Below are 57,671 nucleotides of genomic sequence, written 5' to 3' on the forward strand. Positions count from 1 at the left end.
ACCGCTGGCACCTAAATGTCGGAAAAGTTGCAAAACATCGGGCCCGCAAGGCCTCCAGACGCCACCGCTGGCACCTAAATGTCGGAAAAGTTGCAAAACGTTATTGCAGTCAATTTTCACTAACGCATACCTGCAGGTCAGAGCATTTTGTTTGCGCGCCGACCGATTGCTGATTTTCCGTTTTGCAACTTTTCCGACATTTAGCCCTTCCCGCCCCACCGATTGCCGCCGAGGTCGGGCATTCTCAACCGCTCCACATAGTCAAATGCCAACGGACCGAGCCCTCAGAGCTGCTTCAGACAGCCAAATGTCGCCGGGGCGGGCATATTCAGCCACGTTAGATGGGCAAATGTCGCTAGAACGAGAAAACGTTGATGCCAACTATTTTCATCTACACAAACCCGCAGGTCAGAGAGTTTTGAAAAATCTTGGTTCTCCGTCGGCGTTGACGTATTCCCGATCTAACGACATTCGCGGACGGTAGCCCTCTCGCATTCCCGATCTAACGACATTCCTCAGTCCGGGGGACCAGCATTCCGCGAGCCGACCCAACATCCCTCCGGCCGGGGCGGCAGTTTGAGGGAACTAGAAGCGCTCCCTGCCGCGCTTTTCCGCGCGGCGTTCCTCGAAGCGGGAGCGGGTGCCTCCATAGCGGTCGGTGAGGTCGGAACGCTTCCGAGACTTCGGCTTCTCGGCGCCACTGGGCTCTGACTTTTTGGAGTCGGCCGGCTTGGGTTTAGCAGCAACGTCGCCTGCAGCTTCAGCGACACCGGAACGCGCGCCAGCAGCTGAACCGTCACCACCATCACCAGCACCTTCACCGCCATCACCGGCTCCCCCACCGGCACCGTCGGTGATCTGGGCGTTTAGGCGGGCAACCTCGGCGCTTTCCTCGCGCTCACGCCGGCGCTCGCGCATCTCCGCATACACAAACCAGCCCAGGCCGACCGGCGCCAGAATGCCGAACGCAATCCACTGAATTCCATAGGACAAGTTCGTGCCACCATCCAAGTGCGGCAAAGGCAGCGCCTGCAGGTCTGGAGCATCGCCACCGGCCATGCCGTTCAGGCGGTCGACGCTCTCCGAATCTAGCTGCACATAATCCGCCGCCAGATCCTCGTCCGTCGCCTCGGAAATCTGCTTCGTCGACATGCCCGTGACCTGCGTAAATCCCTGAGATTCCGTCGGCTCCGCATCCGGCACACCCTCGCTCATGCGGATGAACCCGGTCACCTTCACCTCACCATTCGGCGCAGATTTCAGCCGAGGCGCAGCCCCGTCCCCCTCCACGGCGACCCACCCGCGATGCACCAACACGGTCTGCCCACCGTCGAGCCGAAAGGGCGTCAACGATTGATAAGAGTGGGCCGATTCCACCGGACGGTTGCGCAGCAGCACCTCTTTGTCCGGCAGGAATTGGCCCTGTAGTGCGACTCTGGTCCATTCTTTTTCGACGCCCACTGATTCCCCGTCGCCTGGGATCACATCGGTGATCGGGGCGGGGTCGGTTTGCAGGGATTGTTCGAGGCGCTGGTTGAAGGCGTTTTTGTCCTTGTTCTTCCCCAGCTGCCAGGGGGCTAGGAAGCTGAATGCGGCGTAGGTGAAGGCGAGGACCAGGATGGCGGTGATGACCCATCCGGGTGTGAGGAAGTTTCGCCAGCCGCTGCGCTTCGAGGATGCCATGTGCTCCATTATTGCCACGACCAGCGGGGGCGGCCAAATAGGCGGAGCAGGGGCGGGCGGAGTGGAAAGCGAAAACAGCCCCGCGGCCGAAGTGGCTACGAGGCTGAAAAAAATTTTGGTGCGCCCTGACGGGTTCGAACCGCCGACCTGCTGGGTGTAAACCAGCTGCTCTTCCAGCTGAGCTAAAGGCGCGTGCTGTTTGAAGCGTTTATGACTCTAGCACGTCGACCCGCAAAACAACGAAACCGCAGGTGGCGCGGGGCGCGCGGCAAGCAGCCAGGCGCGAGCAGTGCTAGGAGTGCGGCAAGCGGCAACGCGGCGCCAGCAGCGCCGCGCGGCAAGCGGTGGCGGAGACAGTGCCGTGGGTGAAACTAGCGCTTGGTGCCGGAGGAAACCAGGCAGGCGCCCTGCCAGTCGCCCAGGCGCTCCGACTTGGTCTGCACCAGGCCCGCCAGCTGGGCGGACTCGGCGATCACGCCCGGCTCCACGCGGCCGGCGTCCAGCTTCGCGGGGGTCAGCAGCCAGATGCGGCCGTCCTCCCCCAGGCTGCGGGTTGCATCGACGAGGCCGTCGACCAAGTCGCCGTCCTCGTCGCGCCACCACAGGAGTACGACGTCAACCACTTCGTCAGTGTCGATATCCAACAGGGCATCGCCGATAGCGTCTTCCAGGGCTTCGCTGATGCTGTCGTCGCAGTCTTCGTCCCAACCGATCTCCTGGATCAGGCTGTCGGATTCGACATTGAGCAGGTCCGCCCAATCGTGTCCATTCTGAGACTGCGCGCGCTGTGCGCCCTTCGCGCCATTGCCTTGTGCACCGCCAGCGGAGCCTGCAGAGCCCGAAGCCGTACCGGGGGCCATTGCCACTGTTATTTCGTACCTTTCTAAGAAAACCAGCCCGTCGCCTAACCGCCAGCACGTAGTGGCCGTATCACAACCGCTACACGCCCCTGCGGTTATCGCAGCTGGTGTGGTTAAAAATCTTCATTTTTGAACCTAACATAGTCAGGCTTCCAACGGAGGTTTTATAACGCGACTTTGACGTACTGTGGAAACCACAAGGGGCCTAGACCACAGGCGCCCCACAACCCGCGGATCTTAGGAGGACGAACCAATGTCCACTTCGGCAGAAGAGAACAACAGCGCATACGATGCCAGCAACTTTGCTTTGATCCGAGACGGAGTGGCCTCCTACCTGGCCGATTCCGACCCGGAGGAAACCCAGGAGTGGATGGATTCCCTCGACGGGCTGCTGGAATCCGCGGGCCCGGATCGCGGCCGCTACCTGATGCTGCGCCTGCTGGAGCGCGCCACCGCCAAGCGCGTCCCTCTGCCGCCCCTGCTGTCCACTGATTACGTGAACACCATCCCCACCACCCAGGAACCCGACTTCCCGGGTGACGAGGAGATCGAGAAGCGCTACCGCCGCTGGATCCGCTGGAACGCGGCCATCATGGTCCACCGCGCCCAGCGCCCAGGTATCGGGGTGGGTGGCCACATCTCCACCTACGCCTCCGCGGCCCCGCTCTACGAGGTCGGCCTGAACCACTTCTTCCGCGGCAAGGATCACCCAGGCGGCGGCGACCAGATCTTCTTCCAGGGCCACGCCTCCCCCGGCATGTACGCCCGCGCTTTCCTGGAAGGCCGCCTTTCCGAAGAAGACCTGGATGCCTTCCGCCAGGAGGCCTCCAAGCCGGACCACGGCCTGCCCTCCTACCCGCACCCGCACGGCATGCCAGAGTTCTGGGAGTTCCCGACCGTTTCCATGGGCTTGGGCCCCATGGATGCCATCTACCAGGCGCGCTTCAACCGCTACCTGCACGACCGTGGCATCAAGGACACGTCCCAGCAGCACGTCTGGGCGTTCCTCGGCGATGGCGAGATGGACGAGCCGGAGTCCCGCGGCCTGATCCAAACCGCCGCGCTGAACAACCTGGATAACCTGACCTTCGTCATCAACTGCAACCTGCAGCGCCTGGACGGGCCGGTGCGTGGTAACACGAAGATCATCCAGGAGCTGGAGAGCTTCTTCCGCGGCGCCGGCTGGAACGTCATCAAGGTCGTCTGGGGCCGCGAGTGGGACGAGTTGTTCGCCCGCGACGAAGAGGGCGCCCTGGTCCACGCGATGAACACCACCCCGGACGGCGACTTCCAGACGTTCAAGGCCAACGATGGCGCCTACGTCCGCGAGTACTTCTTCAACAAGGATCCGCGCACCGCCAAGTTGGTGGAGGACATGACGGACGAGGAGATCTGGCACCTGCGCCGCGGCGGTCACGACTATCGCAAGATCTACGCTGCCTACAAGCGCGCCCTGGAGACCAAGGATCAGCCGACTGTCATCCTGGCCCACACCATTAAGGGCTACGGCCTGGGCCACAACTTCGAGGGCCGCAACGCGACCCACCAGATGAAGAAGCTCGCCCTAGAGGATCTGAAGATCCTGCGCGATAAGCAGGACATCCCATTCTCCGACGAGGAGCTGGAGAAGGACCCGTACCTGCCGCCATACTTCCACCCCGGCGAGGATGCGGAAGAAATCCAGTACATGCTGAACCGCCGCAAGGAGCTCGGCGGCTTCCTGCCGGAGCGCCGCGAGAAGTTCACGCCGCTGAAGATGCCCGATCTTTCCATCGCGAAGCTGGCCCGCAAGGGCTCCGGCAAGCAGGAGGTCGCCACCACGATGGCGCTGGTCCGCGTCTTCAAGGACCTGATGCGCGACGACGAGCTGAAGAAGCGCATCGTGCCGATCGTCCCGGATGAGGCGCGTACTTTCGGCATGGATTCCTGGTTCCCGACGCTGAAGATCTACAACCCGCACGGCCAGAATTACACGCCGGTGGATCACGACCTGATGCTCTCCTACCGGGAGGCCACCGACGGCCACATTCTGCACGAGGGCATCTCGGAGGCCGGCTCTATGGCTTCCTTCATCGCCGCTGGCACCAGCTACGCCACCCACGGCGAGGTCATGATCCCGCTGTACATCTTCTACTCGATGTTCGGCTTCCAGCGCGTGGGCGACGAGATCTGGGCAGCCGCAGACCAGATGTCTCGCGGATTCCTGATCGGAGCCACCGCGGGCCGTACCACGCTGACAGGCGAGGGCTTGCAGCATATGGACGGCAACTCCCCCGTGTTGGCGTCCACAAACCCTGCTGTGGTGACCTACGACCCGGCGTTTGCCTACGAGATCGCCCACATCGTGCACCGTGGCATCGAGCGCATGTACGGCGAGAACAGCAACGATGGTCGCGGCGAGGACGTGATCTACTACCTCACCGCATACAACGAGCCGATCCACCAGCCGGCGGAGCCGAAGAACCTCGATGTGGAGGGGCTGCACAAGGGTATTTACCTTTATGACGCCGCCTCGGACTCAGCGGAGTTGCAGGCCAATATTCTGGCCTCTGGCGTGGCCATGACGGCAGCGTTGAAGGCAAAGGAGCTGCTGAAGGAGTTCGACGTAGACGCGAACGTGTTCTCTGTGACCAGCTGGAACGAGCTGGCCCGCGATGGCCAGGCCGTGGAGCTGGAGCAGCTGCGCGACCCGGCTGCGGAGCCCCGCACGGCATTTATTACCCAGCAGCTGGAGGCAGCGGAGGGTCCGTTCGTGGCGGTGAGCGACTACGCCACCACCGTGGCCGAGCAGGTGCGCAAGTGGGTGCCGGGCGAGTATGTGGTGCTGGGTGCCGATGGCTTTGGTTTTGCGGATACTCGCGAGGCGGCGCGCCGGTACTTCAACGTGGATGCGGAGTCCATCGTGGTGGGCGTGCTGCTGGGACTGGCGCGCGAGGGCAAGATCGAGCGCTCCGTGGCTGCGGAGGCCGCCGAGCGCTTCAAGATCGACGATCCGACTGCAGCCAACTAGCGACGAGCTGGCGGCAAGCTAGCTGCTGCCAAGCAGCCAACTAGCCCAGTAGGTTCAGTAGCGCCCGGGTGACGTCCTCCGGGCGCTCGACAGGCAGCATGTGCCCGGATTCCGGGTACTCGTGGAAATCGGCACGCGGCCAAAGGTCATGGATGCGTTCGCTCTGGCTGGGCGGGGTGACGTCATCCATCGCTCCGACCAGGATCTCACCGGGAATGTCCGCCAATAGCTCGGCGGCGGCAAGCTCGTCGTGCTCGGTCAGGTCGTCCAGGTAGCCCAGTAGCGTGCGCATGGAAGTCCCGGCGATCTCGTTGGCGTGGAAAGTCAGGACGTCGAAGTTATCGGATTCCCCTTCGTCCAGCGAGCCGTGGTAGATGAATGCGGCGATGACGGGCTTGATAGCCCATTCCACCAGCGACTTTGCCCATTCCAGGCGGCTCGGGCTCTTGGCGCCCAGCCAGCGGGTCGCCCGCACCAGACGGGAATGCAGAATCTGGGACACACCCGCAGAGGCGAAGGTATCGATCGCGCCGTTGATCAGCGCGATGCCACCCACCCGCTGCAGGTCGGCCTTGTCCAGGTGGCGCAGGCCGCCAAGTACGGTCATAGCGCCCATCGAATGACCCGCCAGGATCAGCCTGCCCGTCGGCGCGAGCTCGCGGATGGTCGCGGCCAGGTCGATGGCGGTGCGTTCAATGTCCAGCCCTGGGGCATCCTCGCTGGCTCCGTGACCGCGCAGATCCGGCAGCAGGATGCGTAAGTTCGGCTGCTCGCGCAGTGCGGCCAATTGGAAGAACCAGGAAGCCGCCGTCAGGTTGAAGCCGTGCACGAGAATGAGGGTTGTAGGGGCGGACGAGGGGGCGTCCTCAAAAGAAAAAGAGTAAGAACGCACCTCGTGGACCGCGACCTTAGTGCCGTCGTCCATGGTCAGGCGATGGATCCAGCGTGCGCGCGGCAAGCCCGGTACGGCGGGAGGGTCGCGCAACACGATGCTGGCGAGGTTGCGGACGGCGGTGACGGGACGCATAGGAATGACCTTCGCAAGATTGTTAGGATGAGTGTACAAACGGCCGCGCGATGCGGGATTGCGCTGGAGCTTTAGCCACAAGGCTTTTAGCTTAGCGCCCCGCGTGCAGGCGAATATGGAGTGGCAGGAGAAGGAACGATCATGGCTGAACAAAACAACCAGCTGGCTGCGGCACTGTCGAAGAAGCTGAAGAAGGACGGCGCTGAGGGTGTTGGCACTGGCGCCGAGGGCACGGCGGGCGCGGACAAGAACGGCGCTAGCTCGGCTGGCTCCGGCGAGAAGGACAAGCGCAGCATCGTACTGGACGTCGTGGAGGATGCGACGGGCATCGAGCGCGAGGAGCTGGAGGGCTCCAAGCGCCTGGGCGATGACCTGAACATCGACTCGCTGTCCCTGATGGACATTGCCGTGCGCCTGGAGGAGGAGTTCGGCGTGGAGGTACCGGACGAGGACATCAACCGGGTGAAGACCATCGACGAGCTGGTTGGCCTGGTGGATAAGTGAGCAGCGCGGTAGAGGACGTACTCGCCGAGCTGCAGGACTGGCCCGTCGACAACGTGGCCGCTGCGGCGCTGTGGGGTGGCGAAACCGCCGACGGGGCGGGTACCCAAACCGCCACCTTCGGTGACACGTCCGCGCAGTTCCCCCTGGCCAGCGTGAGCAAGCTGGTCACCGCCTACGCCACCCTGCTGGCAGTCGAGGAGGGCGCCTTCGAGCTGGACCAGCAGGTTCCCGCTAAGCTGCTGCCCGAGTTCGACGACCTGCCGACCGTCCGCGAGCTGCTGGCCCACACCAGCGGAATTGGTTTCCGCGGTCGCTCCCCGGAGAAGCCGCGCGGTGCCCGGCGGATTTATTCCTCGGCGGGCTACGAGGTGCTAGCGGATTTCATCGCCGCGGAGGCCGACATGCCCTTCGCGGACTACGTCGCCGAGGGCGTGTGCGCGCCACTGGGCATCGAGGTGAAGGTCGAGGGCAGCGCGGGGCATGGTTTTTCTGCCTCGGTCGATGCTCTTGCGGTGTTGTCTTCTGAGTTTTTGACGCCCTCAGTCCTGGCTCCCTCTACCTTGAACGAGGCGCTGAAGCCTCAATGGCCGGAGCTTTCCGGAGTGGTGCCGGGCTACGGGATGCAGAAGCCTTGCCCGTGGGGTCTGGGCTTTGAGTTGCACGGCGAGAAGTCGCCGCACTGGTTGGGCGAGGGGATGCCTGAAACGGTGGCGGGGCACTTCGGCCAGTCGGGGACTTTCCTTTGGTTTGACCGAAGTGGGAGCAAGAAAAAAGCCGCCGTCGTTCTTACGGATGAGAACTTCGGCGACTGGGCCAAGCAGCGCTGGGATGGCTTCAACCAGCGCCTATGGGAGGCGCTGGGCTAGCTCCCCCCTGCCCCGCCCTGGCAGCGTTGAGCTAGCCTGGCGCGGCGCGGCTACTCGAAGGTGGTGCGCAGGTCCTCGTGGCCCTCTGCGCGCCAGTCAACGTAGGCGTTGTCCTTGGTTTCGATACCCTGTTCCTTCTGGTGCGGAACCTTGGCCACGATGTTGCGGCGGGCACGGCCGGAACGCAGCTGGACCTCGATGCGCTCGGCCAGCTTCGCCAGGATCATGTTGATCACGATCATGATCACTGCGATCAACAGCAGGGCCGGGATCATCGCGCCGTAGTACTCGCCCAACTGGCGGCCGGAGCGGACGACCTCCACGAAGCCGATCATGTAACCCAGCGCGGAGTCCTTCAGGGCAATGATCATCTGGGAGATGATCGCCGGCAGCATGGCGGCGACGGCCTGCGGCAGCAGGATCAGGTTGATGGACTGGCGGTGGCTCAGGCCCAGTGCAATCGCTGCTTCACGCTGGCCGCGCGGCAGAGACTGGATGCCGGAGCGCAGGGTTTCTGCGATCACGGAGCCGTTGTACATCGTCAGGCCGAAGACCACTGCGGAAAAGCCCAGCCAGCTGGAGGGCACCAGCTGCAGCAGGGAGAACACCGCGTAGGCGAAGAGCATCAGTACCAGCACTGGGATGGAACGGAAGAACTCCACGATGATGCCGCAGATCCAGCGCACGGGTGCGGAGGTGGACAGTCGGCCCACGCCCAGCAGCGCACCGATGGCCATCGCCAAGACGATGGAGACCACAGCCGCGCCGATCGTGGAGATCAGGCCTGGGATGATGTAGGTCGTCCACGTGGTGCCCTCCAGGAAGAAGGACCACTTCTCGGACTCAAACTGCCCCTTTTCGTTGAGCTTCATTGCCACCAGGACAAGGATCACAGCGACCACTACGACGGTGATCGCCGTGAGGATCGAGTTGAGCCTGCGGCCCTTCGGGCCTGGGGCGTCATAAAGAACCGTTGCACGTGTAGTCATTAGCGCTTCACCGCCCATCGCTTACCTGCCCAGCCGAAGAACAACCCGGTAGGCAGCGTCAAAATGATAAATCCGATTGCGATTACGCCGAAGATCACCAGAATGTCGCTGGCGTAGTCCTCCGTGAGGGTCTTCATCAGCAAGGACGCTTCGGCCACACCGATCACCGAGGCGATGGTGGTGTTCTTTGTCAGCGCGATCAGGGTATTGCCCAGTGGCACGATCGCACCGCGCAGGGCCTGCGGGAAGATCACGTACCGGAAGTTCTGGCCGAAGCTAAGCCCCAAGGAGCGGGCGGCCTCGGCCTGGCCGAAGGGCACCGTGTTGATACCGGAGCGCAGGGATTCCGCCACGAAGCAGGAGGTATAGGCCACGAAGGCTAGGACTGCCAGGCGGAAGTTCTGCTTTTCGATGAAGGAATCGTTCTCCACCGCCAGCAGCAGGCCCAGGTTGTAGTACAGGCCCATGGAGGCCAGCAAAATGATCAACGTCAGCGGGGTATTACGAACAATGTTGATGTACCACGCGGACAGGTTACGCAGGATGCCCACAGGGCTCACGCGCATGGCGGTCAGGATAATGCCGAAGATCAGCGACCCGACCGCGGAGAAGAACGTCAACTTGACGGTCACCCAAAATGCTGGAAGCAGTTCGGGCTTCATCTCGGACCATAGTTCGGGGTTCATAGTGCGTTCCTCCTTCCTACTTCTCGTCGACGAACGACAGGTCGCCGATCTTTGGCTTCTCGCCGATATCCACGTTGTCGCCCAGGTTTTTGGCGACGATCTTTTGGAACTCGCCGGAATCGTGCATTTCGTTCAGCGCTTCGTTGACCTCGGCCTTGGCTTTGTCGTCGCCCTTGGGCAGGCCAATGCCGTAGTTTTCGTTGGTCCAGAAGCTGCCGTCATCGTTCTTTAGTTGGATGACGCTGTAGTCTTCGTCGAATCGCTCCTTGTAGCGCTGTGCGAAGCCGGCCAGAATGGTCGCGTCCGTGGTGGTTGCGTCCACCACGCCCTGCTTCAGGCCTTCCGCGCATGCGGCGTAGGTGTCGAACTCCTGCAACTGCACTTCTGGCAGCGCGTCCTTCACCTTCTGTGCCGGGGTGGAGCCGGATACGGAGCACAGGCGGGTGCCCGGCGCGATGTCTTTCAGGCCCTTGATGCCGGAATCCTCGCGGACCAGCAGCGCCTGGTGGGTGACCACGTACGGGCCTGCGAAGTCCACGGCCTTCAGGCGGCCCTTATTGATGGAGTATGTGGCGGTGATCATGTTGACCTCACCGTTGTTGATGAGGGTCTCGCGCTGCGCGGAAGGGGTTTCACGCCATTCGATTTCTGGCGTGGCCCAGCCGTGCTTCTTTGCGATGTATTCCACCACGTAGCGGGAAACGTCGGTATCCAGGCCGGCGAACTGCTTGTCTGGGGTGCGCTCCCCCAGGTTCGGCTGGTCGTACTTGGTGCCCATTACGACGTGGCCGGATTCGATATCCGCCAGCAGGTCGCGGGCACCGCCAGAGCCGCACGCGGTCAGCGCCACCACGCTTGCGGTGGCGACCACTGCAGCGGTGAGGCGCTTGAGTGCGCTTTTGAAAGTAGACATGTGTAACTCGCTTCCCGAACTAGTGGTTCACGATCTTCGCCAGGAAGTCCTTGGCGCGATCGGATTGCGGGTTCGTGAAGAAGGTCTCCGGGTCGGCGTCCTCAACAATGGCGCCTTCGGCCATGAACAGGATTCGATCCGCGACGCGGCGAGCAAAGCTCATCTCGTGGGTGACAACCACCATCGTCATGCCGCCCTTGGCGAGGTCGGTCATGACGTCGAGGACCTCGTTAATCATCTCTGGGTCGAGGGCGGAGGTCGGCTCGTCGAAGAGCATCACCTTCGGGTCCATGGCCAGCGCGCGGGCGATAGCTACGCGCTGCTGCTGGCCGCCGGATAGCTGAGCTGGGTACTTGTCGGCTTGGGCGGCGATGCCCACGCGATCCAGGAGCTTTTCGGCGGTCTTGCGTGCCTCTTCCTTGCTGACCTTGCGGACTTTGGTGGGTGCCAGCGTGACGTTATCCCGGATGGTCATGTGGCTGAAAAGGTTGAACTGCTGGAACACCATGCCCACCTCTGCGCGGAGCTTGGCGAGGTCTTTGCCTTCTTCCGGCAGCAGTTCACCGTCGATGCGGATTTCGCCATCGTCGATGGTCTCTAGGCGGTTGATGGTGCGGCACAGCGTGGACTTGCCGGATCCAGAGGGACCGAGGATCACGACAACCTGGCCTGCCGGTACTTCGAGGTTGATGTCCCGAAGAGCGTGGTACTCGCCGAAGTGCTTGTTCACTCCCTTGAGTTCAATCATTGGTTTGGAAACAGTGGGTTCAGACATGTTCCAAATAATAAGTAACGGAGGTCACTTTTATGAAATGAAAGCAAGGTGACTCACTGCTGTTGCTTGTCGTTGGCTTATTGACTACTTATTGACGCCCTTAGGGTGAACTCCTTAAAGGCGATGGTCGGCCATCCACATGATTGCTTGGAGCAGACACCGGTGACCGGTGTTGGAAGCAGAAAAGAGCGTACGGTGGCGAGCATGAATTTTTCTGAATTTATACGCAACCGCCACTCCCCTCGCGCTTTCCTGCCGGATGAGATCCCGGCAGAGGACATCAAGGAGATTCTGCTGGATGCCCAGTCCGCGCCCTCAAACTCCAACACGCAGCCGTGGAACGTCCACGTGATCGGTGGACAGAAGCTGAAGGACTTGAGTGCCGCACTCATCGAGGAGTTCGATACCAACGGGCTGAACCCCGACTTCACTGTGGACTACGGCGAGGGAGTACACCCGCAGCGCTCTAAGGAGCTGGCGGCGAAGATGTACGGGCTGTTGGGCATTGCCCGCGAGGATAAGGAGGCGCGTACGGAGTTCGTCCGCGAGAACCTGCGTTTCTTCGGCGCCCCGTACTCTGCGCTGATGTTCATCCCACCGATGGGCGACCGTATTCGGGCGGCGTTCGACCAGGGGACGTACGCGGAGAACTTCCTGCTCTCCCTGACTGCCCACGGCTACCACGGAGTACCCCAGGGCATGATCTCCCTGCTGGCGCCGACGGTGCGCGAGTTCCTGGGCGTGGATGAGGAGTACAAGCTTGTTACCGCGCTGACGTTCGGCCAGGCGGATGAATCCAGTCCGGTGTACAAGACCGCTCCGGGCCGCGTTGCGCTCTCCGAGACGGTGACGGTGCACGGGATTGAGGGGTTGGGGCTGTAGGGCCAACAGATCTGCGGCTAAGCTCCAGTATTTGATCAGAGCCGAAACTCTGTTGAGGCTCCCTTAAACCACTGGGACTTCCTGTCGCAGAAACTCCAGCTGCTCCTCAATAATCTCCGAGAACAACGGCTCCACGTACGGGTCGAAGTGGCCACCTCCGCGAATGTGAACCATGGCGGGCCGAACCTTCCCAGCTGCTTTGAGGGCGACATTTGTTGGAGTGACGGCGTCATTAGACATCATCTGGAAAAGCGCCAGACAGGAAGCATTCCAGTCAGACGGCGAACAGAGCACCCCTTCCTACATGCCCTTTCCCGTATTCTTGTGGGGCCAGCGGGGCTCGAACCCGCGACCAGCGGATTATGAGTCCGCGGCTCTAACCGACTGAGCTATAGCCCCCAGCAAAGCCAAACCACTCCAACCGAGCGGCTTGCTCACAAAAGATTCAACCACACCGCCCGGCACGGGCTCTCATATACCCCGCTTTCGACGTATCCAACCCCGACCGCACTCCTATCTATCCCCAGAAATACACCCCTGAACAGCCGATTTGTCTGTTTACACCATTGCCATATAGAGTATGATCTCGTTGCACAGGGCAAGGGAATCAACCCCCGAGCTCACACAACTTAATCCCCTATAGCTCAGTTGGCAGAGCATTCGACTGTTAATCGAAAGGTCACTGGTTCGAGCCCAGTTGGGGGAGCAACTTACAAGCCCCGATCGGCTGCACTACGCAGAAGATCGGGGTTTGCCGCGTTGGAGCGGAAGCGCTATAACCTTCAAAACCTCGCCACGTAATCGAACTAATACTCGGTTATGTGCTGACTTGTCTTGTCGTTGCCTTACACTCACACCTGTTCTCAACCACCACAAGCATTCACCAAGCGAGCTCAGAAGGGTAAGGTAATGAACCATGACGACCACGAACCCCAGCAAACGCCGGGCGTTCCTGACGGGAGTGGGCAGCATCCTCGATCTACAGGGCGCCGCGACGTACCGCCGCATGCAAAGCCTAATGCCACCTCCAGCGCCGAAGACTTCACTCAACGCAGCATTGGTACGAGCATCAGCTCTGAGCAACTCCGAAACGACCCAGTTCTCCTCACCGCAGTAATCGCAGTCCTAGTCCTTTGTGGCTACTTAGCCTTTTTGGGATATGTAATCAGCGCAAGCATTATTGCTGGATTTGATTTGGTCGCATTGGCGAGTGTTTTTGCCAACGGGCGACGAATAGAAGACTCCTAACCTCAAATACCCCGCCCGCGGAAACAAAACACCTCCCTGCCGCATCTACTACTACGACCGGGCTTTGTGCCTTCGCCTCCCACACAGGCGCCGTACACGTCGCCCGCAAGTACCCAACACGCACCCAGCAACGAGTACCAGGACTTTAGTTAGATGCCCTCCCCCGACAGCACGCCTCAGAGAGACTCCCACGCAGATTCTCAGAAAGACGCCCTCCAAGACCCCATCAACGGCCGCCTCGCGCTAATCTTCATCGGCGCCATCGTCCTGGTCGGCATCCTCGTCGCAGCGATTTGGTACGTTGCCAACAACAAGGACTACGGTCGCGGAATCAACCCACAGCCCGCCGCAGCCTCCGCGCACCAGCGCCCAGCCAGCACTTCGACTACGCCGCCAGCCACGGAGCCAGCCAACGCCCCCGCGAAGGCATCCAACGCCCCACAAAGCGAGCTCAACCAATACTCCACGTCCGAAAGCGAGGCCACAGGCAGCACCGCCATGGAATCCACTGAGAGTACGGCCATCGCCCAGCCAACCGACGCTCCCAAGACCCAGCGGCAAGCCAACGATGCCGCCATGACTGCCCTCAAATTCAACCTTTCCGAAAAGGGGCTGCGCGAGAACCTACAGCTCCAGGGGTACTCCGACGATCAAATCACCACGGCCATCGAAAAGCTCGATCCCGACTGGAATCAGCAGGCTCTCAACTGCGCGCGCAAACTCAACGAAACAGGCTCTCCCCTGCCCGAGGAAGAGCTGCTCGAGATGCTAAAGACTAACTCCGGCTTCACCGACGACCAGGCCCAGTACGCCATCGACCACCTGTAGCGCAGCCCCTGCGCCCCGCACCCCAGCAACCTACCGAACCAGCCGTTTCACGGCCTGGGATACCTCCGCCAGTTTTTCCTCGGCTTCCTCTCCCCCGGCCTCCGCGGCGTGCCGGACGCAGTGGTTCATGTGGTCGTCCAACAACCCCAGCGCCACGCCCTTCAGCGCAGACTGCAGCGCGCTGACCTGCGTGAGGATGTCGATGCAATACTGCTCCTCATCCACCATCCGCTGCAGCCCGCGTACCTGCCCCTCGATCCGCTTCAGCCGCGCCAGGTAGCGCTCCTTATCACTCAAGTAGCCGTGCATTACTTGAATCCTTTCAGCCGCAGGCTGTTGCTCACTACAAACACACTAGATAGCGCCATCGCCGCCCCGGCCAGCATCGGGTTCAGCAGACCGAATGCGGCCAGCGGGATCGCCGCCACGTTGTAAGCAAACGCCCAGAACAGGTTCATCTTGATCGTCCGCAGCGTCTTGCGCGCCAGCCGCAGCGCATCCGCCACGGCCAGCAGATCGTCGCGCATCACGGTAATGTCCGCCGCCTCAATCGCCGCGTCCGTGCCGGAACCCATCGCGATGCCCAGGTCCGCGCTCGCCAGCGCCGCCGCGTCGTTCACGCCGTCGCCGACCATCGCCACGTTCTCCAGCGAGCGGATGTGCGCCACCTTGTCCTCCGGCATCACCCCGGCAATCACTTCGTCGATGCCAACCTCGCGCGCCACGGCGTCCGCCACCTGCTGATTATCACCGGTCAGCAGCACGGTCTTTAAGCCCATCTCGTGCATCTTCCGCACCGCTTCGGCACTGGTGGGCCGCACTGTATCGGCCACGCTGATGGTGCCGATCGCCCGCCCATCCGCGCTCACATTGACTGTGGTTGCCTTATTTGTGGACGCCCCCTCGTCCCCACGGCCAACCCGTATCACCTGGCCCTCGACGGTTCCCTCCACGCCGTGTCCAGGAAGGTTCCTAAATCCGGAGACCTCCGGCAGGCCGCCGATCTCCTCCCGGCCGGCCTCTGCAATGGCCCGGCCGATGGGGTGCTCCGAGTACGCTTCCACCGCCGCCGCGGCGCACAGAACCTCCTCGCGCGATGCGTCTGTCGGGGCCACGTCGACTACCCGCATCGTACCCGTCGTCACCGTGCCGGTCTTATCCATCACAACGGTGGTGATGGCATGCGCGCCCTCGAGAACTTCGGGTCCGCGAATCAGAATGCCCTGCTCGGCCCCGCGACCTGTGCCAACCAGCAGGGCTGTGGGCGTCGCTAAACCAAGGGCGCAGGGGCACGCGATGATCAGCACCGCGACCGCATTGCTGAAGCCCGCGAACAGCAGCGTAATCAGCGCGATCGCGATGACGACCGGAACGAAAATGCCGGAGACCTTATCGGCCAGGCGCTGCACGTCGGCCTTGCCGGACTGGGCTTCGTCGATCAGCTTCGCCATCTGCGCGAGCTTCGTCTGCTCGCCCACGTGGGTGGCCTCCACAACCAGGCGGCCGGAGGTGTTGATGGTGGCACCCGCGACCTCGTCGCCGGGGCCAACATCGACGGGCACGGACTCGCCGGTGAGCATGGACTGATCGATGGCGGACGTGCCGTCCAGGATGCGGCCATCCGTGGCGATCTTCTCGCCAGGGCGGGCCAGGAAGCGGTCGCCGATCTGCAGCTGCTCGATGGGAATCAGCTGCTCCTGCACACCTGCACCAGCGCCGTCCGTGCCTTCCCGCAGCACGGTGACCTGCTTGGCGCCCATGTCCGTTAGCGCACGGATGGCATCCCCCGCGCGCTGCTTGGAGCGCTTCTCGAAGTACCGACCCGCCAGCACGAAGGTCACCACGCCCGCGGCGACCTCGAAGTAGATGTCCCCCATCGGGTCGCCCGCATGGTTCAGGATGGACCAGCCGTGGCGCATGCCCGGCTCGCCCGCATGGCCGAAGAACAGCGCATACAGCGACCACAGGAAGGCCGCCGAGGTGCCGACGGTGATGAGGGTATCCATCGTCGCCGCGCCGTGCTTCAGGTTCACCCACGTGGCCTTGTGGAAAGGCCAACCCGCCCACAGGATCACCGGGGTGGCCAGGGCGAAGCTGACCCATTGCCAGTAGTCGAACTGCAGCGGCGGGATCATCGCCAGCAGGATCACCGGAGTGGCCAGCACGACGGCGACCACTAGGCGGCGCTTCAGGCCGCGCAGCTCCTTGGCGGCGGGGTCGTCGCCGGCGGGCTTCTCCGGCTTAGGCACGCTGCCGCCGTAGCCGAGCTTCTCCACGATGGCGATGTAGGAGTCCGCGTCGGAAGCCGCCCCCTCCTCCGTTTCGATGTGCGCCTTTTCCGTGGCGTAGTTGACGGTGGCGGTCACACCCTCCTGCTTGTTCAGCTTCTTTTCAATGCGGTTCGCGCAGGAGGCGCAGGTCATGCCCGTGATGTCGAGATCTATTATAGCCATGCCCCCAGTATACCCCTAGGGGGTATCAGTATCCACGTTCGATGTACTCCTCGATGCGCGCAGCCTCGGCACCCACAGTGGTGGTGTCGCCGTGGCCGGGGTACACCTTCAAATCGTGCGGCAGGATAAACACCGTGGACTGCAGGGACTCGATGATCGTCGGGAAGCTCGAGTACTTCCGCCCCGTAGCGCCCGGGCCACCGTTGAACAGCGTGTCGCCAGAGAGCAGCGCGTTCTGCCCCGGAACCTCCACCACGATGCAGCCCGGCGAGTGGCCCGGCGTGTGGTACAGGCGCACACCCCAGTCCGCCCAGCGCGGATCCTCCACGTCGATCGGGGTAAACGGCGCGTCGCCGTTGGATTCCTCCCACAGCATCCGGTCGTCCTCGTGCAGGTAGACCTTCACTCCCCACTTCTCTGCCAGTTCCGGGGCCAGCTCGCAGTGGTCGTTGTGCGCGTGGGTCAGCAGGATCGCCTCCACGGTGCGATCCCCCACGTGGTCGATTACCGCCTGCGCGTCGTGCGCCGGATCCACCACGATGCACTTGTCATCGTTGACCAGCAGGTAGACGTTGTTATCCACGTCCCACTCGCCGCCGTCCAGGCGGAACTTGCCGGAGGTTTCGAACTGCTCGATCTGCGGGTTTTCCAACTTGTGCTCGCTCATGCTTCCTCTTCTAACTCGCGTGCCTGAGATTTCTCGGGTCTGATATTTCTGGGGCCTGAATGTCTTCGGGTCTACACCCCAGCCTGCCTACTTAAACTCCACCACGGAGCGCAGAACCTCGCCCTGCTTCATCTTCTCGAAGGCATCTTCCACGCCATCGATTCCGATGCGCTCGTCCACGAAGCGATCCAGCGGGAAGCGGCCCTCCTGGTACAGGTCCACGTACATCGGGAAGTCGCGCTCCGGCAGGCAATCGCCATACCAAGAGGACTTCAGCGCACCACCGTGGCTGAACACGTCCAGGAATGGCAGCTCCAGGGTCATCTCCGGAGTCGGCACGCCCACCAGCACCACGCGGCCGGCCAGGTCGCGCACATAGAAAGCCTGCTTGTACGTCTGCGGCAGACCCACGGCGTCCACCGCCACGTCCACGCCGAATCCGCCGTTGATCTCCTGGACCTTCTCCACCAGCTCATCATCCGAAAGCCCCGAGCTGTTGATCGTGTGGGTAGCGCCGAACTCCTCCTTTGCGCGGGCAAGCTTGGCGTCAGAAATATCGATAGCAATGATCTTCGTCGCACCCGCAACGGCTGCACCGGCGATCGCGGCCATACCCACGCCACCTACGCCGATCACGGCGATGGACTCGCCGCGCTTGACCTCACCGGTGTTCACTGCGGCACCGAGACCGGCCATGACGCCACATCCCAGCAGACCTGCGACCGCAGGGTCGGCATCGGAGTTCACCTTGGTGCACTGTCCTTCGTGGACCAGCGTCTTTTCAGCGAAAGCGCCAATGCCCAGAGCGGCCTCCAGCTCCGTGCCGTCGGTGAGGGTCATCTTCTTCGAGGCATTGTGAGTATCGAAGCAGTACTTCGGCTCGCCCTTCTTGCAAGCGCGGCACTGGCCGCACACGGCGCGCCAGTTCAGCACCACATAGTCGCCGACCTCCACGTGGGTCACGCGGTCGCCCACCTGCTCGACCACGCCAGCGGCCTCGTGGCCCAGCAGGAACGGGTAGTCGTCCGTGATGCCGCCATCGCGGTAGGCCAGGTCGGTGTGGCATACGCCGCAGGCCTGGATGCGGACGATCACGTCGTTATCGCCCGGATCGGGGATCACAATGTCGGTCAGCTCGACGGGGTCGTTCTTTGCACGGGAAATTACAGCCTTCACAGTGGTAGTCATGTCACCCACTGTACGGGCGGTTTGGAAAGGCGGCAGCCAGCCAGAGCTGGGCGGCGCCGGGGCACAGCGCAAGCCCGCGCGGGGCGCAGCACCCCGTTCGGCGCCATCGGGGGCTTCGCGTAGGATTGGGGCACTAACGGCATTAATGCAGCAACCAAGGCAAGAAAACCAAGGAGCCACCATGATTCAGCTCGTCGTCGGAGCCGCCGCGGGTTACCTGATGGGCACAAAGGCCGGCCGTCGTCGCTATGAGCAGATCCGCCGCGGCTACCAGTCCGCAGTGAACTCGGACATCACCAAGGCCGTTGTGCGTTCCGGCCGTAAGGCTCTGGCCAACCGCCTGGATCCGGAGCCGCGCATGCACGAGGTGCGCGACCTGAACCGTTCCACCCGGAACTCTCTGGGCGAGGGGCACACCATCGTGGAGGCCGACGACCATCACCCGAACGACCAGATCGACCGGCCGAAGAATCCCTTCAAGAAGAAGCGCTAGCGCGTAAAGTCGCCGAAGTCCGAGGCCCGCTCATGCAGCGAGCGGCGGTACTTCTCCAGCGCAATCACATCCGCAAACAGCGCGTTATATTCCTCTTTCTGCAGGTCGGGGCGCATACGCTGCATCCGAGACTTCATGTCCGCGATCTCGCTGCCCACCCAACGCTCCTGCATCCGCGCCATAATCGCATCCGCGTAGTACGGCAGCCTCTCCGGCAAGCAATGCAAATCCTCCACCGCCAGCTCGGAGACCACCGCCGCCCCCATCGGGTCCTTCATCTGCGCCGCGATCTTCTCGATCCATCCGGCCCCGCCGTTGCTGTTCGCCGCCCCACCTAATGACGCCACAGCCTCAGCCATCGCCACGTATGTCGGATGCACAAAGCTCTCCGGGGGCATGAGGTCGAAGATGGTGGAGGCCAGCTGCGGTTCCTGCAAAGCCAGCTTCATGACCTCGCGGGGGCCTTCCAGGTAGTCGTCGTCCGGGTTCGGGCGCTCCATGCCCTTCACCACGTGCAGGTTCGGGCCGCCCCCGCTTCCAGCACCAGCGCCGCCCGCGCCAGCCGAGCCCGCACCGGCCCCAGGGCCGCCAGCGCCAGCAGGACCAGCGCCGGTCTTCAACTCCAGCTTCGGCCGCTGCCCGCCGGACTTCCGCGCCTCCTTGCGCACCTGATCCAGCACGTCGTTCGGGTTATCCCAGCCGACCCAACCCGCGGCCTGGCGGGCGTACTCGTCCCGCAGCGCGTCGTCCTTAATCCCCGCCAGCACCGGAACGATGCGCCGCAGCGCGTGCACGCGCCCGTCGATGCTGGCCGTATCGTAGTCCGCGATGAGGGTGCGGATCACGAACTCGAACATCGGAATACGGGAGGCTACCAGCTCGCGCACGGCCGCGTCGCCGCGCTTGATGCGCACGTCGCACGGATCCTGCCCGCCCGGCGCGACCGTCACATAGCTCCGTCCCGAGAACTGCTGGTCGCCCTCGAAGGCACGCATGGCGGCCTTCTGTCCGGCCTCGTCACCGTCGAAGGTGTAGATGATCTCGCCCCGGAAGAACTGGTCGTCCAACATGAACCGCCGCAGGGCCGACAGGTGCTCCGCACCGAAGGCCGTGCCACACGCGGCCACCGCGGTATCCACCCCGGCGGCGTGCATGGCCATCACGTCCGTGTACCCCTCCACCACCACAGCCTGGTGCTTAGCCACAATATTCCGCTTCGCCTGGTCAATGCCGAACAACACCTTCGACTTCTTGTACAGCATGGTCTCCGGCGTGTTCAGATACTTGCCCAGACGGTCGTCGTCGAAGAGCTTGCGGGCACCGAAGCCGATCACGTCTCCACTGACGGAACGGATCGGCCACAAAAGGCGGCGGTGGAACCGGTCGATCGGGCCACGCTTACCCATGCGGCCCAGGCCCGCCGCCTCGATTTCCTTGAACGTAAAACCCTTCTGCTGCAGGTGCTTCGTCAGCCGATCCCACCCGGCGGGCGCATACCCGCAGCCGAACTGCTCGGCGTGTTCCATGGTGAAACCGCGCTCGATAAGGAAGTTGCGGGCGACGTCCGCGCCTTCGGCGTCACCAAGAAATTCCTTGCGGTAGAACTCAAAGGCCGCCTTGTTCGCGGCGACTAACCTGCGCCGCGTGCCGGGTTCCTCCCGGTTGCCGGGCCGGCCGCCCTCGTAGTTGATGCGGTAGCCGATGCGCTCGGCGCAGGCCTCCACGGCCTCGGGGAAGGACATGTGTTCCATCAGCATGAGGAACTTGAAAACATCGCCGCCCTGGTCGGTGGAGAAGCAGTGGAAGTAGCCGTGGTTCGGGCGGACGTGGAACGAGGGAGTCTTTTCGTCCTTAAAGGGGCTAAGGCCCTTCATGGAATCGACGCCACCCGGTTTGAGCTGCACATACTCCCCCACTACCTCTTCGATGGGGGTTTGCTCTCGAATTGCTTCGATGTCCCGCTCCGGAATCCTGCCCTTAGCCATAGCCACATGCTAGTACAACCCCCAGACGTCCCCCGGAAGTCCCAGATCGGCGACCGTCACAACCTATACAACCTATTTTCTACAAACAACACACCGCGACAGAACCGGGCGCTAACGTGTTCAAAATAGGATCTACGTCACACTGCAATAACACGAAGGACCACTCCCATGACTGAATCGCAGGCCACCGGCAACTCCTCCACCCACTACGACGTGCTGATCATCGGCTCTGGCTTCGGCGGCTCCACCACCGCCCTGCGCCTGGTGGAGAAGGGTTACAAGGTCGGCATCCTCGAAGCCGGCCGCCGTTTCAAGGACGAAGAGTTCGCCAAGAACTCCTGGCACCTCAAGGACTTCCTGTGGATGCCGCAGATCGGCCTGTATGGCATCCAACGCATCCACCTGCTCAAGGACGTGATGATCCTCGCTGGCGCGGGCGTGGGCGGCGGCTCGCTGAACTACGCGAACACGCTTTACCAGCCCGGCGAGGCATACTTCAACGACAAGCAGTGGAACACCATTACCGACTGGGAGGACGAGCTGACCCCCTACTACCAGCAGGCGCAGAAGATGCTCGGCGTGGTGGAGAACCCCACCATGACCCCCGCCGACGTGTACTCCAAGAAGGTTGCCGAGGAGATGGGCGTGGGCGACACGTTCCGCATGGCGCCCGTCGGAGTGTTCTTCGGAGAAAAGGTCGGGCTGGAAGGTAAGCCGTGTGAAACTGTGAAGGATCCATACTTCGGTGGTGTTGGCCCCGACCGCACCGCCTGCCACGAGTGCGGCGAGTGCATGACCGGCTGCCGCCACGGCGCGAAGAACACCCTGCTGAAGAACTACCTGTACCTGGCTGAGAAGGGCGGGGCGAAGGTACACGACCGCACCACCGTCACCGACATCACCTTCGACGGCACCACCTGGACGGTACAGGCGCAACAGACTGGACCGATCACCAAACGCAACCCGCAGACCAGCAGCTTCACCGCCGATAACCTCGTCGTCGCCGCAGGCACCTGGGGCACCCAGAACCTGCTGCACCGCCAGAAGGCCAACGGCAACCTGCCGAAGCTGTCAAACAAGCTGGGGCACCTTACCCGCACGAACTCCGAGGCGCTGCTGGGCGCGAACCGTTCGGACTACTCCCCCGACATGGATTTCTCCGAGGGCGTGGCCATCACCTCCTCCTACTTCCCCGCCCCGGATACGCACATCGAGCCGGTGCGCTACGGCAAGGGCTCCAACGCGATGGGCCTGCTGCAGACCCTCATGACAGACGGCGATAAGCTGCAGCCCCGTTTCCTGGAGTTCATCAAGCAGGTCTTCCTGCAGTACAAGGCCATCCCGCGCCTGGTGAACCTGAGCAAGTGGTCGCAGCGCACCGTCATCAACCTGGTGATGCAGACCCGCGATAACTCGCTGCGCACCTTCCTCCGCAAGGTCGGCCCGTTCAACATGCTGAGCTCCGAGCAGGGTACCGGCGAGCCAAACCCCTCCTGGATCCCCGAAGGCAACACGGCCACCCGCATCCTGGCGAAATTTCTGCCGAAGGGAATCGCAGGTGGCGTGTGGTCGGAGGTCTTCAACATCCCGCTGACCGCGCATTTCCTGGGCGGCTGCGTTATCGGCTCCTCGCCTGAGCACGGCGTGGTGGACCCTTACCACCGCGCATGGGGCTACCCGAGCTTGTTCATCACCGACGGTTCCGCCATCACCGCGAACCCGGGCGTGAACCCCTCCCTGTCCATCACCGCGAATGCCGAGCGTGCTGCCGCCATGTGGCCGAACAAGGGCGAGGCCGACCCGCGCCCGCCGCAGTCCGAGGGCTACCGCCGCATTAACCCAGTGCAGCCGAACAACCCGATCGTTCCGGACGACGCCCCGGCCGCCCTCCGCCTGCCACTGCGCGTGCTCTAGACTCTTCCCTATGTCTCAGGGAAGTTCGCAGGGCCGCTCGCAGAGCCCCTCGCAGGGCCTAGTGCCGAAGAAGTGGGCAAAGTACGCCACGCCGATCGTCGGCGCGGCAGTCGTCGCAGCCGGTTGGTTCGGCCTGCAAGGCGACGATGGAGCTGACGGAAACGGCGGGCAGGCTTCTGGTGTTTCTAGCAATGACGCCGACACCTGCGCCGTTGACACCCTCCCACCGGAGGCCAAGAAGCAGATAGACGACATTTTGCAGGGCGCCCCGCCGGATGACGGGGAGGCCGACGGCAAGCACTTCGGCAACTACGAAGGCCTGCTGCCGAAGGAGAAGGGCGACTACTACCGCGAATACACCGTGAAGACCCCGGGGCTTAACCACCGGGGTGAGCGCCGCATCGTCGTCGGCGGCGGCACTGAGACCGACCCGGATGTGTGGTACTACACGTCCGACCACTTCGAGAGCTTCTGTTCCATCCCGGACGCGGAGGACTAGCGGCGCTCGCGCTAGCTCGCGCCGGCCCGCTGGCGCCTAGGCCCAGGCGGCGCTGATTCCGCTGGCGCGCTTGTCCAGCCGCTCCAACCGGGATTCCGTCAGCGAAGCCACCTGGTCGATGACTACGCGGCGTGCCTCGCGGTCGGAGGCGGCGGCGTCAAACCACGAAGAAAACATTGGGTCCAGCGCACCCGAGCCACCGCGCCACAGGTAGTCCGTGACGCGAAAGATGCGCTCGCGCTGGCGCTGCTGGTTGGCCAGATGCTGGGCCTCGTCCATGACGTACAGGACCGCAACGGACTTCAGCAGGGTGACCTCCGCCTGCACGGGCTCGGGGATCACCAGGTCGGCGGCGTAGCGGCCGAGCGCCCCCTCGCCGAACCGCTGGCGAGTGCCCGTGACGGCGGCGGTGACGAAGCGGGAAACCAGCTCCGAGGTCATGGCCTTTAGCGCGGCGAGGTCCTGCATCGATCCGCGGAAATCCGCCGCCCGGGAGATCAAGGTCATGGCACGCAGGCGGTCGGCAGCCTCCAGCAGCTCCTCCGGGGTGCCGCCGAACACGCGGGCGCCCTTCTCCGCCAGCGCGGCTAGCTCGACCAGATCCCACAGCACGCCGAAGTCGATGCGCCCGGAAAGGATGCCGTCCTCCACGTCGTGCACCGAGTACGCGACGTCGTCGGACCAGTCCATGATCTGCGCCTCCAGGCACTTGCGCCCTTCCGGCGCGCCCTCGCGGATCCACTCGAGGGTCTCCACGTCCTCGGCGTAGGCGGAGTACTTGGCGCGCTTGTGGCCGTGCTCGTCGACCGGCCCCCACGGGTACTTGCAGGCGGCGTCCAGGCTGGCGCGGGTGAGGTTCAGGCCGTAGGAGACGGGCGCGGCGCCTGCTATGCCTGCCGCGCTAGCAGCCCCAGCGCCAGCGCCAGATGCGCCTTCACTGCCGTCCCCCAGCACCTTCGGCTCCAGCCGGGCGAGAATGCGCAGCGTCTGCGCGTTGCCCTCGAATCCCCCACAGTCGGCGGCGGCCTCATCCAACGCCCGCTCGCCGTTGTGGCCATACGGCGGGTGGCCGATGTCGTGGCTCAGCCCCGCCAGCTCCGTCAGATCCGGATCCGCGCCTAGAGTCTTGCCGATCCCGCGGGCAATCTGCGCGACCTCCAGCGAGTGCGTCAGGCGGGTACGCGGTGTATCCCCCGACCCCGGCCCCACGACCTGCGTCTTATCCGCCAGCCGGCGCAGCGCCGCGGAGTGCAGCACGCGCGCCCGGTCGCGGTCGAAACTATCGCGCCCGTCCACCACCGCCCCGGGCAGCCCCAGGGTCTTCGGCCGATCCGGCAGCCGCCGCTGCTGGTCGTGATCGCTATAGGGGTAACGCATGTCCTCTTTCCACTTCTACCGGCACTCTACTTCCGGCGTTTCTCTACTACCTCGTAGTACAGCATGCCCAACGTCTCGTGCAGGATCGAGTTGGCCTGCGACTTTCGGGTGAACACCGACGGCCCCTGGCGCGTGGGGCTCGCCCATGCATCAAGGCCCTGGTCGCGCACCATCCGGGTAGCACGCAGCGAGTGCGCAGGATCCGTCACCACCACGGAAGTCCGCCAACCATTTTCGCTCGCCACCTGCGCGAACGCCTCGGCTGACTTCAGCGTATCCGCACCTTCCTCCACCGGCACAACCGCCGACTCCGGAATGTCGAAGTTCTCCACCAGGTAGTTCTTGCCTGCAGCTGCCTCGGTGTACAGGTCGCCCTCCGCCTTGCCACCCACGGTGACGATCGTCGGCGCCACGCCCTGCTTGTACAGCTCTGCGGCGTGATTCAGCCGTGAGGCGAACCAGTTCGTCGGGTTGCCCGCATACTGCGCCGCCCCCAGCACAAAAATCGTGTCCGCCGGTCGCCTGTCGTCCGACCGCGCGAAGTGCCACACCTGGAAAGCCGTCACTCCGAACACACCCGCCGCCACCAAGAAGATGGTTAACAGCGTGATGAAGACATACTTCACCGCGCGCTTCACCGGATGCCGTGCATTAGCCATGCGCAAAACCATACGCGGTTTCCCCTGTATTTTTCGTTAAGGTGGGCTGTATGAAACCGACTTTTTCCACCACTCGCTTCCTGGCAATCCTAGCCGCCGGCGCCGTACTCGGATTTGGCTCTTTTCTTATTGACGCCCCCTCGGCCCCAGCCGCTACCGCCACCAGCGAGGTACAGCTGACATCCCAGCTCGTCGACGAGTCCGGGGTGCTGTCTGAACAGGAAAAAGCGGACATTACGGCGTCATTAAAAGAAGCAACCAAAGAATCCGGCAAGAAGCTCTACGTCGTCTTCGTCCCGACCGCACCAGGCGACATTAAGACCATGGCCGAGCAGCTGCGCGAACAGGACGGCATCGACAACGTGATCGTGCTGGCAGTGGCCACCGAAACGCGGCAGATTGGCTACGCCGCCGGGGACAAGGTAAAGACGAGCGAGGCAGAGAAACTGCAGGACGCGGCGCGGGACCACTTCGCCGACGACGACTGGGCCGGGGGCGCACAGGCCGCGGCGGACAAGCTAGCGGGCAAGACCTCCACCGCGTCGAAGGTGTGGATGGGCGCCGGTGCCGTCGGAGTGGTCGGCGCGGGCGCCGGTGCGGTTGTGTGGTCCCGCCGCAACCGTAAGAAGACTCACGCGCAGCAGCTGGAGACAGCCCGCGAGATCGACCCGGGCAACATCGACGACCTGTACAAGCAGCCCACCGAGGTGCTGCGCGAACTGGCGGATGAGGAGCTGCACAGCACCGACGAATCCATCCGTAAGGGCGATGAAGAGCTGGCCGTCGCGCGCGGAGAGTTCGGCGAAGAGCGCACCCGCGACCTGGCCAAGGCGCTGCAGCACAGCCGCTCGACACTGAACAAGGCGTACAGCATGAACGAGCGGCTGCGCTCTGGGCTGGTGACAACTGAGCCGGAGCAGCGCGACCTGCTGATCGAGATTGTGTCCACCTGTGGGCAGGCAGACGACAACCTGGACGGGCAGGCCGCGCGCTTTGCCGAGCTGCGGCAGAAGCTGATGGACGCACCCCAGCTGGTGGAAAAGCTCCGCCAGACCAGCATCAGCCTGCACAACCGCATTCCGAATGCGCGGGAGATCCTCAGCGATGCCATCACGCGCGTGGATCCGGCGCTGCTGGAATCCGTGCGCCACAACCCGGACGTTGCCGAGGACGAACTGGCGGAGGCCGAGAAGGCGCTGGACTCCGCACGCGGACTGCTGGACAAGCCGGCCGGGCAGCAAGGCGGGCTGATCGACGCGCTGGGTGCCGCGCGCATGGCACTGCAACAGGCGGATTCGCAGCTGCTGGCCGTGGAGCGTGCGGAGGAGCACCTGCGGTCGGCACAGTCCAACCTGCCCGCGCTGATCACCGAGGTGGAAGAGGAGATTGCGGAGGCCGGGGAGCTGGATAAGTCCGGTGCAGACCTGGACCGTGCGGCTTTGCACAAGGCCGTGGAGCAGGCTCGCGAGGCACTGGAGAAGGCGCGGGAAGAAGGCTCTGCGGATCCACTGGGTAGCTACTCCCAGCTACTGGAAGCCGACGGTGTGCTGGACATTCAGCTGGACGAGGCCCGTGGCAAGGCCAGCGACTTTGCCCGCACCGTGGACATGGTGGACCGGACGGCCATGGATGCCGCCCAGCGGTTGGAGGCCGTGGAGGACCTGATTAGGAACCGCCGACGGATCATCGGCGTGGATACGCGCACGGCGGCGCAGGCGGCGCGGGCTGCTTTGGATGAGGCAGCGCAGCTGCGGACGGAAGATCCGAAGCGGGCGCTGCGGGCCGCCCAGCGGGCTAGCCAGCTGGCGCAGCAGGCCAGCGCGCAGGCGCGTAAGGATATCGACGACTTCAACCGTCGCAACAGCGGCTACGGCGGGTTCGGCGGAAGTGGCGGCAGCGGCAACTTTGTGACGGGCATGGTGCTGGGCTCACTGCTGAGCGGTAACGGCGGCTTCGGCGGAGGCTTTGGCGGCGGCTTCGGGGGCGGCGGTTTTGGCGGCGGAGGCGGGGGCTTCGGCGGCAGCGGCTCCTCCAGCTTCTAGCTGACTACTTGCTAGCTCCAACTTCTAGCTAGGGCCGGGCCGGTCGGCTGGCTGGGGCTCCTCCAGCTTCCAGCCGGGGCTTTTGTGCCCTCGGATTCCGCTAAATGTCGTTAAAGTGGGAATCCGTTACTGGCACCCATTTCCACATATGTAAAACCGCAGGTCAGCGAGTTGCTGAAAAATTATAAGCCGTATTCAATTTTACAGATTCCCACTTTAACGACATTTACGCCTAGCACCACCCTTCAGATCCACCGGGACAGAGGACCCAAACCTCGGATCGACTCGAGCAGGCACCCCCGCATTCTGGCGCCCCCCACATTCTCCGGGCAGCAAAAAACGCCCGCCCCGAAGGGCGAGCGCCTTGAATCAGCAATGCCGGACCAGCCATCCGGGCCTGCAGTAACGCGCCAGCCAGTCGAGCCGGGCCGGGCCAGCAACTTCAGCCGGGCCAGCCAGCCGGGCTAAGCCAGCGGCAAGCAGTTTGCTTTAGAAGATCACGCGCAGCACGGAGACCGTACCGCCTGCGATGATGGCGGCAGCCGGGAGGGTGATAACCCAAGCCAGGGCGATGGGCTTCATCAGGCCCCAGTTGGCGTCCTTGTTAACCAGGCCAACGCCCAGAACTGCACCGATCAGAATGTGAGTGGAGGAAACCGGCAGACCCAGCACGGATGCGCCCATAACCACGGCAGCTGCGGACAGCTCTGCAGCGAAGCCAGAAGCCGGGTGCATCTTGGTCAGACCGGAGCCAACGGTGCGGATAACGAAGCGGCCAATAAACCACAGGCCAGCAATCAGAGCAACACCCATCGCAACCATCACGGGCAGTGCCACGCCAGATTCCTCAGAGATGGTGTTGGTCTTCAGAACGTCCAGCACTGCAACGAACGGTCCAAGCGCGTTAGCGATGTCGTTGGAGCCGTGGCTGAATGCGAAAGCAGACGCGGTAAACACCTGCATCCAGCTGAACAGCAGGAAGGTCGAACGGTTCAGAGCCTGCTTCTTCAAGGTACGGGAGAAGATGTACACAGCCATCCAGACAACAGCTGCCACCATGCCCATGATCAGGAAGTTGCCCAGGCTGGACAGCTCCAGGTTCATGTTCTTCAGGCCCTTGAACAGCAGCATCGCGGAAATGATGATGGAACCACCTGCGGCCAGCAGCGGCACCCAGGTATCCAGGGCGTGGTGCGCCTCAACCTCGTCGACAGACTTGTTGATGCGGTGCAGCTTCTTGTAGTAGTCGGACTCCAGGTCCTCCTCGGTATAGCCGTGCTCGCGCATCGTGGTCGAGTCGCGGATCATCGCATCGGTCAGCGCCAGCTGCTCTTCCTCGCTGAGCTGACCGAAGGCGATCTTGTGCTGAATGTTCAGCTCCTTCTTTTCCTTCTTGATCTCTTCGAGGCGCTGATCTGCCAGCTCGTTGTAGACCAAGATGCCACGCTTAATCGCGCCATACAGAAGGTAGGCAACTATTCCGCCCAAGGCAGGAGACAGAACCCAAGAGATAGCAATCTTGCCAACGGCACCCCACTGGACCATGGACCAGCCACCAGTGCCGGTGACGAAACCGACGGTCAGAGCCGCACCCACGATACCGCCCACGATGGAGTGTGTGGTAGACACTGGCCAACCCATGCGAGTCGCCACCAGCAGCCACACAGCCGCACCCAGCAGCGAGGCCATCATGATGTAGGCGAAGTTCATCGGCTCGAGGTTGTCGATAGCACCCAGGTCAACAATGCCGGAACGGACCGTATCCGTAACCTCGCCACCAGCCAGTACAGCTCCGGAAACTTCGAAGATGGCGGCCACAACCAGGGCTTGCTTCATGCTCAGCGTGCCCGCACCCACGGAGGTACCAAAGGAGTTCGCGACGTCATTACCACCGATATTGAACGCCATGAACACGGCGAAGATGATGGTGGTCAGCAGCACGATCACATTGGCGTTGTCACCGACGTAGTCGTGCGCCCACAGGCTGAAGGTCACCAGGGTGATGGCCATGAGGCCACCGAAGAATAGGTGCCACCAGGTATTATTCTCGTTTTCGGGCACAGGGGTGATGCCCGTGGCCGACGATGGCGCGGCCGTTTCGGTTGTCGTCGACAAGATTCCTCCAAAACGTCAAGATGTCAGACAGAAACACCTTCTCCGATGGAGGTAAAAAACACGGGATTTAATGGTGAACAGAAGGTTAATGGGGGTTGAAATCTTGCTACCTATTTAGTTTGGGCTAACCCTCGACATGCGGTTTTAGTCAAACCAAACCCAGCTCCCCGCCAACCCCAATCCGGCGTTTTAGATGAACCCAATCCAGTAGAGCACCACGATCGGGATGCACAGCAGCAGCGCGATGGTGATCGCCCACGAAGAGCTGATCATCCGCGTCTCCATGCACAGCCGCGCCGCCCAGGAAATGAACACGCGCACGTCGATCGGCAGCTTCTCCCCCGCACCCTCGAACTCCACGTGCAGGTTCCGCAGGCCACGATTCTCGCTGGTGAACTGCCCTACTTTCTTGCCGTCGATGTCCAGCACGAAGTTCTTCTTCGTCTCCGCGATGATCGTCACATGGTGCCGGTCGGCCTGCACCTCGTAGCGATCCGACTTGCCGAAGCTCTTGCCGTTGCCGGTCACCGTCCAGGTGCCCGTCTGGGTAGTCGCCGATGCGGTGCAGCCATCGCTACCGTCAGGTCCGTGCAACTGCCACGTGTCGCCACCGAAGCGGATGTTGGTGACGCCGCGCTCGTCGGCGAACTCCGCCACCTTCACGAGGTCATTGCTGGGACCTTCGTAGATGGGGAACGTGTGTCCGTCACTCGGCAGGCCCCAGCGAATGTCACTCGACATGCTTAGCAGCCCGCCAGTCGTTCAGCGAAGTAGCTCTGCAGATCCTCGATCTTGATGCGCTCCTGCTCCATAGTGTCGCGCTCGCGGACGGTCACGGCATTGTCCTCGAGGGTGTCGAAGTCGACGGTCACACAGAAAGGCGTGCCGATCTCGTCCTGGCGACGGTATCGGCGGCCGATAGCACCGGAGGTGTCGTAGTCCACGTTCCAGAAGCCGCGCAGCTGGTCGGCGATCTTCTCCGCGGTCGGCGTCAGCGTCTCCTTCTTGGACAGAGGCAGAACTGCGATCTTGACCGGAGACAGACGACGGTCCAGCTTCAGCACCGTGCGGGTGTCCGTGCCACCCTTCGCATTCGGTACTTCTTCTTCCGTGTAGGCGTCAACAAGGAAGGCCATCATCGCACGGCCAAGACCGGCGGCGGGCTCGATGGTGTACGGGATCCAACGCTCGTCCGCAGCCTGGTCGTAGTAGCTGAGGTCCTCGCCCGAGCCCTCGGAGTGAACGCGCAGGTCGTAGTCGGTGCGGTTGGCCACGCCCTCGAGCTCGCCCCACTTGGAGCCGTTGAAGTGGAAAGCATACTCCACGTCCACAGTGCGCTTGGAGTAGTGGGACAGCTTCTCCTGCGGGTGCTCGTAAAGGCGCAGGTTATCGGGGTTGATACCCAGGTCGATGTACCACTGGTGGCGGTCATCGATCCAGTACTGGTGCCACTCTTCGTCCTCGCCCGGCTTGACGAAGAACTCCATCTCCATCTGCTCGAACTCGCGGGTGCGGAAGATGAAGTTACCCGGGGTGATCTCGTTGCGGAAGGACTTACCAACCTGCGCGATGCCGAACGGCGGCTTCTGGCGGGAGGTGGTCATCACGTTCTTGAAGTTCGTGAAGATACCCTGCGCGGTCTCCGGGCGTAGGTAGTGCAGGCCCTCCTTGTCATCCACCGGGCCCAGGAAGGTCTTCAGCAGACCAGAGAAGGCCTTCGGCTCGGTCCAGGCGCCCGGCTGGCCGGTCTCCGGATCGTTGATGTCGGCCAGGCCGTTTGCCGGCGGGTGGCCGTGCTTCTCCTCGTAAGCCTCCAGCAGGTGGTCCGCGCGGTAGCGCTTGTGGGTGTGCAGGGACTCAACCAGCGGGTCGGTGAATACCTCGACGTGGCCGGAGACCTCCCAGACGCGCTTCGGCAGGATCACGGAGGAATCCAGGCCGACGACGTCGCGGCGGGAAGTAACCATGTGGCGCCACCACTGGCGCTTGATGTTCTCCTTCAGCTCCACGCCCAGTGGGCCGTAATCCCAGGCAGAGCGGGTGCCACCGTAGATCTCGCCGCAGGGATACACCAGCCCCCTGCGCTTGGCTAGGTTGACAACGGAATCAATGGTGCTTGCCATGGTTGGCGTGTCTCCTTGGTCGAGGTGTTCGTGCAAGAAATGCAGGTTTCGCTTTCCAGCTATTGTGCCCAACATTCTAACCCGTTCAAGGCGAAAGCCAACGGTCGGGGTGGAAGCGCCGAATGTGTCGCTGCATTTCGGCGCAACCACCGCTGCAGCCGGCCGAAGGGGCGTCATAAAAATGGGTGAAGATAAAAAAGAACCCGCGGTTAGGGGGGGTAAATACCGCGGGTTCCGGCCACGCTTTCCTCATAAAGAGAATGGGGCCTGTTCCCTTTAGCTGGAAGCTGCGAAGGGGGGGGATTACGCACGCTCCCAAGGGAACTGCCTTAAATTTAGCCCGGGGGTTTCTAGAAAGTCAAGCGTCCGGAGCACATTATTTGGGCATATTTTTCCGGCTCGCCGCTGTTGCGTGCGGGCTCAGGTTCTGGTGGCCACTGCACCGCGCACGCGGCGACCACACACCGCTATCGTGCCGCACTGGAGCTGCCCTAGAAGGACTTATCGAAAGCTTATTGAAAATTACCAGCAAGATCCCTATTGTGGGTAGTTACCGCAGGTTACCTGCCGCAAATAGAGCATTGATTTGCCACGCAACACACATTTAGAGCACTTTAGAACACAAGGAGCGAGCTCACCGTGAGCACCCCAGCTACCAACAAACTTCCCAAGATCGGCCAGCGCAACACCCGCCAACGACGCGCTGTGGCGGAGCTATTGGAAGGCCTCACCACGTTCTGCAGTGCCCAGGACATCCACCAGAAGCTCGTAGCCCAAGGCCACAAGGTCGGCCTGACCACCGTGTACCGCACGCTGCAGCAGATGGCGGAAGCCGGCGCGATCGATACGCTCTACGACGATTCCGGCGAGACCCTCTACCGCGCCTGCGCCACCGACGACCACCATCATCACCTGGTGTGCACCTCCTGCCGCCGGACCGTGGAGATCGACGGCGGCCCCGTCGAGGACTGGGCCGCGGAGACCGCAAGGAAGTTCGGCTACGAAAAGTCCGGCCACACCGCCGAGATCTTCGGCCTGTGCGGGGACTGCCAGAAGAAGTCCGCCAGCTAACTAGACGTTAAACAGCGAGCCGAGCAGGTAGGTCGCCCCGGCAGCGCCGAAACCGATAAGCAATTGACGCAAAGCGCGTCGGCCCGGCTCCACGCCAGACAGCAAGCCCACCACAGAGCCGGTAAACATCAAGGCCAGGCCCACCATCACGCAGGCGACAATCGCCGCGGTGGAGCCCGACAGGCCGAAGATATACGGCAGCACCGGGATCAAAGCGCCAACCGCGAAGCAGAAGAAGCTGGAGACCGCAGCGGACAAGCCGGAGCCGCCATCCTCGTGTTTGGGAGCCGCGTGCTCCGCCATGCTCTCCCCGGCGCCCTGCACGGACACAGTGCCAACCTTCTCTGCATCGAAGGCCTGCTCCCCCACCGGCTGGTTCGTCTCGATGATCGAATCGAAAACGCGGCGGGCGCGATCGGCGGCCTCCTGTTCGCTCATACCGCGGGCGCGGTACACCAGCGCCAGCTCGTTCTGATTCACGTCCAGGTTCGGCAGCGAACGGCTGGCGTTCGGGTCCGGGGCGTTCGCGCCCAGCAGCTCCTTCTGCGAGGTCACGGACACGTACTCGCCCGCGGCCATCGACAGCGCGCCAGCCAGCAGGCCAGCGATACCGGTGACCAGCACCAGGTGGGAAGATCCACCCGTGCCGACCATGCCCAGTACCAGCGCCAGGTTCGAAACCAGGCCATCATTCGCGCCGAAGATAGCAGCGCGGAAATCGCCCGACATGCGGGCGCGCCCGCGCGCGGCCAGGCCACGGACAACCTCGGCGTGAATCGTCTCGTCCGCCGCAAGCTGGTCGTCGGCGTCCGCATCCGAAATGTACTCGTTGCGCTGCTCCGAGGATTGCATCAGAGCCAGCACGAACACCGATCCGAAGCGCCGCGCCATCCACGCCTTCATGCGGGTATCCAGGCTGGCCTTGCGCGGCAGGCCCACGTACTCGCCGAGGCGGTTCTTCCAATAGGCCTCGTGGCGCGCCTCTGCTTCTGCAAGCCCCAGGAGGATGGCGCGCTCCTCGCCGGTCTTCTTACGCGCCAGCTCGCGGTAGACGGCACCCTCGGCACGCTCGTTGGCCAGGTACTGCTGCCAGCGGGCGATCTGGCGCTTCGTCGGCTGCGGCTGCTCGACCTGCTCGGCGGCATCCGCCCCGTTAGCACCGGTCACATCGCTCACTTCACACCTCCAAAGCGCCTATCGCGCTTCGCAAACTCCAGCACCGCCGCCCGCAGATGGTTCGGCGTGTAATCCGGGAACAGCACATCCTGGTACACCATCTCCGCATAGGTGGACTGCCACGGCAGGAAGTTCGAGGTTCGCATCTCGCCCGACGGCCGCAGGAACAGATCCACGTCCGGCATGTCCGGCTCGTCCAGGTAGCGGGCGAAAGTCTTCTCGTTCACCTGCCGGGGCTTCAGCCGACCGGCCTTCACGTCCTCGGCGATCCAACGCGCCGCGTCCGCGATCTCCGCCCGGCCACCGTAATTCACGCACATGCCCAAGGTCATGGTCGTGTTGTTCTTCGTCAACTCCTCGGCCTGCTCCAGCTCCGCAATCACGGTGCGCCACAGGCGCGGGCGGCGCCCCACCCAGCGGATCCGCACCCCCAGGCTGTTCAAGTAGTCGCGTTGCCGGCGCAGCACGTCGCGGTTGAAGCCCATCAAAAAGCGCACCTCGTCGGCCGACCGGCGCCAGTTCTCGGTGGAGAACGCATAGGCCGAAAGGTAATCCACGCCCAGCTCGATGCACTCCTCCACCAAAGACATCAGCACAGCCTCGCCCCGGCGGTGCCCCTCGGTGCGGACCATGCCGCGCTCCTCAGCCCAGCGCCCGTTGCCGTCCATCACTAGCGCGATGTGCTTCGGACGGAGCTCCGGCGGAATCTCGGAACGGTCCACGTGCGGATATTCAGTGCTACTCACCCGTACTATATTGCCACACCCGCACCACTGCCCCTATAGCGCCGCGTAAGCCGGGCAGCCTACCTCGAGCTGCTGTCGCACGTGTGCCAGTAGCAGGCGGTGCGATTGTGCCGCGATGTCTTGCCTCTGCTGGTCGCGGAGTACTTGGGCTGCTTGTTCGTGACGCCCCTTCTTCAGCAGCCACAGGGCGTGTACCGCCGCCGACGGTGGCGTGAACGCGCCCGGGGGCCTGCACGTCACGCACACCGCACCACCGGCCCCCGGGTGGAACGCCCGGTGGGGGCCGCGCTTGCCGCACTGCGCGCAGTCGACCAGGCTGGGCTCCCAGCCGGCGACTTCCAGGCCATGCAGCACGAACTCGTCGGCCACGCTGACCGGAGGGAGGGCTGAGGTGGTTAGCTGCTGGAGCGCGGCGTCCAAAAGAAAAAAGATCGAGTGCGCCGACGAAGGCTCGGCGGCAAAGACCTGGGCCATCTCCAGCATCGCCGCGCCAGCGTAGAAGCGATCGACATCCGCGACGATCGGCGAGGCGTAGGTGGCGACGGTGGCGGCGTCGGTGACGTTGGCCAGTGAACGGCCAGGATAAATCTGCACGTCAACGCGGGAAAAACGGTCCAGACGGGCACCGAAACGGGAGCGGGTTTTGCGGATGCCCTTGGCTACGGCACGGATCAGGCCATTATCCTTGGTGAGCAAGACGAGGATCAGGTCGGCCTCGCCCAGTTTGTAGGTGCGAAGCACAAAGGCCTCGTCCCGGAAGCTGGGACGAGACCTTCTACTCATAGGCAGCCAGTATAGCGCTTGCTGCAAAGTGATCGGGCTTAGACAAGCTAGGCGGACATACCCCGCTGCTTGATGCGAGCCCACGCGGCGGAAGTACTGGTCAGCGCCGCGAAGACCTCCAGGACAATACGGACGACCGCCAGGTTAACGATCGACTGGAAGATCGAAACCACGGAGGAAATCAGCTTGGCTCCCACGGAATCCCCGCCGCTCAAATCCACCTTCGCATAGGCCTGGCCTTGATCGGAGTAGGACCCATAGGCAGAGAACTCGAGGAAGGAACTATTGGTCCAGGTTCCGATCAAAGAGAACAGCAGGTACAGACCGATCACGATCGTGGCGAGGATGTAAAGCACTCGCAGGAAAGAACGGGTCGTGTACTTCTCAAAGTTAACGTCGAAGAGCCCGGAAAGAAAAGATTCGTTTCCCATCGGCTAGCTCCCGTTGGTCGAGTTACGCGCCTGTCGCTCGTCGATGGACTGCACCGACTGCGCGGTGCGGATGATGGACACAGCGACCTCCAGACCAACGCGGTAGACCGCCAGCCACGCCGCGGCACCGAGGAGCACCAGCGGGATGCCGATGAGCGCCAGGATGATTGCGGAAGCGTCCTGCGCCATCGCCGCAAGCAGGCCGATGATCGCCAGCAGTACGACGAGGCCGACGACGATCATCAGCAGGATGTACAGCACCTTCACCACCGACGGGGTGACGTAGCGGTTAAAGCTGAAGTCGAACAGGGCAGCGAAGAAACCGTCGTTGTCGGTGCCCGTCGTGTTCGCCATCTGCTGGTTCGGGTAAGCCTGGAAACCGGCCGCACCCTGCGGCTGGTTCTGCTGGCCCCAAGGCTCCTGCTGGCCGAACTGGTTCTGGTCGAACTGGTTCGTGTCGTACTGACCCGGCTGGCCGTAGGAGCTCGGCTGGGAGTACTGGTCCTGCTGGCCGAACTGATCCTGGCCGTAGGAACCGTACTGGCCCTGCTGGTCCTGACCGTACTGGCCCTGCTGGTCCTGACCGTACTGGCCGAAGCCCTGGGAGTAGTCCTGCGTCTGGTCCTGTCCGGAACCGTTGTTCAGACCGCCGTTATCGCCAGCACCGTCCGCCGAGTGCTTGCCGGAATCATCGGAACCGTAGGGGTTAGACGGAGTTGTCACTAGTTGCCCTTCCTAGCGGCGCAGACCGTGCGCCTGGTTAGGGGCGCGCCATGCGCCACGAATGTACAAGATCAAGGTCTAGACCAACCTATCGCACTTCACTTCCGTGCACCGGCTCAGCACCAAAAAATCGGTCAAACCCAGTTCAGTCCCAGGTCAAGACCAAGCCGCTAGAACCCCATCCGTCCCAGCTGCTTCGGGTCCGACTGCCAGTTCTTCGCCACCTTAATGTGCACGTCCAGATAGATGTTCTGGTCCAGCATCTTCACGATCTCCAGCCGCGAGCGGTGGACGATGCGCGACAGGCGCCGACCGTCCTTGCCCCGCAGGATCGCCTTCTGGCCTTCGCGCTCCACGTAGATCACCGCGTGCACGTCCAACACGCCCTCGCGCTGCGGGTTCGGCACAACCTCCTCGATCTGCACGGCCACGGAGTGCGGCAGCTCGTCGTGCAGTCCTTCCAGCGCGGCTTCGCGGATCAGCTCGGCCATGCGGGTATCGCGGTCGTCGTCGGTCACGTGGTCGTCCGGGTAGAACTTCGGCCCCTCCGGAAGCTGGTCGCGTAGCACGTCCAGCAGCACGTCCAGCTGCACTTGCTTGGTGGAGGAAACCGGCACCACGTCCGCCCCATCCAGCAGTTCGTGTAGCGCCAGCAGTTGCGCGCCGACCTGGTCCTTGGAGACCTTGTCCAGCTTCGTCACCACACCGATCAGCGGAGTCTTCGGGGCGACAGAACGCACGGCGTCCACAATCCAGCGATCCCCCGGGCCGATCTTCTCGTCCGCGGGCACGCACATGGCGATGACGTCCACATCCGAGTACGTTTCCTTCACCACCTCGTTTAGCCGCTCGCCGAGCAGCGTGCGGGGCCGGTGCAGTCCGGGAGTGTCCACCAGGATGATCTGCGAGTCCTCGCGGTGGACGATGCCGCGGATCGGGTGGCGCGTGGTTTCCGGCTGGTCGGCGGTGATCGCGATCTTCTCCCCCACCAGCGCGTTCGTCAGGGTGGACTTGCCGGTGTTGGGGCGGCCGACAAAGCTGACGAACCCGGAGCGGAAGCCCTCGGGTGCGCGGTATTCCTCCGGCACTTCCATCTCTTCGGGCGCCACGCCCGCCCCTTCGGGCATTCCCGCGCCCGGGTCGAAGGGGTCTTCGGGGATATAAGGATCGTTCATGGTCATCAAGTATCCCTTATTGCTGTTCTTTATTGCCAGCGGCTTTATCTTGTTCCGCCGCCTCACCATCGCGGCTGGCATCACCAGTGCCTTCAGGCTGCTGCTCGCGGGTCACCACGGCGGTACGGATCTTCACGCGCCCACGGCGGTCGCGCCCGCCCTCGTAACGGACATGCAGACCGGCTGTGGAAATCTCCGCGCCCGGGATCGGCACCCTGCCCAGTTCGAAGGCCCCAAGGCCGTAGACGGTATCCACTTCCTCGTGCTGCGCCTCGCTGAATTCTACGTCCTCGAAAAGCTCCTCGAGTTCCTCCAGCGACAGGCGCGCCTGCACCCGGTAGCTGCCGTCCTCCAGCGGCTCGATCGGCGCTTGCTCCGACGTATCGTATTCGTCGGTGATCTCGCCGACGATCTCCTCCAGGATGTCCTCAATAGAGATCAACCCCGCCACGGCACCGTATTCGTCGATGAGCATGGCGATGTGGATCTGGTCGCGCTGCATGTCCTCCAGCAGGTCGTCCAGCTTCTTCGAGTCCGGCGCGAACACGGCAGGCCGCATGCAGTCGCGCACGCGGATGGAGCTGCCGCCGTCGGTCATGTGATAGGTCTCTGCGATGAGGTCTTTGAGGTAAATGACGCCCACAATGTCGTCCACGTCATCGCCCACCACGGGCAGGCGGGAAAGACCGGTGCGCACACACAGGCTGGTGGCTTGGCCGGCGGTCTTGTCGGCCTCGATCCACACCATCTCTGGCCGCGGCACCATCACGGAGCGCGCCGAGGTGTTGGCAAGGTCGAATACGGATTGGATCATCCGGCGCTCGTCCATCTCCACCACGCCGCGTTCGGAGGCGATGTCCACCATCTCGCGCAGCTCGATTTCGGAGGCAAAGGGGCCGTTGCGGAAACCCCGGCCGGGGGTCAGCACGTTACCCGCGCCGACCAGCAGCTTGGCGATGGGGCCCAGTAGCTTGGATAGGCCCAGCAGGATCGGGGCAGTCGCCAGGCTAATGGTGTACGGGTTCTGCCGGCCGAGCGTGCGGGAGAGCACGCCGATCAGGATGAATGTCAGCAGCGTGACGATCACGATGGCGGTGGCGAAAGCCCAGCCGCGCGAGCCCATCAGCTCCACACACGCGGCGGCGGCCAGCACCGCGCCGGAGACCTCGCAGATGGTGCGGAGCAGCACCAACAGGTTAATGTGGCCAGCCCGCCCCTCGAGCACCCGCTCCAGCCGGGCCGCGCCCGGGCGATCCTCCTTCACCAGGTTCTCCACCCGCGCCGCGGAGAGCGAGGACACTGCCGTTTCCACCAGCGACAGCACACCTCCGAGGAAGAGCGCAAGGATCGCGAACGGGATGGATAAGGGGATGTCGATCGTCATCTTTCGAAGCTTCTAGGTCTTCCTGAGTTTGAGTGGGGTCTAGTGGGTTCTAGTTCTGGGTATCGTCGCGGTCCGCGGCGCTGGGGAAGGCCCCGGCGCCGGTTGGCTTCGGGGCGAAGCTCACGCCGCGCTCCTCCTGGGAGTCGTACCAGTTCGCCAGGATCTCATTCTGCAGGGCGAACATCTTCTGCTCGTCCTCCGGGGTGACGTGGTCGAAGCCCAGCAGGTGCAGCACCCCGTGGACGGTCAGCAGGTCGAGCTCGTGAGCCAGGGAGTGGCCCGCACGGGTCGCCTGCCCTTCGGCAAAGTCGGGGCACAGCATGATGTCACCCAGCATCGCCGGGGAGGGCTCCGCCGCATCCTTGCGGCCCCAACCTGGCGTCAATTCGTCCATAGGAAAGCTCATCACATCGGTAGGGCCGGGCAGATCCATCCACCTAACGTGCAGGTCCTCGATGGTTTCCAGGTCCACAATGTGGATAGATAGTTCGGCGGCCGGGTGGACGTCGAGGGTCCACAGGGCGTAGCGGGCGACGTCGATCAACTCTTCCTCGTTGACCTCGCCGCGGCCGGATTCGTTAAAAACTTCGATGCTCATTGGGTGCTTGCCTTTGGTAGTTCGTGCTTGCCGCTAGATTTCCGCTAGATTTCCGTTAGATTTCATTGTCCAGCTCGTAGGTGCCATAGGCCTCCACGATCTTGGAGACCAGCCGGTGGCGCACCACGTCGTCGGAATCCAAGTTGATGATCGACACGCCATCCACGCCCTGCAGAACCTGACGGGCAACCTTCAGGCCGGACTCCTGACGGTTCGGCAGATCCACCTGGCTCAGGTCGCCGGTGACCACCATCTTGGAGCCAAAGCCCAGGCGGGTGAGGAACATCTTCATCTGCGCCGGGGTGGTGTTCTGCGCCTCGTCCAGCACCACGAAGGAATCATTAAGCGTGCGGCCGCGCATGTAGGCCAGAGGCGCGACCTCGATCACGCCGGTATCCATCAGCCGGGGAATCGTCTCCGGATCCACCATCTCCCGCAGCGCATCGTGCAGCGGGCGCAAGTAGGGGTCGATCTTGTCGCTGAGCGTGCCGGGCAGAAAGCCCAGCTTCTCCCCCGCCTCCACTGCCGGGCGGGTAAGGATGATGCGATTGACGTCCTTGGCCTGCAGGGCCTGCACGGCCTTGGCCATCGCTAGATACGTCTTACCCGTACCGGCCGGGCCGATGCCGAATACGATCGCGTCCTCGTCGATGGCCTCCACGTACTCCTGCTGGCCAGGCGTCTTCGGGCGTACCGTCTTGCCACGGTAGGAGACGATGGGTGCGGAATCGCTGCTGGAAACCAGCGCCGGGGCTTGCTCCTCCACCAGGGTGATCGCGCGCTTCGTGGCGGCCGGATCCACCGCATGGCCGCGGCTGACCAGGTTAATCATCTCCTGCAACACCCGGCGCGCCTGGGAGACCTCAGAGGCCTCGCCGCGGATCGTCACGCGGTTGCCGCGGGTCAGGATGTCCGCATCGAAGGCGTGCTCCAGCACCCGCAGGTTCTCATCTGCCGGGCCGGCGACGGCCAGAACCGATTCCGGGTCGAGCTCCACGGTAGAGCTGGCTACGCGGGGGCGCGGTGACCTAGCGGAGTTGGGTGACGTCATGTGTACCGATCCTACCGCCAACGGTCCGTGACAGCGCCGATGGCTCCCAGCGCAACAGCGGCGGCTGTGGCGGTGCGCAAAACCTCCGGCCCCAGGCGGACGGGGGTGGCTCCCAGCTGCTCGAACTCGGCGAGTTCCTCCGGGCTGATACCGCCCTCGGGGCCGACGACAAGGGCGATCTCGGTGGCGCCCGCGTCACTGGCCGCGTCACTGGCTGCGGCGCTGGCACTGCCTACTGCCGCAGTGACGACCGCGGGCAGCGGCTCGGTGGCCTCCTCGTGCAGCACCAGCACGCGGACGGCGCCGGTGCCGCTCGCAGCGGTGCCGGCCTCCCCCAGCCCCAGCACCCGCGCCAGCTCCTGCGGGCTACGCACCAGCTGGGTAACCTCCGGGATCTGTAAACGCCGGGACTGCTTGGCGGCCGCCCGGGCGGCGTTCTCCCACTTCGCGTGCGCCTTGGCCTCCTTGCCATCCCACTTAGCGATAGCCCTGCGGGCAGCCCACGGCACAATCCGATCTGCGCCCGCCTGCACCGCCAGATCCACGGCTAGCTCCGCCCTATCGGACTTTGGGATCGCCTGCACCACCGTCACCCGAGGGTTCGGGGTGGGTAGCTCGAGAATGTCGGCGACCTCCACGGTGGCGTCACCAAGAAAAGAACCTTGCACGGCGCGCGCAGCGCCATCGGTGACGACCAACCCCTCGCCCACCTCGAGGCGCTTGACGGAGGCGTGCTTGGCCTCCGCGCCGGTCAGGCGGAAACGATCCCCGACGGCGACCGGCTCGGGGATGGGGTGGATGAACACCGGATCCGTCATGGGTTAGCGGCCAAACTTCGAGCGCAGGCGGGAGAAGAAGCCGCTGTGGGACTCGTCCTTCGAGGCCACGCCCGCGTTCTGGGAGCTGGCCTCTCGCAGCTTCTCCAGCAGGTCGCGCTGCTTGTGGTTGAGGTCGGTGGGGATCATGACCTCCACGTGGGCGATCAGGGAACCGTGGCCCTCGCGGCGCAGGTGCGGCATGCCCTTTTCGGACAGGCGAATGGTGGCATCCGGCTGGGTGCCCGGCGCGATGTCCACGGTGGCGATGGAATCGTCCAGCAGCTTGACCTCCACGGAGGTACCCAGGGCCGCGTCTACCGCCGGCACCTGCAGGTTCACGTGCAGGTCGTCGGACTCGCGGATGAAGTACGGGTGCTCGGTGGTGTGCACCTCCACGTACAGGTCGCCAGCCGGGCCGCCGCCCGGGCCGACCTCGCCCTTGCCGCTCATGCGCAGGCGCATGCCGTCGGAAATGCCGGCGGGAATGGAAACCTTGAGGGTCTGGCGGTCGCGCACGCGCCCGTCGCCCGCGCAGTTCTCACACGGGTCCTCGATAACCTCGCCGGTGCCCGCACAGCGGTGGCAGGCGCGGCGCACCTGCACGCGGCCCAGCATGGAATTCTGCAACTCCATGACTTCGCCCGCGCCCTGACAGGTCGGGCAGGTCACCGGCGCGGCCTTGGAGGCCGAGCCCGAGCCGTCGCACACGTCGCACAGCACGGCGGTTTCCACGGTGATCTCGCGGTCGATGCCCGCGTAGACCTCCTCCAGCGTGGCCTCCAGGTGCACCAGCGCATCGTTGCCGCGGCGCACGCGGGACTCGCGCGGGCCGCGTGCCCCGCCGCCACCGCCGAAGAATGCGTCGAAGATGTCGCCCAGGCCGCCGCCGGAGAAGCCTCCGAATCCACCGGCTCCCGGCTGGCCGAAGCCCTGCTCCTCCGGGTCGCCACCAGCGTCCACGATCTGGCGCTTCTGCGGGTCCGTCAGCACCTCCTGGGCCAGGGAGGCTTCGCGGAACTTCTCCGCAGCCTCCTCGGAAGGGTTGACGTCCGGGTGGTACTTGCGCGCCAGGCGGCGGTACGCCTTCTTAATTTCGGCGTCCGTAGCGTCGCGATCCACACCGAGGATTCCGTAATAGTCTCGAGCCACGTTCAGCGGGTCCTTTTCACGTCTATCTTGAGTTGCTTGCAGTCTTTAGTGCTTAACCAACTGCACTATCCTACTATTCCTACTCTTCGCTCAAAATCCGCGAGACATAGTGCGCCACGGCGGTCACAGAGGAAATGGTGCCGGAGTAGTCCAGGTGGGTTGGCCCCACCACTCCCATTCCGCCGAGCACCGCGTTGGCGTTGCCGTAGCCGGTGGATACGACGGATGCGCCGCGCAGCTCCTCGTCTTCGTTCTCCTCGCCGATGCTCACCTGCACCTGCAGGTCGCGCACGCTATTCAGCAGCTTCAGCACCACCACCTGCTCTTCCAGGGCCTCCACCACGGGGCTGAGTTCGCTGGTGCGCATCAGATTGGGCGTGCCCGCCAGGATCAGCCGGTCGTTCGGGCGCTCCAGCAGAGTCTCCACCAGCACGGTCGTCACCACGAGTGCCACGTCGCGCAGTTCCTCGGGCATACTGTTGCCCTTGGCCTCGTTGGCCAGGGCGGCGATGTTCGTGCATGCGTCGTCCAGGGTGCGCCCCACCATCGCGGAATTCACCAGGTCGCGCAGCCGCGGCAGGTCGTCGTCGCTGATCGGCTGGCCTAGATCCACGTTGCGCTGGTCCACGCGCCCGGTGTCGGTGATCAGCACCAGCAGGATGCGGTGGCTGCCCAACTTCACCAGCTCGCAGTGCTTCACCCGCCCGCGCCGCAGGTCCGGCATCTGCACCACGGCCACCTGGCGGGTCAGCTGGGATAGCAGCTGCACGCTGCGGCGCAGCACGTCCTCTAGGTCCACGCCGTGTTCCAGGAAGTCCAGAATCGCGCGGCGCTCCGGGGTGCTCAGCGGCTTGACCTCGTGGATGCCGTCCACGAAGCGGCGGTAGCCCTTCACCGTGGGGATGCGCCCGGAGGAGGCGTGCTGTTGGGTGATGTACCCCTCGGCTTCCAGCACCGCCATGTCGTTGCGGATCGTCGCGGAGGAAACGCCCAGCTGGTGTTTATCCACCAGCATCTTCGAGCCCACCGGTTCGTGCGAGGCGATGAAATCACTGACGATCGCCCGCAGCACCTGGTTCCTTCTGTGTTCAGTTCCGCTCGACAAATCCTTCACTCCTCGCGTGAGTCCGATTAGCCTCAATTAGCTCTCGATTGGCCCTTAAAGCCCGAGCGCCAACACGATGTCCGTGACGATCCCGTCGGCCAGGTAGCGCCCTTTATCCGTCAATCTTAGGCGCTCGCCGCGTTTATCCAGCAGCCCCAGGCCTGTGTAACGCTCGATCACCTGCCCCAGCTCGGCGTTCCGGACGGTATTAGCACTGTTCGCGCCGTCGCTTCCGCCCGCCAGCTCCGCCAGGTCCAGCCCCTCGGCCAGCCGCAGCCGCAGCATCACCTGTTCTGTGCGCAGGTCGTCGTTGCTTAAGCGCTCGGTCGTCACCACCGACCCTGGCACGGGTAGGCCGTCCTTTCCTATTGACGCCCCTTCGGCCTCCCCCAGCAGACCATTCCAATAGGTCCTTGGACGCTTCGCATTCACCAGCCTCACCAGGCCTGATTCGCTGTGGCCTTCCCCGCGCAGCCGTACGCATCCGTGGGCGCCGGGGCCTGCGCCCCACCACTGCCCGGAGCGCCAATAGATCAGGTTGTGCTGGCATTCGCCGCCGGGTTTGGCCCAGTTAGAGACCTCGTACCAGCGAAAACCGGCCTGGCGCAGGCGGGCGTCGATGGCGTCATAACGATCCGCCAGAGTGTCCTCGTCCGGGGCGGGCAGCTCCCCGCGTCGCACCTTGCGTGCCATGGCCGTACCGTCCTCGACGATCAGGGAGTAGGCGGAGACGTGGTCGACGTCCGCCTCCAGTACCGCATCGAGGGTGCGCCGCAGGTCGTCATCGGTCTCGGTGGGAGTGCCGTAGATGACATCCAGGTTGATGTGCTCAAAACCGGCCCGCTTGGCCTCGCGGGTGGCCTCGATCGGGCGGCCCGGGGTGTGCTGGCGCTCCAGCACCTTCAGCACGTGCCCCATCGCGGACTGCATGCCTAAGGAGATGCGGTTAAAACCCGCCTCGCGCAGGCCTGCGAAGAACTCCGGGCTGGTGGACTCCGGGTTCGCCTCGGTGGTGACCTCTGCATCGGCTGCGATCCCCACGGTGCGACGCGCAGCGTTCAGCGCCCGGGCCAGCCCCTCGTGGCCCAGCATGGAGGGCGTGCCACCGCCGAAGAAGACGGTCTGCACCTCGCCGGGGTAATCCCACACCTCGGCTGCGACCTCTAGCTCGCGTTCCAGGGCATCCAGGTAGCCGGGGATGGTGTTGCCCTCTGCAGCGCCGCCGTCGGCCGCGCTGAGCTCCTGCGGGGTGTAGGTGTTGAAATCGCAGTAGCCACAGCGGGTGGAGCAAAAGGGAACGTGGATATAAAGGCCATGCATACTACGTGCATAGTACTAGTAGTGCTGGCAGTACTGGCACTAGACAGCAGTGCCGCGCTTGCGTCGCTGCAGGCGGCCGACGATCTCCTCCACCCGGGCGCGCTCTGCCAGGAACTCCGGCGGTGCCTCACCACGCATGCCCGCGGCCAGCTCCGGTTGGCGGGCGATAACCTCCCGCCAGTGGCCCACCAGCTCGATGGCGCGCTGCTCGGCCTTCACGTATGCCTGCGGCAGCAGCACGGACTGGGATTCCAGGGCGCACTGCGTCTGGTTGATCACCCAGTCCTCCACCTCGCGCAGGTCCGCGCGGATACGCTCGGCCTGCTCGCGCAGCCACATGCGCCAGGAGGCCGTGGAGGCCATCGTCGCCGGCGCGTGCTCGGCGGAAGTATCAGCGAACTCCGCGCCACGGGCACTGCGCGGGTCGCTGGTGCCGACGGCGGTTGGGGTGGTGGCGTCAGAAAGAGAACGGCGAGCGGACGCACCGGGCTTCCTGTGCATAAAGCTCAAGGTGCGGCCGGGGTGCGGGTAGTCGCTGCCGCGCGCAACGCTGCCGCCGAGGGCGCGAGGGGTGCGCGAGGGAGTCACGCCCGACATGCTTCCGGCGCGCACGCCGGAGACGAAAGCCTGGCGCAGACCGTTGAGCTCAGACAGGCCGGGGCGCACCTCAGCGCGGCCTTCCGCGACGATTTCCGCCAGCTCCAGCAGGCAGTCTTCCACCAGGTCGGCATCCCAATCAGCGATGGCCTGAGAGACGTGGTTGATGTAATCGGCGATCTCGTCGCCGATGTCGTAGATATTTTGGGTGAGCTCGCGAACGCGCAGGGCAGCATCGTAGTGCACGCGTTCTCCTCTCCCCTGGGCCCGTCACAGCCCATGTGTTGGTTGATACCGCAGACAACTCTAAAACAAGAACACCGGTCACGCGCGGAGGCGTGGCCGGTGTCGCGGAGCGGATTTCTTAACTTACTTTGAGTTGTAGATCCAGGCGATATCGTCGGCGAAGTTCTTCGCCACGACGAAGCGCTTCAGCTTCAGCGACGGGGTAACCTCGTCGTTCTCCTCAGTGAAGTCGCGGTGGACGATACGGAACTTCTTGATGCCCTCAGCGTGGGAGACCGTGGCGTTGGCCTCGTTGATCGCATCCTGAATCTCGGAGCGCAGGACCGGGTTTTTCGCCAGCTCGCGGATGGAAACATTCTCGGCGATGCCGTTGTTCTCCTTCCACTTCTTGGCAGCCTCCTCGTCCAGGGAGATCAAGGCGCCGACGAACTTCTGATCGTCTCCAACGACCATGGCCTGGGAGATCAGAGGAGCGGAGCGCAGGATGTCCTCCATCGGGCCAGGCGACACGTTCTTACCACCGGCGGTGACGATGATTTCCTTCTTGCGGCCAGTGATCTTCAGGTGGCCGGTGGGCAACAACTTGCCCAGGTCGCCCGTACGGTAGAAGCCGTCCTCAGTGAAGGATTCCGCAGTAGCTTCCTCGTTCTCCCAGTAGCCGGCGAAGACCATGTCGCCCTTCAGCAGGATCTCGCCGTCATCGGCGATCTTGACGGTGATGCCACCCAGCGGGCGGCCGACGGTGCCGATAATGTTGTCCGGGGCGAAGTTAGTGCAGGCTGCGGCGGTGCACTCGGTCAGGCCGTAACCCTCGTACAGAGTCACACCCACGCCACGGAAGAAGTGCATGAGCTCCGGGTTCAGTGCGGAACCGCCGGAGATCGCGTAATCCAGCTCGCCACCCATAGCCTCGCGCACCTTGGAGTAGACCAGCTTGTCACCGATGGCGCGGTCGATCTTCTGCTTCAGCGATGGCCCCTCGTCGGTATCGAGAGCCTTCGAGTAGTCGACTGCGGCGCGCTCTGCGAAGTTGAAGATCTTGGCCTTGACGCCACCGCCCTCCGTGGCCTTGGACTTCACACCCGCGTGAACCTTCTCAAAGATGCGCGGAACAGAGCAGATCAGGTTCGGCTTGGTGCGCTGGAACTCAGCAACCAGGGTGCTCATGTCGCTCCAGTGGGTCTGGGTAGCGCCACCGACGGTGGCAGCGTGAGCCATCGCGCGGGAGAACACGTGCGCCAGCGGCAGGAACGTCAGCTTGCGGTAACCGAAAGCAGCGGCGCGGCCGACCGGGTGGGTCAGGATGGCACGGGCCTCAGCCAGCCAATTGTGGTGGGTCAGCTTGCAGCCCTTTGGACGGCCGGTGGTGCCGGAGGTGTAAACGATGGAGGCAACGTCATCGTGGCGGGTGTTGGCGATGCGCTCTTCCAGGACGTCCTGCCCGATGCCAGCTTCCTGGCCGTCGTTAACCAGGATGTCAATGGCACCGCTGTTGATCTCCAGCACGCGCTTGAGGTGCGCGGAGTTATCGCCCTCCGGGCGGTCGCCTTCCTTCACAAAGGTCTTCAGGCGGGTGGTGTGGCCGGACTTTTCAGCGATGGCCAGCTTCGCGCCGGAGTTGCCCACGATCCACTCACACTGGGAGGTGGAGGAGGATGGGTAGATCGGCACGGTGATGCCGCCGGCAGCCCAGATGCCGTAGTCCAGCACAGTCCACTCGTAGCGAGTGTCGGACATGATGACCACGCGGTCGCCCTGCTCGATACCGTTGGCAACCAGGCCCTTGGCTACTGCGTAAACGTCGTCCAGGAACTGGGAGACGGTGACGTCCACCCAGTCGAAGTTCTTCGGACGCTTAAACAGCACCCCGTCTGGGGATTCGGCGCCGAGGTCACGGACTGCCGTTAGGCAGGTCTCGTGCTCGTCGATCGTGTATAGGGCTTCAGAGGTGTACTCCGTCATGCTGCTCCCTTTGTTCATGTCCTGACAGTTGCCTGACCTGGGTTTTTACGTGAATAACGGGCGCAATTTCGGTCGTTGCGCCCGCAGCCTCAACGTGACTTATACTTCTACAACCATATATGAGTGGCGTGAATCACGTCGAACCTTCGGCAAAATTCCCCACACCCGCTGCTGCGGCCTTCTCCCCACTATCTCCCCGCTGTCCCGCTCGCCCCTTTTTTGCAAAAGGCTGGAAAAGTGGAAGATGCGCCCGGTGCCCTGCACAATGGCAGTTGTGACTAGCTCTGTGGAATCCGGCGGCGCAAATGCCTCCGATGTCAATGCAATCCTCAACGAATTGGCCACCGAGTGCGGCGTGGCCACCTGGTACACCGGCCAGAACGGCCAAAGGGTAGAGGTCCAAAGCAGCACCGTGCTCTTCGCACTCCGCGAGCTGGGTCTGGATCTGCCCGAGGACCCCGACGCCCTCACCGAAGAGATTGCACAGGCGGCCATCGAGGACCTGCTACGCGCCCGCTATAGCCGCATGCTGCCTCCCACCGTCACCGCCATCGCCGACCGCCCCCGCACCTTGCATGTCCACTGCATCGACGGCGAATCCCTGCAGGTGCAAGTCCGCACCGAAGACGGCGAGACCATCCCCCTCGAACAGCTCAATGAATGGGTCGATCCCATCACCGTCGGCGCTGAAGCCGCCGCCACCACTTTCGGCACCGCCACATTCCAGCTTCCCGCACTGCCCGCGGGCTGGCACCAGCTCGAGGCCCGTGCCGATTCCACGGAGGCTACTTCTACCCTGCTGGTTTCCCCCCAAGCCCTGGAACTACCGGATGCCCCGCGCACCGGAGTAATGGCGCAGCTGTACTCCCTGCGCGACCGCGACGCTTGGGGCATCGGCGACTACGGCACCCTCGAGGTCTTGAGCGACTCCCTCCAGAAACTCGGCGGGGCGGACTTCGTGCTGGTAAACCCCATGCACGCAGCGGAGGCCGCTCCCCCGGTGGAGGATTCCCCCTACCTGCCGACCACCCGCCGGTACACCAACCCCATCTACATCCGGGTGGAGAACACTCCTGAGTACGCCGCACACCCCGAGCTGCACGCGGAGATCGAGCAGCTCGCCGCCCCGCTGAAGAAGCGCAATCACACGGCTGACCTGTTGGAGCGGGACCCCGTGGTGGCGTCCAAAATCAAGGCCCTACACCTGCTGTACGCCGCAGGGATCGGCGACGAGCGCGCGGAGCAGCTGCGTGCCTTCCGCGAGCGCGAGGGCGAGGGGCTGGTGGGCTTCACCGAATGGTGCGAGCGCGCAGCCAACGATCCGGCGCTGACCAGCGACTTTTACGCCTGGATGCAGATGGTTTGCCAGGAGCAGGAACTGCATGCGCAGAACACCCTAACCGAACACATGAGTATCGGACTGATGGCCGACCTGGCCGTGGGCGTGCACCCCGGCGGCGCAGACGCGCAGACTCTGGCCGACGTGCTGGCTCCCGGAGCCAGCGTGGGCGCCCCGCCGGATGGCTACAACCAGCAGGGCCAGGACTGGTCGCAGCCGCCGTGGCACCCCTGGAAGCTGGCCGAAGAAGGCTACCGTCCGTGGCGCGACATGCTGCGAACGATCCTGCGCACCGCCGGCGGCATCCGCATCGACCACGTGCTGGGGCTGTTCCGCCTGTGGTGGATACCGCGCATGGAATCCCCCACCCTGGGCACGTACGTCACCTACGACCACGAGGCGCTGGTCGGTGCGCTAGTGCTGGAGGCTCACCGCGCCGGTGCCGTAGTGGTCGGCGAGGACCTGGGCACCTTCGAGCCGTGGGTGCAGGATTACCTGGCCAGCCGCGGCGTAATGGGGACCTCGATCGTGTGGTTTGAGGGCGACGCCAACGGGGCGAAACCGCCGGAGGCCTACCGCCGTACCTGCCTGACCTCCGTGACCACACACGACCTGCCCCCGACCGCCAGCTACCTGCGCGGCGGGCACATCGACCTGCGCGAGGAGCTGGGAGTGCTGACCCGCAGCTCGGACGACGAGTTCGCCGAGGATGCCAACTGGCAGGTCGACGTGCTGGGCACCATCGCCCGCCACGGTGGCTTCCGCGGAATGGACTGCGAGGGCTACTTCCTTAACGACCTGCGCCAGGAACTGGACAATCCGCGGCACGGGCGCGAGCGCCGCCCGGATGTCTCGTACATCCTGCGCGCCATGCACCGCTACATTGCGCAGACACCGTCGCTGCTACGCTGCGCCGCGCTGGTGGATCTGGTGGGAGACCTGCGGGCGCAGAACCAGCCGGGCACCACGCAGGACCTGTACCCGAACTGGCGCGTACCGCTGTGTGACGGCGCGGGCAACCCAGTGCTGGTGGAGGATCTGGCGAACATGCCACTGGCTCGCGACGTGCTGGCCGCCACCCGCGGCGAGGGCTAGCAGCGCGCTCGCTGGGAGCGCGCTGGGCTAGAAGACGCTGGTGGCCAGCCAGGCCACGAGCAGCAGAACCAGCAGCAGGGCCAACGCCTGGCGCACCTTGGAGTGGTGTTTCATCGGCTGCTAGTCCTCTCCGTCTCTTCTGTCTCTGTTTCTGACCACTTCTGGTCCGTCTTAGCGCTTCTGGTCGTCTCCGGCGCTGCGCTTAGCGTCGCCGTCTAACGGCACCGAGCTGCGGCTCGCGAACATCTCGTGCAGCGAAAGCGCCCCGTGCACGCGCTGTTCCTCCGCGCTGGCGGGGAAAATCCGCAGCGCAATCACCTGCCATACTAAGGCCAACACGGTGCAAACCACGAATAGGGCGAGGAACACCAGCGGGGTTTGGATCCACACCGGCGCGTTGATCAGCCATTCCATCATTGGTGGCGCTCACCCTTTCTGATTCCCTGTTTCTCTGTTGGTCTTCTGTATTTTTCTTGACGCCTACCCCTGGCTCAGCCCGCGGCGGTCAAGTAGCGGCTGCACGTTGCGCTGCTGGCCGCGGAACATCCAGAATGCGTCTTCGAAGTCGATGCTAGCGCCGCGGGAGAGGATGATGCGGCGGAAACGCTCGCCCGCGAAGCGGACATCATCGTCGTCGAGGTCGGCGGCGTCGTCATTAGACTCCCCAGACTCCCCCACTGCAGCGCCGGTATCGACGAAGGCTTGGAAACCGTCGGCGTCCAGCACCTCCGCCCACAGGTAGCTCCAGTAGTCGGCGGAGTAACCACCGGCGAAGATGTGGTTGAAGTAAGCCGAGCGGTAGCGCGGGGCGAGGGCACCGTTGACGTCCAACCCGGCGCGCTCCAGGGCTTCGGCCTCGAAGGATTCCACCTGGGCGGCGGCATCGTCGGTGGCGGCGAGCTTCTCCGCCTCCGCGGCGGAGAGCTTGTGCCAGGCCAGGTCCAGCCAACAGGCGGCCAGGAACTCGGTGGTGGCCAGCCCCTGGCCCCACTTCGCCTGGGCGCGGATCGCGTCGACGAACTCGCCGCTGATGACTTCCCCGGTCTCCACGTGGCGGGCGTAGTTGCGCAGCACGGCGGGCTCCAGGGCCCAGTTTTCGTTGATCTGGCTGGGGAATTCCACGAAGTCGCGGGGCACGTTGGTGCCAGACAGCGTGGGATAGCGCACGTCGGAGAGCAGGCCGTGCAGGGCGTGGCCGAACTCGTGGAAGACGGTCTGCACCTCGTCGAGGGTCAGCAGCGCCTGCTCGCCTTCGGCGGGTTCGGCGATGTTCATGACGTTGACTACCACAGGCGCCTTGCCCAGCAGGTTGGATTGCTCGACGAAGGAGTTCATCCACGCGCCGCCGCGCTTGGTGGGGCGGGCGTACATGTCGGTCAGCAGCAGGCCGATGCCGACGGGCGACTCTTCCCCCTCAGTGACTTCCCATACCCGCACGCCCGGCGCGTAGCCGGCTAGGTCGGTGCGTTCCCGCAGGTCGATGCCGTAGAGGCGCTTGGCGGCAAAGAAGGCACCGTCGACCATCACCTGTTCCAGCGGGAAGTACTTCTTCAGCTCGGCTTCGTCGACGTCCAGCTCTTCAGCACGCAGCTGGGCATCCCAGTAGGGCCAGTCGGCACCGCTCAGCCCCGCTGTACCCGCTGTGTCCGCTGCGTCCGCTGCGCTCGATGTGCCGCTCACGGCCATTTTGTCCAGCGCCCGCTTGTACTCTCCGTGCGCGTTCGCCACGGCGGCGGGCGTCACCTGATTCAGCAGATCCTCGACCGCCGCGAGGCTACCGGCGGTCTCGGCGGCGGCGACGAACTCGGCGTGATTGGCAAAGCCCAGCAGCTCGGCGCGCTGGGCGCGCAGGCGCACGATCTGCAGCAGCGTGGCCTCGTTGCTGCCGGTCGCGCGGTTCAGCGATGCCTCGTGCACCTTCGCGCGCGCAGCCGGGTTCTCCAGGGACTCCAGCACCGGCTGGATGCTCGGCAGGCCCAGGCGAATCAGCCAGCCTTCCTCCCCACGTTCGATGGCGGCCTTGGCGAAGTACTCCTTGTCCGCCGCGCTCAGCCCCGCGACCTCGGCCTCGTCGGTCAGCAGCACCGCCGCGTCCTCGGTGGCGGTCTGCAGCTGCGCCCCGAAGGCGGTGGTCAGCTCGGCCAGCTGGGCGTCGATGTCGCGCAGGCTTGCCCGCTGTGCATCGTCCAGCTCCGCGCCGCCGCGAATGAAGCTCTTCTTCAGCTCCCGCAGCAGGGCCTCCTCCTCGCTGCCTTCCGGCTGCTCGGGCAGGGCGCAGATGCGCTCCCACAGCCTCCGGTTCAGCCAGATTTCGCTGAAGTGCCGCGCCAGCTCTGGGCTGATGGTCGCCTCGATCTCGCGCACCTGATCGGTGGCATTTGCGCCCGTATAATTAAAAACAATGGCCAGCACGCGCTGCAGCATCTGCCCCGATTCTTCCCACGCCTCGGCGGTATTTTCCCAGGTGGGAGACTCAGGGTTGTTCGCGATCGCCGCGATCTGCGCGGCGTGATCCACCAGAGCGGTGCGGAAGGCGGGCACCAGCTCGGCAAGGTCGACAGCCGCGAAGTCGGGCAGTTCATAAGGCAGTTCGGAAGCGTTTTGGAGGTAATCCATGATCCCCTACTCTATCCCTGAGGCCAAGGACTACGTTGATGTGGCCATCAATCAGGGTCGCAGTCGTGGCTTCCTCCGCGGTTCCGTCCTCCGCTTCGAGTCCATCCCCTACGCCTCGGGCGAACGCTTCGCCCCTCCTTCCCCTGCCGTCCCTTTTAGATTCTTCTTCGGCGACCCCTCTACCGCCACCCACCGCCAATCCCTATCCATCACCTGCCCGGTCGACGCACCCCCTTCCATCATCGAGTCTGACTTCCATCCCAAGGCCAAGTCTGGATCTGGCTCCATCCCCACAGCCAGCACCAAGTCTGGGGCACCTGTAATCGTGTTCATCCACGGTGGTCGCTATGAGGAAGGCTTCGCCGACGAACTCTGGTACCAGGGTGTCCGCTTCGCCGAGGAGGGTTTCGTTTACGTTTCACTGAACTACCGCTACCGCCTGGAGGGCTTCCTGCCTCTGCTGGACGAGGATCACCCCGCCGACGTGGACGCTTCGGCCGATCCGAACACCGAGCCGGAGTACTTCCGCGGCGCCGAGGATATTGTGGCCGCCCTGCGCTGGGTGCGGGACAACATCGCGGCTTTTGGCGGAGATCCGGAGCAAGTCACGCTGATGGGTCAGTCCGCCGGCGGCGCGCTGACGGCCTGGACGCTGTGCAATCCGCGCACCGAAGGCTTGGTGCACCGCGCCGTGATCTTGAGCCCCGGGTTCCCGCGCGAGGGCTGGCCGAGCCGCGAGCATGTTGCCCGCGCGGTCCTCGGCGGCCCGCTGACCAGCAAGCACCTGGACAGCCTCTCCCCCGAACAGCTGCAGCGCGCCTATCGGCGCTACGCCCGCTTCTACAGCACGGACTGCGCCGTGGGGCCGTATCCTTTCCGGCCCAGCGAGATGCGCGACGTGCCGCTGCTGATCGGTACCCTGCGCGAGGAGTTCACACAGATGCCCTTCGCCCGCGCCATCGACAAGCGCTTGAGCTCCAAGAACCCGCTGGTTCGGCAACCGGCCAAGGCGCTGGGGTGGTACGCGGAACGGAAGCTGGGGGCGCGGGTGCGGTGGGCGTCAGAAAACCCGATAGGAATGGCCATCGGTGATTCGGCCATCAAACGCTGGGCCGTGGCGATCATGGAGGAGAAACGCGATACGAGCTGGGCCTATGAGTTTCACGGGAGCCAATCGGCCTGGCACTGCGCGGATCTGCCTTTGGTTTTTGACGCCCTCACGGTCGCGCCCAAAACAGTGAAGTATTTCTGCGGCGAGTCCGCGGCTGAGCGCTTGCAGCCGCTGGCGACGGAGTTTCACGGGATCGTCTCGCGTTTCGCCCGCGGGGAAGATCCGGAGTGGCCACCCTATGGTTCGCGACGTATGGTGCGGCGTTTCGACACGGACGCATCCGCGCGAGGTGAGGTGACCCGCGAGGTGGCGGAAGATGCCTACCAGCAGATTCGGGAGGATTATCCGGAGCTGTACCCGAGCCGTTAGGGCTCAATCTGGGCTAGTTCAGCGCCCGCAATAGGCCGTTTCTAGACGGCTACTAGACAGCTCGGTCTATAGTGCTAGGGTGGGAGGCTATGAACGCAACCACCCAAAACAACAGCCCCCAGAACTCCCAGGCCACCCAGAACACCCGGGCCACACGTCCGCAGGATTCCGCCGTATCTGTCCCCGACCTCGCCACGCTGCGCGCCCGCGGGACGATGAAGTGGACCGTCTATGACGAAGACGTGCTGCCCCTCTGGGTCGCCGAAACCGACTTCGACACCTGCCCCGCCGTCAAGCAGGCCATCCAGGCGGGCGTGGACCACGAATACTTCGGCTACGAGCGCCGCAACGGCTCGGTGGAGAAGGCGCTGGCCGGCTTCCTGGATCGCCGTTTCGGCTGGCAGATCGACCCGAAGTGGGTGCGGCTCGTGCCGGACGTAGTTAAGGGCGTGGCCTCGGCCATCGACGAATTGACGCCCCAGGGCTCCGACGTGATCGTCCCCGTACCGAGCTACCACCCGTTCTTCGACGTTCCGAGCGCAGTCAAGCGCCCGAAGGCCGAGGTGGAGATGACCAAGGTGGAAAAGGATGGCGCCGAAGAGTGGGCCTTCGACTACGCGGCCCTAGAGGCCGCCTTCGCCAGCACCGACAACCCGGCGGGCGTGGGCGCGATGATCGTCTGCAACCCGTACAACCCGCTGGGTCGCGCATGGCGCCCCGAAGAGCTGGCCAAGCTGGTGGAACTGGCTGACAAGTACAACGTGCGCCTGATCTCCGACGAGATCCACGCGCCGGTGGTCTACGCGCCGCACAAGCACACTCCCCTGGCCACGCTCAGCGAGACCGCTGCGCGGGTGACCGTGACAGTGCTGGCCACCTCGAAGGGCTGGAACACCGCAGGCCTGCACTGCGCGCAGATGATCTTCACCAACCCGGACGACCGCGCAGCCATGGCGAAGGTCAGCCCGCTGCGCACCGGATCTGCCTCCACGCTGGGACAGGTCGCCGCCGAGGCCGCCTACACGGACGGCGAGGCCTGGCTGGACAGCGAGCTGGAGTACCTACAGGGCAACCTGGACCTGCTCGAACGCCGCCTGCCGGAGGTGCTGCCCGGCGCGAAGTTCATCCGCCCCGAGGCCAGCTTCCTGCTGTGGGTAGACCTCAGCGAGGTTCCGGGGTTGGAGGAGAAGCCGGGCCAGAAGCTGCTGGAAGGCGCCCGTGTGGCCTTCAACGAGGGCACCATGTTCGGCGCCCAGGGTGCGGGGCATGTGCGCATCAACTTCGGAACGTCCCGGGAGATCCTCAACGAGGCCCTGGACCGCATCGCGGAATTCGCTAAGGCGCACGTGAACAATTAACTTGGCTAGGTGTGATTAATGCCTTTAGCCGTATCCTGCGTTCCACCAAGGAACTGTGGCCGTTCTACATCATTGTGATGATCACCAGCCTCGTCACCGCGGGGCTGGCACTGGCTACTCCCTTCCTGGTGAAGTTGGCCACCGACACGATCGTGGACACCGTCGGCGGTGGTGGTGCTTCCGACACCGCCATTGAAAACGCTACGAAGACCGTCATCTGGCTCGCGGTCGGGCTGCTGGCGGTGGAGCTGGCGAACACCATCATCCGCAACATCGGCGGTTGGTTCGGCGACGTGATGGCGATGCGGATGCGCCAGATCCTTTCCAACCGCTATTACGCCAAACTGCTGGCCCTCCCACAGGGCTATTACGACAAGCAGGTCACCGGCACCATCATTTCCCGGTTGGACCGCTCCATCCTGGGGCTGACGGACTTCATCAAGTCCTTCGCCAACAACTTTTTCTCCATGCTGATCACCGTGGTGATGATCCTGGTCATCACGGCGATCTACTACTGGCCGCTGGCGCTACTGCTGGCCATCATCTTCCCGATGTACCTGTACCTGACCATGCTGACCTCCAAGAAGTGGATGGTGTGGGAGAAGGAAAAGAATGAGCACATCGACGTCGCCCAGGGGCGCTTTGCGGAGGTCATTGGCCAGGTGAAGGTCGTGAAGTCCTTCGTCTCGGAGCTGCGCGAACTGCGACTGTTCCAGAAGCACTTTGCAGACACGATCCAACTGACGCGCGAGCAGTCCCGCTGGTGGCACTTCATGGACGTCCTGCGCATGGGCGGGATGAACATCATCTTCTTCGCCATCTACCTGATGCTGTTCTGGCGCACCCTGCACGGCGACTTCACGCTCGGCGACATGGTTCTACTGCTGCAGTACGTGGTGATGGCCCGCCAGCCGGCCGGCATGATGAGCTGGATGGTGGATACCGCCCAGCGCGCCGCCGCGGGCTCCCGCGAGTACTTCGAGACCATGGAGGAGCTGGAGGAGCCATCGGCCACCGCTCCCCTGCTGGAGGCCGCCCGCCCAGGTGGGCCGATGCTGGTATCCCAAGAGGACGTGGACCAGGCCGTGCGCCCACAGCTGTCCGCCCCGGAAACCGGGCCGGTGATCGACTTCGACCACGTGAGCTTCGAGTACCTCAAGGGCGAGCCCGTCATCCACGAAGTCACCTTCCAGGCGGCCAAGGGCGACCAGGTGGCGCTAGTCGGCGAATCCGGCGGCGGCAAGTCCACCCTGGTGAACCTGCTGCTGGGCCTGTACCGCCCCACCGAGGGCCAGCTTAAGGTCTGCGGCAAGGACGTGGCGGACATGACGGCTGCGGAGCTGCGCAGCTCCGTCGGCGTGGTGTTCCAGGAACCCGCCCTGTTCTCCGGCACTGTGCGGGAAAACATCGCCTACGCCAAGCCCGACGCAACCGACGAGGAGATCGTGGCGGTGGCCAAGCGCGCCTTCGCCCACGACTTCATCATGCACTTCAAGGACGGCTACGACACGCTGATCGGCGAGCGCGGCCTGCGCCTTTCCGGCGGGCAGAAGCAGCGCATCGCCGTGGCCCGCGCGATGCTGAAGGACGCTCCCGTGCTGATCCTGGACGAAGCCACCTCCGCGCTGGATACCAAGGCCGAGCGCGTGGTGCAGGCCGGCC

General features: G+C 63.9%; 49 protein-coding genes and 3 tRNA genes (1 of these 52 only partly in view). 16 read left to right on the forward strand and 36 right to left on the reverse strand.

What is annotated here, in order from left to right; translation table 11 throughout:
- Nucleotides 1-585 precede the first annotated feature (585 nt).
- The 3 genes from MHX52_RS04980 to MHX52_RS04990 form a co-directional block, all read right to left on the reverse strand.
- A complete protein-coding gene (locus tag MHX52_RS04980) occupies nucleotides 586-1,683 on the reverse strand; it encodes an SURF1 family protein (protein ID WP_239316896.1) in 1,098 nt (365 codons plus the stop codon).
- A 116-nt stretch (nucleotides 1,684-1,799) separates the two neighbouring features.
- A tRNA-Val gene (locus tag MHX52_RS04985) sits at nucleotides 1,800-1,875 on the reverse strand.
- Between the two features lie 179 nt (nucleotides 1,876-2,054).
- Nucleotides 2,055-2,549 carry a DUF3052 domain-containing protein gene (locus tag MHX52_RS04990; RefSeq protein WP_239316897.1) on the reverse strand — a complete coding sequence of 165 codons (495 nt, stop codon included), beginning with the start codon at nucleotides 2,547-2,549 and terminating at the stop codon, nucleotides 2,055-2,057.
- Nucleotides 2,550-2,796: 247 nt separating this feature from the next.
- Between MHX52_RS04990 and aceE the strand changes: the two genes are divergently transcribed.
- Entirely contained in the window at nucleotides 2,797-5,553 is a 2,757-nt protein-coding gene (aceE, locus tag MHX52_RS04995) for a pyruvate dehydrogenase (acetyl-transferring), homodimeric type (RefSeq protein WP_239316898.1), read from the forward strand.
- Nucleotides 5,554-5,593: 40 nt separating this feature from the next.
- Here aceE and MHX52_RS05000 read toward each other — a convergent pair whose 3' ends face one another.
- Entirely contained in the window at nucleotides 5,594-6,580 is a 987-nt protein-coding gene (locus MHX52_RS05000) for an alpha/beta fold hydrolase (RefSeq protein WP_239316900.1), read from the reverse strand.
- Between the two features lie 141 nt (nucleotides 6,581-6,721).
- Here MHX52_RS05000 and MHX52_RS05005 point away from each other — a divergent pair, with 141 nt between their 5' ends.
- Both MHX52_RS05005 and MHX52_RS05010 read left to right on the forward strand, forming a co-directional pair.
- Nucleotides 6,722-7,084: an acyl carrier protein gene (locus tag MHX52_RS05005; protein WP_049049031.1), complete on the forward strand. Its 363-nt coding sequence runs from the start codon at nucleotides 6,722-6,724 to the stop codon at nucleotides 7,082-7,084.
- Complete coding sequence (locus tag MHX52_RS05010) at nucleotides 7,081-7,950, forward strand: serine hydrolase domain-containing protein (RefSeq protein WP_049049033.1); 870 nt, start codon at nucleotides 7,081-7,083, stop codon at nucleotides 7,948-7,950. The genes MHX52_RS05005 and MHX52_RS05010 overlap by 4 nt, the downstream gene beginning before the upstream one ends.
- A gap of 50 nt (nucleotides 7,951-8,000) precedes the next feature.
- Here MHX52_RS05010 and MHX52_RS05015 read toward each other — a convergent pair whose 3' ends face one another.
- From MHX52_RS05015 to MHX52_RS05030, 4 genes are read right to left on the reverse strand one after another with little or no spacing between them, the layout of a single operon-like run.
- Nucleotides 8,001-8,939, reverse strand: a complete 939-nt coding sequence (locus MHX52_RS05015; protein WP_239316902.1) for an amino acid ABC transporter permease — start codon at nucleotides 8,937-8,939, stop codon at nucleotides 8,001-8,003.
- Complete coding sequence (locus MHX52_RS05020; protein WP_049049036.1) at nucleotides 8,939-9,625, reverse strand: amino acid ABC transporter permease; 687 nt, start codon at nucleotides 9,623-9,625, stop codon at nucleotides 8,939-8,941. The genes MHX52_RS05015 and MHX52_RS05020 overlap by 1 nt, the downstream gene beginning before the upstream one ends.
- Nucleotides 9,626-9,641: 16 nt before the next feature.
- Entirely contained in the window at nucleotides 9,642-10,538 is an 897-nt protein-coding gene (locus tag MHX52_RS05025; protein WP_049049038.1) for a glutamate ABC transporter substrate-binding protein, read from the reverse strand.
- Nucleotides 10,539-10,557: 19 nt separating this feature from the next.
- Entirely contained in the window at nucleotides 10,558-11,286 is a 729-nt protein-coding gene (locus MHX52_RS05030) for an amino acid ABC transporter ATP-binding protein (RefSeq protein WP_035006226.1), read from the reverse strand.
- A 231-nt stretch (nucleotides 11,287-11,517) separates the two neighbouring features.
- Between MHX52_RS05030 and MHX52_RS05035 the strand changes: the two genes are divergently transcribed.
- Nucleotides 11,518-12,195, forward strand: a complete 678-nt coding sequence (locus MHX52_RS05035; RefSeq protein WP_239316904.1) for a nitroreductase — start codon at nucleotides 11,518-11,520, stop codon at nucleotides 12,193-12,195.
- 325 nt (nucleotides 12,196-12,520) lie between these two features.
- Here the strand turns inward: MHX52_RS05035 and MHX52_RS05040 are convergent.
- Nucleotides 12,521-12,594 (reverse strand) — tRNA-Ile (locus tag MHX52_RS05040).
- Between the two features lie 234 nt (nucleotides 12,595-12,828).
- Between MHX52_RS05040 and MHX52_RS05045 the strand changes: the two genes are divergently transcribed.
- From MHX52_RS05045 to MHX52_RS05055, 3 genes are all read left to right on the forward strand, one after another.
- Nucleotides 12,829-12,901 (forward strand) — tRNA-Asn (locus tag MHX52_RS05045).
- 210 nt (nucleotides 12,902-13,111) lie between these two features.
- The gene (locus MHX52_RS05050; RefSeq protein WP_239316906.1) at nucleotides 13,112-13,312 is read left to right on the forward strand and encodes a hypothetical protein; all 201 of its coding nucleotides are present in this window, start codon (nucleotides 13,112-13,114) and stop codon (nucleotides 13,310-13,312) included.
- Nucleotides 13,313-13,596: 284 nt separating this feature from the next.
- Nucleotides 13,597-14,271, forward strand: coding sequence for an Ltp family lipoprotein (locus MHX52_RS05055; protein ID WP_239316907.1), 675 nt, complete (start codon nucleotides 13,597-13,599; stop codon nucleotides 14,269-14,271).
- Nucleotides 14,272-14,301: 30 nt separating this feature from the next.
- Here MHX52_RS05055 and MHX52_RS05060 read toward each other — a convergent pair whose 3' ends face one another.
- The 4 genes from MHX52_RS05060 to MHX52_RS05075 all read right to left on the reverse strand — a co-directional run bounded on the left by MHX52_RS05060 (nucleotide 14,302) and on the right by MHX52_RS05075 (nucleotide 18,579).
- Nucleotides 14,302-14,580, reverse strand: coding sequence for a metal-sensitive transcriptional regulator (locus MHX52_RS05060; RefSeq protein WP_034967151.1), 279 nt, complete (start codon nucleotides 14,578-14,580; stop codon nucleotides 14,302-14,304).
- Nucleotides 14,580-16,724 carry a cation-translocating P-type ATPase gene (locus MHX52_RS05065; RefSeq protein ID WP_239316909.1) on the reverse strand — a complete coding sequence of 715 codons (2,145 nt, stop codon included), beginning with the start codon at nucleotides 16,722-16,724 and terminating at the stop codon, nucleotides 14,580-14,582. The genes MHX52_RS05060 and MHX52_RS05065 overlap by 1 nt, the downstream gene beginning before the upstream one ends.
- 25 nt (nucleotides 16,725-16,749) lie before the next feature.
- Nucleotides 16,750-17,391, reverse strand: a complete 642-nt coding sequence (locus MHX52_RS05070) for an MBL fold metallo-hydrolase (RefSeq protein ID WP_239316911.1) — start codon at nucleotides 17,389-17,391, stop codon at nucleotides 16,750-16,752.
- Nucleotides 17,392-17,478: 87 nt separating this feature from the next.
- Nucleotides 17,479-18,579 (reverse strand): S-(hydroxymethyl)mycothiol dehydrogenase, encoded by a 1,101-nt coding sequence (locus MHX52_RS05075; RefSeq protein ID WP_239316913.1) that lies wholly within the window; start codon nucleotides 18,577-18,579, stop codon nucleotides 17,479-17,481.
- A gap of 181 nt (nucleotides 18,580-18,760) precedes the next feature.
- Between MHX52_RS05075 and MHX52_RS05080 the strand changes: the two genes are divergently transcribed.
- Nucleotides 18,761-19,072 carry a hypothetical protein gene (locus MHX52_RS05080; protein WP_035005258.1) on the forward strand — a complete coding sequence of 104 codons (312 nt, stop codon included), beginning with the start codon at nucleotides 18,761-18,763 and terminating at the stop codon, nucleotides 19,070-19,072.
- On the opposite strand, the gene dnaG is transcribed toward MHX52_RS05080, so the two are convergent.
- Nucleotides 19,069-21,057 (reverse strand): DNA primase, encoded by a 1,989-nt coding sequence (gene dnaG / locus MHX52_RS05085; protein WP_239316915.1) that lies wholly within the window; start codon nucleotides 21,055-21,057, stop codon nucleotides 19,069-19,071. The two genes, MHX52_RS05080 and dnaG, sit on opposite strands and share 4 nt — an antisense overlap.
- Before the next feature lie 168 nt (nucleotides 21,058-21,225).
- Here dnaG and MHX52_RS05090 point away from each other — a divergent pair, with 168 nt between their 5' ends.
- Nucleotides 21,226-22,971 carry a GMC oxidoreductase gene (locus tag MHX52_RS05090; protein ID WP_035005262.1) on the forward strand — a complete coding sequence of 582 codons (1,746 nt, stop codon included), beginning with the start codon at nucleotides 21,226-21,228 and terminating at the stop codon, nucleotides 22,969-22,971.
- A 10-nt stretch (nucleotides 22,972-22,981) separates the two neighbouring features.
- Nucleotides 22,982-23,470, forward strand: a complete 489-nt coding sequence (locus MHX52_RS05095; RefSeq protein ID WP_051901694.1) for a ribonuclease domain-containing protein — start codon at nucleotides 22,982-22,984, stop codon at nucleotides 23,468-23,470.
- A 36-nt stretch (nucleotides 23,471-23,506) separates the two neighbouring features.
- Here MHX52_RS05095 and MHX52_RS05100 read toward each other — a convergent pair whose 3' ends face one another.
- Together MHX52_RS05100 and MHX52_RS05105 are read right to left on the reverse strand one after the other, a co-directional pair.
- Nucleotides 23,507-24,847 (reverse strand): deoxyguanosinetriphosphate triphosphohydrolase, encoded by a 1,341-nt coding sequence (locus MHX52_RS05100; protein WP_035005266.1) that lies wholly within the window; start codon nucleotides 24,845-24,847, stop codon nucleotides 23,507-23,509.
- Nucleotides 24,848-24,873: 26 nt separating this feature from the next.
- Nucleotides 24,874-25,518 carry a YdcF family protein gene (locus MHX52_RS05105; protein ID WP_035005267.1) on the reverse strand — a complete coding sequence of 215 codons (645 nt, stop codon included), beginning with the start codon at nucleotides 25,516-25,518 and terminating at the stop codon, nucleotides 24,874-24,876.
- A 38-nt stretch (nucleotides 25,519-25,556) separates the two neighbouring features.
- Between MHX52_RS05105 and MHX52_RS05110 the strand changes: the two genes are divergently transcribed.
- Entirely contained in the window at nucleotides 25,557-27,548 is a 1,992-nt protein-coding gene (locus tag MHX52_RS05110) for a TPM domain-containing protein (protein ID WP_239316917.1), read from the forward strand.
- A gap of 489 nt (nucleotides 27,549-28,037) precedes the next feature.
- Here MHX52_RS05110 and MHX52_RS05115 read toward each other — a convergent pair whose 3' ends face one another.
- From MHX52_RS05115 to MHX52_RS05125, 3 genes are all read right to left on the reverse strand, one after another.
- Nucleotides 28,038-29,663, reverse strand: a complete 1,626-nt coding sequence (locus MHX52_RS05115) for an inorganic phosphate transporter (protein ID WP_034985309.1) — start codon at nucleotides 29,661-29,663, stop codon at nucleotides 28,038-28,040.
- A gap of 189 nt (nucleotides 29,664-29,852) precedes the next feature.
- Nucleotides 29,853-30,404, reverse strand: a complete 552-nt coding sequence (locus MHX52_RS05120; protein ID WP_035005273.1) for a hypothetical protein — start codon at nucleotides 30,402-30,404, stop codon at nucleotides 29,853-29,855.
- Between the two features lie 2 nt (nucleotides 30,405-30,406).
- Nucleotides 30,407-31,786 carry a glycine--tRNA ligase gene (locus tag MHX52_RS05125; RefSeq protein WP_034985313.1) on the reverse strand — a complete coding sequence of 460 codons (1,380 nt, stop codon included), beginning with the start codon at nucleotides 31,784-31,786 and terminating at the stop codon, nucleotides 30,407-30,409.
- 639 nt (nucleotides 31,787-32,425) lie between these two features.
- Between MHX52_RS05125 and MHX52_RS05130 the strand changes: the two genes are divergently transcribed.
- Nucleotides 32,426-32,857: a Fur family transcriptional regulator gene (locus tag MHX52_RS05130; RefSeq protein ID WP_034985315.1), complete on the forward strand. Its 432-nt coding sequence runs from the start codon at nucleotides 32,426-32,428 to the stop codon at nucleotides 32,855-32,857.
- Here the strand turns inward: MHX52_RS05130 and MHX52_RS05135 are convergent, their stop codons facing one another.
- The 15 genes from MHX52_RS05135 to MHX52_RS05205 form a co-directional block, all read right to left on the reverse strand.
- Entirely contained in the window at nucleotides 32,858-34,033 is a 1,176-nt protein-coding gene (locus tag MHX52_RS05135; protein ID WP_034985317.1) for a VIT1/CCC1 transporter family protein, read from the reverse strand.
- Nucleotides 34,030-34,779, reverse strand: coding sequence for an isoprenyl transferase (locus MHX52_RS05140; protein WP_080722705.1), 750 nt, complete (start codon nucleotides 34,777-34,779; stop codon nucleotides 34,030-34,032). The genes MHX52_RS05135 and MHX52_RS05140 overlap by 4 nt, the downstream gene beginning before the upstream one ends.
- Nucleotides 34,780-34,812: 33 nt before the next feature.
- A complete protein-coding gene (gene recO, locus MHX52_RS05145) occupies nucleotides 34,813-35,562 on the reverse strand; it encodes a DNA repair protein RecO (protein WP_239316919.1) in 750 nt (249 codons plus the stop codon).
- 47 nt (nucleotides 35,563-35,609) lie between these two features.
- Entirely contained in the window at nucleotides 35,610-35,993 is a 384-nt protein-coding gene (locus MHX52_RS05150; protein WP_035005289.1) for a DUF4282 domain-containing protein, read from the reverse strand.
- A gap of 3 nt (nucleotides 35,994-35,996) precedes the next feature.
- A complete protein-coding gene (locus MHX52_RS10415) occupies nucleotides 35,997-36,716 on the reverse strand; it encodes a DUF4282 domain-containing protein (protein WP_239316921.1) in 720 nt (239 codons plus the stop codon).
- 170 nt (nucleotides 36,717-36,886) lie between these two features.
- Nucleotides 36,887-37,843 (reverse strand): GTPase Era, encoded by a 957-nt coding sequence (era, locus tag MHX52_RS05160; protein WP_192817226.1) that lies wholly within the window; start codon nucleotides 37,841-37,843, stop codon nucleotides 36,887-36,889.
- A 64-nt stretch (nucleotides 37,844-37,907) separates the two neighbouring features.
- Nucleotides 37,908-39,275, reverse strand: a complete 1,368-nt coding sequence (locus MHX52_RS05165; RefSeq protein ID WP_239316923.1) for a hemolysin family protein — start codon at nucleotides 39,273-39,275, stop codon at nucleotides 37,908-37,910.
- Between the two features lie 49 nt (nucleotides 39,276-39,324).
- The gene (ybeY, locus tag MHX52_RS05170; RefSeq protein WP_005296353.1) at nucleotides 39,325-39,873 is read right to left on the reverse strand and encodes an rRNA maturation RNase YbeY; all 549 of its coding nucleotides are present in this window, start codon (nucleotides 39,871-39,873) and stop codon (nucleotides 39,325-39,327) included.
- Between the two features lie 55 nt (nucleotides 39,874-39,928).
- The gene (locus MHX52_RS05175; RefSeq protein WP_035005293.1) at nucleotides 39,929-40,924 is read right to left on the reverse strand and encodes a PhoH family protein; all 996 of its coding nucleotides are present in this window, start codon (nucleotides 40,922-40,924) and stop codon (nucleotides 39,929-39,931) included.
- Nucleotides 40,925-40,935: 11 nt separating this feature from the next.
- Nucleotides 40,936-41,742, reverse strand: a complete 807-nt coding sequence (locus MHX52_RS05180) for a 16S rRNA (uracil(1498)-N(3))-methyltransferase (protein WP_035005301.1) — start codon at nucleotides 41,740-41,742, stop codon at nucleotides 40,936-40,938.
- A gap of 3 nt (nucleotides 41,743-41,745) precedes the next feature.
- The gene (dnaJ, locus tag MHX52_RS05185; protein ID WP_011273245.1) at nucleotides 41,746-42,891 is read right to left on the reverse strand and encodes a molecular chaperone DnaJ; all 1,146 of its coding nucleotides are present in this window, start codon (nucleotides 42,889-42,891) and stop codon (nucleotides 41,746-41,748) included.
- A 79-nt stretch (nucleotides 42,892-42,970) separates the two neighbouring features.
- Nucleotides 42,971-43,996: a heat-inducible transcriptional repressor HrcA gene (gene hrcA / locus MHX52_RS05190; protein WP_239316925.1), complete on the reverse strand. Its 1,026-nt coding sequence runs from the start codon at nucleotides 43,994-43,996 to the stop codon at nucleotides 42,971-42,973.
- Between the two features lie 54 nt (nucleotides 43,997-44,050).
- Nucleotides 44,051-45,316, reverse strand: a complete 1,266-nt coding sequence (gene hemW / locus MHX52_RS05195) for a radical SAM family heme chaperone HemW (protein ID WP_239316927.1) — start codon at nucleotides 45,314-45,316, stop codon at nucleotides 44,051-44,053.
- A gap of 39 nt (nucleotides 45,317-45,355) precedes the next feature.
- Nucleotides 45,356-46,159 carry a hypothetical protein gene (locus tag MHX52_RS05200; protein WP_239316929.1) on the reverse strand — a complete coding sequence of 268 codons (804 nt, stop codon included), beginning with the start codon at nucleotides 46,157-46,159 and terminating at the stop codon, nucleotides 45,356-45,358.
- Between the two features lie 123 nt (nucleotides 46,160-46,282).
- Entirely contained in the window at nucleotides 46,283-48,121 is a 1,839-nt protein-coding gene (locus MHX52_RS05205) for a long-chain fatty acid--CoA ligase (RefSeq protein WP_239316931.1), read from the reverse strand.
- A gap of 265 nt (nucleotides 48,122-48,386) precedes the next feature.
- Between MHX52_RS05205 and MHX52_RS05210 the strand changes: the two genes are divergently transcribed.
- Entirely contained in the window at nucleotides 48,387-50,555 is a 2,169-nt protein-coding gene (locus MHX52_RS05210) for a 4-alpha-glucanotransferase (RefSeq protein ID WP_239316933.1), read from the forward strand.
- A gap of 171 nt (nucleotides 50,556-50,726) precedes the next feature.
- Here the strand turns inward: MHX52_RS05210 and MHX52_RS05215 are convergent, their stop codons facing one another.
- Nucleotides 50,727-50,972, reverse strand: a complete 246-nt coding sequence (locus MHX52_RS05215; RefSeq protein WP_049050220.1) for a hypothetical protein — start codon at nucleotides 50,970-50,972, stop codon at nucleotides 50,727-50,729.
- Between the two features lie 63 nt (nucleotides 50,973-51,035).
- Complete coding sequence (locus MHX52_RS05220) at nucleotides 51,036-53,171, reverse strand: M3 family metallopeptidase (RefSeq protein ID WP_239316935.1); 2,136 nt, start codon at nucleotides 53,169-53,171, stop codon at nucleotides 51,036-51,038.
- Between MHX52_RS05220 and MHX52_RS05225 the strand changes: the two genes are divergently transcribed.
- The 3 genes from MHX52_RS05225 to MHX52_RS05235 form a co-directional block, all read left to right on the forward strand.
- Nucleotides 53,170-54,651: a carboxylesterase family protein gene (locus tag MHX52_RS05225; protein ID WP_239316937.1), complete on the forward strand. Its 1,482-nt coding sequence runs from the start codon at nucleotides 53,170-53,172 to the stop codon at nucleotides 54,649-54,651. The two genes, MHX52_RS05220 and MHX52_RS05225, sit on opposite strands and share 2 nt — an antisense overlap.
- A gap of 89 nt (nucleotides 54,652-54,740) precedes the next feature.
- Nucleotides 54,741-56,009 (forward strand): MalY/PatB family protein, encoded by a 1,269-nt coding sequence (locus MHX52_RS05230; RefSeq protein WP_239316939.1) that lies wholly within the window; start codon nucleotides 54,741-54,743, stop codon nucleotides 56,007-56,009.
- Nucleotides 56,010-56,020: 11 nt separating this feature from the next.
- A protein-coding gene (locus MHX52_RS05235; protein ID WP_239316941.1) for an ABC transporter ATP-binding protein crosses the window boundary here: on the forward strand, nucleotides 56,021-57,671 show its 5' portion. 317 nt of this gene lie beyond the right edge of the window; the window shows 1,651 of its 1,968 coding nt (coding positions 1-1,651); the start codon lies at nucleotides 56,021-56,023; its stop codon lies beyond the right edge, outside the window.

The sequence above is a fragment of the Corynebacterium sp. ACRQJ genome (assembly GCF_022346045.1).
GTDB lineage: Bacteria > Actinomycetota > Actinomycetes > Mycobacteriales > Mycobacteriaceae > Corynebacterium > Corynebacterium evansiae.

Coding starts and splice junctions, on each gene's coding strand:
- MHX52_RS05175 (WP_035005293.1), bottom strand. CDS start 40,924: ATGACGTCACCCAACTCCGCTAGGTCACCGCGCCCCCGCGTAGCCAGC.
- MHX52_RS05025 (WP_049049038.1), bottom strand. CDS start 10,538: ATGTCTACTTTCAAAAGCGCACTCAAGCGCCTCACCGCTGCAGTGGTC.
- hemW (WP_239316927.1), bottom strand. CDS start 45,316: ATGCATGGCCTTTATATCCACGTTCCCTTTTGCTCCACCCGCTGTGGC.
- MHX52_RS05225 (WP_239316937.1), top strand. CDS start 53,170: ATGATCCCCTACTCTATCCCTGAGGCCAAGGACTACGTTGATGTGGCC.
- MHX52_RS05095 (WP_051901694.1), top strand. CDS start 22,982: ATGTCTCAGGGAAGTTCGCAGGGCCGCTCGCAGAGCCCCTCGCAGGGC.
- MHX52_RS05055 (WP_239316907.1), top strand. CDS start 13,597: ATGCCCTCCCCCGACAGCACGCCTCAGAGAGACTCCCACGCAGATTCT.
- MHX52_RS05230 (WP_239316939.1), top strand. CDS start 54,741: ATGAACGCAACCACCCAAAACAACAGCCCCCAGAACTCCCAGGCCACC.
- ybeY (WP_005296353.1), bottom strand. CDS start 39,873: ATGAGCATCGAAGTTTTTAACGAATCCGGCCGCGGCGAGGTCAACGAG.
- MHX52_RS05035 (WP_239316904.1), top strand. CDS start 11,518: ATGAATTTTTCTGAATTTATACGCAACCGCCACTCCCCTCGCGCTTTC.
- MHX52_RS05060 (WP_034967151.1), bottom strand. CDS start 14,580: ATGCACGGCTACTTGAGTGATAAGGAGCGCTACCTGGCGCGGCTGAAG.
- aceE (WP_239316898.1), top strand. CDS start 2,797: ATGTCCACTTCGGCAGAAGAGAACAACAGCGCATACGATGCCAGCAAC.
- MHX52_RS05120 (WP_035005273.1), bottom strand. CDS start 30,404: ATGTCGAGTGACATTCGCTGGGGCCTGCCGAGTGACGGACACACGTTC.
- MHX52_RS05125 (WP_034985313.1), bottom strand. CDS start 31,786: ATGGCAAGCACCATTGATTCCGTTGTCAACCTAGCCAAGCGCAGGGGG.
- MHX52_RS05220 (WP_239316935.1), bottom strand. CDS start 53,171: ATGGATTACCTCCAAAACGCTTCCGAACTGCCTTATGAACTGCCCGAC.
- MHX52_RS05030 (WP_035006226.1), bottom strand. CDS start 11,286: ATGATTGAACTCAAGGGAGTGAACAAGCACTTCGGCGAGTACCACGCT.
- MHX52_RS05065 (WP_239316909.1), bottom strand. CDS start 16,724: ATGGCTATAATAGATCTCGACATCACGGGCATGACCTGCGCCTCCTGC.
- MHX52_RS05000 (WP_239316900.1), bottom strand. CDS start 6,580: ATGCGTCCCGTCACCGCCGTCCGCAACCTCGCCAGCATCGTGTTGCGC.
- MHX52_RS05015 (WP_239316902.1), bottom strand. CDS start 8,939: ATGACTACACGTGCAACGGTTCTTTATGACGCCCCAGGCCCGAAGGGC.
- MHX52_RS05205 (WP_239316931.1), bottom strand. CDS start 48,121: ATGACGGAGTACACCTCTGAAGCCCTATACACGATCGACGAGCACGAG.
- dnaG (WP_239316915.1), bottom strand. CDS start 21,057: ATGGCTAAGGGCAGGATTCCGGAGCGGGACATCGAAGCAATTCGAGAG.
- era (WP_192817226.1), bottom strand. CDS start 37,843: ATGCCCGAAGGGGCGGGCGTGGCGCCCGAAGAGATGGAAGTGCCGGAG.
- MHX52_RS05100 (WP_035005266.1), bottom strand. CDS start 24,847: ATGCGTTACCCCTATAGCGATCACGACCAGCAGCGGCGGCTGCCGGAT.
- MHX52_RS05215 (WP_049050220.1), bottom strand. CDS start 50,972: ATGATGGAATGGCTGATCAACGCGCCGGTGTGGATCCAAACCCCGCTG.
- MHX52_RS05150 (WP_035005289.1), bottom strand. CDS start 35,993: ATGGGAAACGAATCTTTTCTTTCCGGGCTCTTCGACGTTAACTTTGAG.
- MHX52_RS04980 (WP_239316896.1), bottom strand. CDS start 1,683: ATGGCATCCTCGAAGCGCAGCGGCTGGCGAAACTTCCTCACACCCGGA.
- MHX52_RS05090 (WP_035005262.1), top strand. CDS start 21,226: ATGACTGAATCGCAGGCCACCGGCAACTCCTCCACCCACTACGACGTG.
- MHX52_RS05165 (WP_239316923.1), bottom strand. CDS start 39,275: ATGACGATCGACATCCCCTTATCCATCCCGTTCGCGATCCTTGCGCTC.
- recO (WP_239316919.1), bottom strand. CDS start 35,562: ATGAGTAGAAGGTCTCGTCCCAGCTTCCGGGACGAGGCCTTTGTGCTT.
- MHX52_RS05080 (WP_035005258.1), top strand. CDS start 18,761: ATGATTCAGCTCGTCGTCGGAGCCGCCGCGGGTTACCTGATGGGCACA.
- MHX52_RS05050 (WP_239316906.1), top strand. CDS start 13,112: ATGACGACCACGAACCCCAGCAAACGCCGGGCGTTCCTGACGGGAGTG.
- MHX52_RS05110 (WP_239316917.1), top strand. CDS start 25,557: ATGAAACCGACTTTTTCCACCACTCGCTTCCTGGCAATCCTAGCCGCC.
- MHX52_RS05020 (WP_049049036.1), bottom strand. CDS start 9,625: ATGAACCCCGAACTATGGTCCGAGATGAAGCCCGAACTGCTTCCAGCA.
- MHX52_RS05210 (WP_239316933.1), top strand. CDS start 48,387: ATGGCAGTTGTGACTAGCTCTGTGGAATCCGGCGGCGCAAATGCCTCC.
- MHX52_RS05180 (WP_035005301.1), bottom strand. CDS start 41,742: ATGACGGATCCGGTGTTCATCCACCCCATCCCCGAGCCGGTCGCCGTC.
- MHX52_RS05075 (WP_239316913.1), bottom strand. CDS start 18,579: ATGACTACCACTGTGAAGGCTGTAATTTCCCGTGCAAAGAACGACCCC.
- MHX52_RS05105 (WP_035005267.1), bottom strand. CDS start 25,518: ATGGTTTTGCGCATGGCTAATGCACGGCATCCGGTGAAGCGCGCGGTG.
- MHX52_RS05070 (WP_239316911.1), bottom strand. CDS start 17,391: ATGAGCGAGCACAAGTTGGAAAACCCGCAGATCGAGCAGTTCGAAACC.
- MHX52_RS05005 (WP_049049031.1), top strand. CDS start 6,722: ATGGCTGAACAAAACAACCAGCTGGCTGCGGCACTGTCGAAGAAGCTG.